48 protein-coding genes (2 of these 48 cut by a window edge) are annotated in these 57,671 nt (G+C 71.0%); 32 read left to right on the forward strand and 16 right to left on the reverse strand.

What is annotated here, in order from left to right; all coding sequences use genetic code 11:
- The 3 genes in view from EDF24_RS04935 to EDF24_RS04945 are tightly spaced (at most 39 nt apart) and all read left to right on the forward strand, a layout consistent with a single transcriptional unit that may run on beyond the window.
- Positions 1-631, forward strand: partial view of a YihY/virulence factor BrkB family protein gene (locus EDF24_RS04935; protein WP_123654600.1) — the 3' portion only. The gene continues 401 nt to the left of window position 1, outside the view; only the last 631 of its 1,032 coding nucleotides appear in the window; its start codon lies off the left edge, out of view; its stop codon occupies positions 629-631.
- A gap of 39 nt (positions 632-670) precedes the next feature.
- A complete protein-coding gene (locus tag EDF24_RS04940) occupies positions 671-1,162 on the forward strand; it encodes a DedA family protein (protein WP_123701293.1) in 492 nt (163 codons plus the stop codon).
- Between the two features lie 10 nt (positions 1,163-1,172).
- Positions 1,173-1,868: an SDR family oxidoreductase gene (locus EDF24_RS04945; protein ID WP_185017270.1), complete on the forward strand. Its 696-nt coding sequence runs from the start codon at positions 1,173-1,175 to the stop codon at positions 1,866-1,868.
- Here the strand turns inward: EDF24_RS04945 and EDF24_RS04950 are convergent.
- Positions 1,865-3,433: an ABC-F family ATP-binding cassette domain-containing protein gene (locus EDF24_RS04950; RefSeq protein WP_123701294.1), complete on the reverse strand. Its 1,569-nt coding sequence runs from the start codon at positions 3,431-3,433 to the stop codon at positions 1,865-1,867. The genes EDF24_RS04945 and EDF24_RS04950 overlap by 4 nt on opposite strands.
- A 375-nt stretch (positions 3,434-3,808) precedes the next feature.
- Between EDF24_RS04950 and EDF24_RS04955 the strand changes: the two genes are divergently transcribed.
- The 4 genes from EDF24_RS04955 to EDF24_RS04970 are packed head-to-tail and all read left to right on the forward strand — an operon-like array spanning position 3,809 to position 7,202.
- Positions 3,809-4,375 carry a TIGR00730 family Rossman fold protein gene (locus tag EDF24_RS04955; RefSeq protein ID WP_123701295.1) on the forward strand — a complete coding sequence of 189 codons (567 nt, stop codon included), beginning with the start codon at positions 3,809-3,811 and terminating at the stop codon, positions 4,373-4,375.
- Between the two features lies 1 nt (position 4,376).
- Positions 4,377-5,573, forward strand: a complete 1,197-nt coding sequence (locus EDF24_RS04960) for a glycosyltransferase (RefSeq protein ID WP_123701296.1) — start codon at positions 4,377-4,379, stop codon at positions 5,571-5,573.
- A gap of 47 nt (positions 5,574-5,620) precedes the next feature.
- The gene (locus tag EDF24_RS04965; protein WP_185021558.1) at positions 5,621-6,769 is read left to right on the forward strand and encodes an MFS transporter; all 1,149 of its coding nucleotides are present in this window, start codon (positions 5,621-5,623) and stop codon (positions 6,767-6,769) included.
- A 13-nt stretch (positions 6,770-6,782) separates the two neighbouring features.
- Entirely contained in the window at positions 6,783-7,202 is a 420-nt protein-coding gene (locus tag EDF24_RS04970; RefSeq protein ID WP_123654593.1) for a DUF3151 domain-containing protein, read from the forward strand.
- A 175-nt stretch (positions 7,203-7,377) separates the two neighbouring features.
- Here the strand turns inward: EDF24_RS04970 and EDF24_RS04975 are convergent, their stop codons facing one another.
- From EDF24_RS04975 to EDF24_RS04990, 4 genes are read right to left on the reverse strand one after another with little or no spacing between them, the layout of a single operon-like run.
- Positions 7,378-10,413: a glycoside hydrolase family 2 TIM barrel-domain containing protein gene (locus tag EDF24_RS04975; protein ID WP_260233353.1), complete on the reverse strand. Its 3,036-nt coding sequence runs from the start codon at positions 10,411-10,413 to the stop codon at positions 7,378-7,380.
- Positions 10,410-11,345: a carbohydrate ABC transporter permease gene (locus EDF24_RS04980; protein WP_123654592.1), complete on the reverse strand. Its 936-nt coding sequence runs from the start codon at positions 11,343-11,345 to the stop codon at positions 10,410-10,412. The genes EDF24_RS04975 and EDF24_RS04980 overlap by 4 nt, the downstream gene beginning before the upstream one ends.
- Positions 11,342-12,418 carry a carbohydrate ABC transporter permease gene (locus EDF24_RS04985; RefSeq protein WP_123654591.1) on the reverse strand — a complete coding sequence of 359 codons (1,077 nt, stop codon included), beginning with the start codon at positions 12,416-12,418 and terminating at the stop codon, positions 11,342-11,344. The genes EDF24_RS04980 and EDF24_RS04985 overlap by 4 nt, the downstream gene beginning before the upstream one ends.
- Entirely contained in the window at positions 12,415-13,779 is a 1,365-nt protein-coding gene (locus EDF24_RS04990; protein WP_123654590.1) for a sugar ABC transporter substrate-binding protein, read from the reverse strand. Before EDF24_RS04990 ends, EDF24_RS04985 begins: the two co-directional genes overlap by 4 nt.
- A 197-nt stretch (positions 13,780-13,976) precedes the next feature.
- Here EDF24_RS04990 and EDF24_RS04995 point away from each other — a divergent pair, with 197 nt between their 5' ends.
- The gene (locus EDF24_RS04995; RefSeq protein WP_123654589.1) at positions 13,977-15,125 is read left to right on the forward strand and encodes a Vms1/Ankzf1 family peptidyl-tRNA hydrolase; all 1,149 of its coding nucleotides are present in this window, start codon (positions 13,977-13,979) and stop codon (positions 15,123-15,125) included.
- 62 nt (positions 15,126-15,187) lie between these two features.
- Here the strand turns inward: EDF24_RS04995 and EDF24_RS05000 are convergent, their stop codons facing one another.
- Positions 15,188-16,234 (reverse strand): acyltransferase family protein, encoded by a 1,047-nt coding sequence (locus EDF24_RS05000; protein WP_123654588.1) that lies wholly within the window; start codon positions 16,232-16,234, stop codon positions 15,188-15,190.
- Between the two features lie 559 nt (positions 16,235-16,793).
- Here EDF24_RS05000 and EDF24_RS05005 point away from each other — a divergent pair.
- On the forward strand, positions 16,794-17,975 hold the full coding sequence (locus tag EDF24_RS05005) for a hypothetical protein (protein ID WP_148070797.1): 1,182 nt from the start codon (positions 16,794-16,796) through the stop codon (positions 17,973-17,975).
- 75 nt (positions 17,976-18,050) lie between these two features.
- Here the strand turns inward: EDF24_RS05005 and EDF24_RS05010 are convergent, their stop codons facing one another.
- Positions 18,051-19,196, reverse strand: a complete 1,146-nt coding sequence (locus tag EDF24_RS05010) for an MFS transporter (protein ID WP_123701464.1) — start codon at positions 19,194-19,196, stop codon at positions 18,051-18,053.
- Between the two features lie 135 nt (positions 19,197-19,331).
- Here EDF24_RS05010 and EDF24_RS05015 point away from each other — a divergent pair, with 135 nt between their 5' ends.
- Positions 19,332-20,036, forward strand: a complete 705-nt coding sequence (locus EDF24_RS05015; RefSeq protein WP_243698162.1) for a GntR family transcriptional regulator — start codon at positions 19,332-19,334, stop codon at positions 20,034-20,036.
- 142 nt (positions 20,037-20,178) lie between these two features.
- Here the strand turns inward: EDF24_RS05015 and EDF24_RS19065 are convergent, their stop codons facing one another.
- Positions 20,179-20,316 (reverse strand): hypothetical protein, encoded by a 138-nt coding sequence (locus EDF24_RS19065; protein ID WP_165931293.1) that lies wholly within the window; start codon positions 20,314-20,316, stop codon positions 20,179-20,181.
- Positions 20,317-20,551: 235 nt separating this feature from the next.
- On the opposite strand from EDF24_RS19065, the gene EDF24_RS05020 reads away from it, so the two are divergent.
- The 7 genes from EDF24_RS05020 to EDF24_RS05050 all read left to right on the forward strand — a co-directional run bounded on the left by EDF24_RS05020 (position 20,552) and on the right by EDF24_RS05050 (position 29,569).
- A complete protein-coding gene (locus EDF24_RS05020) occupies positions 20,552-21,652 on the forward strand; it encodes a LacI family DNA-binding transcriptional regulator (RefSeq protein ID WP_185017267.1) in 1,101 nt (366 codons plus the stop codon).
- Between the two features lie 462 nt (positions 21,653-22,114).
- The gene (locus EDF24_RS05025) at positions 22,115-23,839 is read left to right on the forward strand and encodes an ABC transporter substrate-binding protein (RefSeq protein WP_260233354.1); all 1,725 of its coding nucleotides are present in this window, start codon (positions 22,115-22,117) and stop codon (positions 23,837-23,839) included.
- A complete protein-coding gene (locus EDF24_RS05030) occupies positions 23,836-24,816 on the forward strand; it encodes an ABC transporter permease (protein ID WP_123654584.1) in 981 nt (326 codons plus the stop codon). The genes EDF24_RS05025 and EDF24_RS05030 overlap by 4 nt, the downstream gene beginning before the upstream one ends.
- Complete coding sequence (locus tag EDF24_RS05035; RefSeq protein ID WP_123654583.1) at positions 24,813-25,748, forward strand: ABC transporter permease; 936 nt, start codon at positions 24,813-24,815, stop codon at positions 25,746-25,748. Before EDF24_RS05030 ends, EDF24_RS05035 begins: the two co-directional genes overlap by 4 nt.
- Positions 25,741-27,495: an ABC transporter ATP-binding protein gene (locus EDF24_RS05040; RefSeq protein ID WP_123654582.1), complete on the forward strand. Its 1,755-nt coding sequence runs from the start codon at positions 25,741-25,743 to the stop codon at positions 27,493-27,495. Before EDF24_RS05035 ends, EDF24_RS05040 begins: the two co-directional genes overlap by 8 nt.
- On the forward strand, positions 27,492-28,364 hold the full coding sequence (locus EDF24_RS05045) for an alpha/beta fold hydrolase (RefSeq protein WP_123654581.1): 873 nt from the start codon (positions 27,492-27,494) through the stop codon (positions 28,362-28,364). The genes EDF24_RS05040 and EDF24_RS05045 overlap by 4 nt, the downstream gene beginning before the upstream one ends.
- A gap of 8 nt (positions 28,365-28,372) precedes the next feature.
- Entirely contained in the window at positions 28,373-29,569 is a 1,197-nt protein-coding gene (locus EDF24_RS05050) for a glycoside hydrolase family 1 protein (RefSeq protein ID WP_221180741.1), read from the forward strand.
- Here the strand turns inward: EDF24_RS05050 and EDF24_RS05055 are convergent.
- On the reverse strand, positions 29,566-30,738 hold the full coding sequence (locus EDF24_RS05055; RefSeq protein ID WP_123701299.1) for an ankyrin repeat domain-containing protein: 1,173 nt from the start codon (positions 30,736-30,738) through the stop codon (positions 29,566-29,568). The two genes, EDF24_RS05050 and EDF24_RS05055, sit on opposite strands and share 4 nt — an antisense overlap.
- Before the next feature lie 20 nt (positions 30,739-30,758).
- Positions 30,759-31,184 carry a DUF3060 domain-containing protein gene (locus EDF24_RS05060; RefSeq protein ID WP_123654579.1) on the reverse strand — a complete coding sequence of 142 codons (426 nt, stop codon included), beginning with the start codon at positions 31,182-31,184 and terminating at the stop codon, positions 30,759-30,761.
- Positions 31,185-31,356: 172 nt separating this feature from the next.
- Here EDF24_RS05060 and EDF24_RS05065 point away from each other — a divergent pair, with 172 nt between their 5' ends.
- From EDF24_RS05065 to EDF24_RS05080, 4 genes are read left to right on the forward strand one after another with little or no spacing between them, the layout of a single operon-like run.
- Positions 31,357-32,625: a nucleotide sugar dehydrogenase gene (locus EDF24_RS05065; protein WP_123701300.1), complete on the forward strand. Its 1,269-nt coding sequence runs from the start codon at positions 31,357-31,359 to the stop codon at positions 32,623-32,625.
- Positions 32,626-32,642: 17 nt separating this feature from the next.
- Positions 32,643-33,728, forward strand: a complete 1,086-nt coding sequence (locus tag EDF24_RS05070) for a glycosyltransferase (RefSeq protein WP_123701301.1) — start codon at positions 32,643-32,645, stop codon at positions 33,726-33,728.
- Entirely contained in the window at positions 33,725-35,002 is a 1,278-nt protein-coding gene (locus EDF24_RS05075) for a hypothetical protein (protein ID WP_123701302.1), read from the forward strand. The genes EDF24_RS05070 and EDF24_RS05075 overlap by 4 nt, the downstream gene beginning before the upstream one ends.
- Positions 34,999-36,270: an O-antigen ligase gene (locus EDF24_RS05080; RefSeq protein WP_123701303.1), complete on the forward strand. Its 1,272-nt coding sequence runs from the start codon at positions 34,999-35,001 to the stop codon at positions 36,268-36,270. Before EDF24_RS05075 ends, EDF24_RS05080 begins: the two co-directional genes overlap by 4 nt.
- Positions 36,271-36,389: 119 nt before the next feature.
- Here the strand turns inward: EDF24_RS05080 and EDF24_RS05085 are convergent, their stop codons facing one another.
- From EDF24_RS05085 to EDF24_RS05105, 5 genes are all read right to left on the reverse strand, one after another.
- Complete coding sequence (locus EDF24_RS05085) at positions 36,390-37,865, reverse strand: polysaccharide biosynthesis tyrosine autokinase (RefSeq protein WP_123701304.1); 1,476 nt, start codon at positions 37,863-37,865, stop codon at positions 36,390-36,392.
- Between the two features lie 66 nt (positions 37,866-37,931).
- Entirely contained in the window at positions 37,932-38,966 is a 1,035-nt protein-coding gene (locus EDF24_RS05090; RefSeq protein ID WP_123701305.1) for a glycosyltransferase family 4 protein, read from the reverse strand.
- A complete protein-coding gene (locus EDF24_RS05095) occupies positions 38,963-40,111 on the reverse strand; it encodes a glycosyltransferase (RefSeq protein ID WP_221181338.1) in 1,149 nt (382 codons plus the stop codon). The genes EDF24_RS05090 and EDF24_RS05095 overlap by 4 nt, the downstream gene beginning before the upstream one ends.
- Positions 40,112-40,212: 101 nt before the next feature.
- Entirely contained in the window at positions 40,213-42,771 is a 2,559-nt protein-coding gene (locus EDF24_RS05100) for an Ig-like domain-containing protein (RefSeq protein ID WP_123701306.1), read from the reverse strand.
- 240 nt (positions 42,772-43,011) lie between these two features.
- Entirely contained in the window at positions 43,012-44,883 is a 1,872-nt protein-coding gene (locus EDF24_RS05105) for a hypothetical protein (RefSeq protein ID WP_123701307.1), read from the reverse strand.
- Between the two features lie 244 nt (positions 44,884-45,127).
- Between EDF24_RS05105 and dnaK the strand changes: the two genes are divergently transcribed.
- The 11 genes from dnaK to EDF24_RS05160 all read left to right on the forward strand — a co-directional run bounded on the left by dnaK (position 45,128) and on the right by EDF24_RS05160 (position 57,385).
- Complete coding sequence (gene dnaK, locus EDF24_RS05110) at positions 45,128-46,996, forward strand: molecular chaperone DnaK (protein WP_123654571.1); 1,869 nt, start codon at positions 45,128-45,130, stop codon at positions 46,994-46,996.
- 3 nt (positions 46,997-46,999) lie between these two features.
- Positions 47,000-47,635 carry a nucleotide exchange factor GrpE gene (locus tag EDF24_RS05115; protein ID WP_123654570.1) on the forward strand — a complete coding sequence of 212 codons (636 nt, stop codon included), beginning with the start codon at positions 47,000-47,002 and terminating at the stop codon, positions 47,633-47,635.
- Between the two features lie 23 nt (positions 47,636-47,658).
- Positions 47,659-48,663 carry a DnaJ C-terminal domain-containing protein gene (locus EDF24_RS05120; RefSeq protein WP_123654569.1) on the forward strand — a complete coding sequence of 335 codons (1,005 nt, stop codon included), beginning with the start codon at positions 47,659-47,661 and terminating at the stop codon, positions 48,661-48,663.
- 200 nt (positions 48,664-48,863) lie between these two features.
- Positions 48,864-49,274: a heat shock protein transcriptional repressor HspR gene (locus EDF24_RS05125; protein ID WP_123654739.1), complete on the forward strand. Its 411-nt coding sequence runs from the start codon at positions 48,864-48,866 to the stop codon at positions 49,272-49,274.
- Positions 49,275-49,370: 96 nt separating this feature from the next.
- The gene (locus tag EDF24_RS05130) at positions 49,371-49,991 is read left to right on the forward strand and encodes an acyltransferase (RefSeq protein ID WP_123701308.1); all 621 of its coding nucleotides are present in this window, start codon (positions 49,371-49,373) and stop codon (positions 49,989-49,991) included.
- 8 nt (positions 49,992-49,999) lie between these two features.
- A complete protein-coding gene (locus tag EDF24_RS05135; RefSeq protein ID WP_123701309.1) occupies positions 50,000-51,103 on the forward strand; it encodes a DegT/DnrJ/EryC1/StrS aminotransferase family protein in 1,104 nt (367 codons plus the stop codon).
- Positions 51,100-52,098, forward strand: a complete 999-nt coding sequence (locus EDF24_RS05140) for a Gfo/Idh/MocA family protein (protein WP_123701310.1) — start codon at positions 51,100-51,102, stop codon at positions 52,096-52,098. Before EDF24_RS05135 ends, EDF24_RS05140 begins: the two co-directional genes overlap by 4 nt.
- A complete protein-coding gene (locus tag EDF24_RS05145) occupies positions 52,095-53,405 on the forward strand; it encodes a nucleotide sugar dehydrogenase (protein WP_123701311.1) in 1,311 nt (436 codons plus the stop codon). Before EDF24_RS05140 ends, EDF24_RS05145 begins: the two co-directional genes overlap by 4 nt.
- A 37-nt stretch (positions 53,406-53,442) precedes the next feature.
- Entirely contained in the window at positions 53,443-54,621 is a 1,179-nt protein-coding gene (locus tag EDF24_RS05150) for a glycosyltransferase (RefSeq protein WP_123701312.1), read from the forward strand.
- A 55-nt stretch (positions 54,622-54,676) separates the two neighbouring features.
- Positions 54,677-55,912 (forward strand): lipopolysaccharide biosynthesis protein, encoded by a 1,236-nt coding sequence (locus tag EDF24_RS05155; RefSeq protein WP_123701313.1) that lies wholly within the window; start codon positions 54,677-54,679, stop codon positions 55,910-55,912.
- 42 nt (positions 55,913-55,954) lie between these two features.
- Positions 55,955-57,385 (forward strand): right-handed parallel beta-helix repeat-containing protein, encoded by a 1,431-nt coding sequence (locus tag EDF24_RS05160; protein ID WP_123701314.1) that lies wholly within the window; start codon positions 55,955-55,957, stop codon positions 57,383-57,385.
- Here the strand turns inward: EDF24_RS05160 and EDF24_RS05165 are convergent.
- A protein-coding gene (locus EDF24_RS05165) for a hypothetical protein (RefSeq protein WP_123701315.1) crosses the window boundary here: on the reverse strand, positions 57,370-57,671 show its 3' portion. It continues 1,135 nt past the right edge of the window; 302 of the gene's 1,437 nt are visible here — the last part of the coding sequence; its start codon lies beyond the right edge, outside the window; it ends in the stop codon at positions 57,370-57,372. The genes EDF24_RS05160 and EDF24_RS05165 overlap by 16 nt on opposite strands.

A 57,671-nucleotide genomic window follows, 5' to 3' on the forward strand; every position in this document is an offset into this window, starting at 1 on the left:
TCGGGCGATGAACCGCGTCTACAACGTGCGTGAGGGCCGTCCGATCTGGAAGCTCCGTCCGACCATGCTCGGCGTCACGCTCTTCACCGTGATCCTGCTGGTGCTCGGTCTCCTGGTCCTCGTGAGCGGCCCGCTGGCCCGCAGCTTCGGCGACGTCATCGGCCTCGGTGACGTCGCGGTGACCGTGCTGTCGATCGTCCAGTGGCCGATCCTGCTGGTCATCGCGATCGTCGTCGTCGCGGTGCTCTACTACTGGTCGCCGAACATCAAGCAGCCGAAGTTCACCTGGGTGAGCGGTGGCTCGATCCTCGCGCTCCTCATCTGGATCATCGCGAGCGTCGGCTTCGGGTTCTACGTCGGGAACTTCTCGAACTACAACGCGACGTACGGGTCCCTCGGTGGTGTGATCGTCTTCCTGCTGTGGATCTGGATCACGAACAACGCGCTGCTGTTCGGTGCGGAGTTCGACGCCGAGCTCGAGCGGAGCCGGCAGCTGCAGGCGGGCATCCGTGCCGAGGAGGACATCCAGCTGCCCGAACGCGACACCCGGCAGATCGCGAAGCAGGACGAGAAGCACGCGCAGGACGTCCTCGAGGGGATCAAGATCCGCGACAGCGCCGGCCGCGAGTAGCCGCCGACGGCTCCCGGGCACGTCCGCTACGGTTCGGACGTGCCCGACTTCCTCGAGGGGCTCCCGTTCTGGTGGCTCGTCCTCGCGCTCTTCGTGATCGTGTTCTGCCGCGCGCAGGCCACGTACTGGATCGCGCGCGGTGCCGTCGCCGGAGCATCGCGTTCGCGGTGGGGGCGCTGGCTCGACTCGGCTGCGGTCCGTCGGGGTTCGGCTCTGCTCGACCGGTTCGGCCTGCCGGTGCTCACGGTGAGCTTCGTGACGGTGGGGCTCCAGACGGTGATGAACGCCGCCGCCGGCCTCGCCCGGGTGCCGTGGTGGCGGTACCTCGTCGCGATGGTCCCGGGTTGCGTCGCGTGGGCGTTCCTCTACGCCACCGTCGGCCTCGCCGTGTTCTGGGCCGTCGTCGCCGCACTCGCCGGCTCGCCGTGGGGGATGGCCGCGGTCGTGGCCCTGGTGGTCCTGCTGGTGGGGACGGTGGCAGTTCTCCACAACCGCCGCAACCGGCCTGGAGGCTCGGCTCGGCTTCCGTAGGCTGGCTCGCGTGACGACTTCCCTCCCTGCAGATCGTCCGGTCGCCCTGGTGACCGGAGCCACCCGCGGCATCGGCCGCGCGATCGCGGCCGACCTCGGCCGCACCCACCACGTGCTCGTCGGCGGCCGCTCGGCCGACGCGGTCGCGGCCGTCGTGGCCGACCTGCCGAGTGCCGGACCCTTCGTGGGCGACCTCGGCGCGGGGGACGTCCCCGACCTGCCGGATCGCCTCGACGTGCTCGTGCACTCCGCGGGCGTGGAGCAGGGCAACCGGATCGCGGACACCCCGCGTGCCACGTGGGAAGCCGTGTTCGCGACGAACGTGTTCGCGGTCGCCGAGCTCACCCGGCTGGCGCTGCCGGAGCTCCGGGCGTCGCACGGTCTGGTCGTGACGATCAACTCCGGTTCGGGCTTCCTCTCCGGCCCCGGCGGCGGCGTGTACGGCGCGTCCAAGTTCGCGCTCCGTGCGTTCACCGATGCCCTGCGGGAAGAAGAACGGGGCAACGGCGTCCGGGTGTCGAGCGTGCACCCGGGCCGCACGGACTCCGACATGCAGCGGGCCCTGACCGAGAAGCTCGGGGAGTCCTACGACACGGCGTACTTCCTCGCCCCGCAGGACGTCGCCGACGCCGTCCGCACCGTCGTCGACCTGCCGGAGCGCGGAACGATCGAGACGCTCTCGATCCGTCCCACCCGGAAGCGCTAACCCGCGGTCAGGTCCAAGCGCACGTCCAGCCCCAGACGATCCAGGAACGTCTCGTCGTGACTGACCACGACGACCGCGCCGCGGTAGGCCTGCAGGGCATCGACGAGCTGGTCGACGCTCGTGATGTCGAGGTCGTTCGTCGGCTCGTCCAGCACCAGGAGCTGCGGCGCCGGATCCGCCAGCACCAAGCTCGCGAGCGCGACCCGGAACCGCTCCCCGCCGGAGAGCGATCCCGCGGGCCGGTCCACCGTGCTCCCGCGGACCAGGAACCGGGCGAGCCGGTTGCGGAGTTCCGCCTCCGGCACGTGTGTTGCCCCGCGGCGGACGTTCTCGAGCACCGTGGCGTCGTCGTCGAGTCCGTCCTTCCGCTGCGGCAGGTACGCGATGTGCTCCACGTGCGGGACGGCACCCGTGTCCGGCAGGGGGTGCTCGCGCGCGCCGGGGACCCGGACCAGGTGCTCGAGCAGGGTCGTCTTGCCGACGCCGTTGTCCCCGCCGACGGCGACGCGCTCCGGCCCCTGCACGACCGTCTCGCGCCCCCTGACGGTGATCGTGGCGATGCGCCGGGATGCGGGCACGCGCGGGTCAGGGAGCTCGACGTGGATGGACTCGTCGTCCCGGAGTCGCAACTCGGCCTCGCGCGCGGTCGCGAGCGCGGCCTCCTCCGCGGACCCGTGCGCGACGCGGAGCCGCCCGGCGGTCTCCTGCGCCTTCTTGCGCTGCTCGTTCGCCAGTATCTTCGGCATCGACCGGCCGGCCTTCTCGCCCGCCTTCGCCCGCCGCGCGATCTTCGTCTCCGCCTCGATGCGCTGCCGCTTCTCGGTGCGGTGCCGTTGTTCCGCGACGCGGACCTCACGCTCCACCGCGGCCTGCTGCACGCCGAGGTACTCCTCGTACGCCGAGAACGTGCCACCGAAGACGGTCATCGCACCGGCACGGAGTTCGGCCACCTCGTCCACGTGTTCGAGGAGTTCCCGGTCGTGGCTGACGACCACCAGGGTCCCGCGCCAGGTGTCCACCATGTCGAGGAGCATCGCGCGAGCACGGCGGTCCAGGTTGTTCGTCGGCTCGTCCAGGAACGCGATCGGCAGTCCGCGCAAGCGGATCCCGGCGACCGCGGCGAGGACGGCCTGGCCACCCGACAGTGTGCCGACGGGACGGTCGAGCTCGAGTCCGAGGGGGTCGACGGCAGCGGTGGCGCGCTCCTCGACGTCCCAGTCGTCTCCGAGGACGTCGAAGTGCGCCGGGGACGGGTCACCACCGAGGATCGCGCGCAGGGCCGTCAGCGCGTTGCCGACACCGAGCAGGTCGGCGACGGTGTCGTCGGCGCCGGTCTGCAGCCGTTGCGGCAGGTGGTCGACGGGCCCCGACGTCGTGATCGTGCCCGACGTGGGGGAGAGCCGGCCGGTGACCAGCCGGACCAGCGTGGACTTGCCGGCCCCGTTCCTCCCGACCAGGCCGGTCCGGCCGGACCCGAAGGCGGCGGTCAGGTGGTCGAGCGCGACGGTGCCGTCGGGCCAGGTGAAGGTGAGGTCGTGCAGGACGACCGAGGGGTTCGCGGGCATGGTGGTGCCTTCCGGTGTGATCGTGCGGGCGCACGACACCGGACCGCCGCGGGAGCGGCAGGTGCCCACTCGACGGCGGGCGTGATCACGGTGTCAGCGCAGGGGCAGCTGCTGCGAGGACGCAGTACCGGTGATCACGCGCAAGGCGGCTTCTTCCGTCGGTTCACCCCCGTGTCCGAGACCCGAGCCGGCGGTCGGTCTCCCGCCCCGCTGCTCCGCGGTCACGACGGAGTGCCCCAACGCTAAGCCCGGGAACGTGGTGTGCGCAAGCGATGCTGCACGGACGGCGGAACCACTGGACGCCGGAGCCGTCCGTCGATACATTGCATTTCACGACGGGCCGGAGGCGCCGACCGCGGGGACGATGGAGGCACGATGGACTCGACACGGACCGAGCCAGCGATCGCGGTGTTCTGCGGCTCGAGCGACGGAACCGGCGCGGGGCCGGCGCTCGTGGCGGACGAACTCGTCCGGGTCTGCGCGGCCCGCGGCATCCGCATCGTGCACGGCGGCTCGGACGTCGGCCTGATGGGGCGGATCGTCCGGACCGCGCACGCCGAGGGCTGCGCCGTGACCGGTGTGACGCCGCACCACCTGGCGGCGATCGAACCACCGGCGTCCGGCATCGACCTCGTCCACGTCGACACGATGGCCGAGCGCAAGCAGCGGTTCCTGGACTGCACGGACGCGGTCCTCGTGCTGCCCGGTGGCATCGGCACCCTCGACGAAGCGTTCGACGCCCTCACCGGCGCCCAGCTGGGGCTGCACGACCTGCCGGTGGTCTTCGTCGACGTGGACGGGTTCTGGCAGACGCTCCGCGTGCTGCTGGAGCACCTCCGCCGCTCGGGCTTCATCGCGCTGGATCGCGAGATCTGCTTCGCCCGGACGGTCGACGACGCGCTGGCGCTCGCGTTCGCCGGCACCCCGACGGCGGTGGCCTGAGATGCCGACGCTCCTCTCGTACCTCAACGTCAGCAACGCCTCGAACCTGCAGGCGGACAGCGGCTTCGTGTTCCAGGAGTCCCTGCTCGCGGAGCTCCGGGAACTCGGCTGGGACACGGTGCTCGTCGGTCCACCCGGGATCGGTGCCGTCTCGGCCTCGCGCACGATCGAGATCCCGGTCCCGCAGTCCAAGTACGGCGTGCGGTACGGCATGCCGTGGGACACGCTCGACGCCGAGCTCGCGGCGCTCCCGTCGGCCCCGGACGCCCTGCTCGTCAACCAGCCGGAGCTCGCGGTGCCGCTGCTCGCCCTCGTGTCGCGCGCCGCCGGCCACCGCGTCCCGATGGGGGTGTACTTCCACTACGTCCCCGTCCAGGCCGCGTCCGACGGTGTGGTCACGTTCGACCCCAGCCTCGACGACGACGGGCTCGCGGCGAGCATCTGGACACGCCAGGTCGAGGCGGCCTGCTTCGCCGACGTCGCGATGATCGGCAGCACGTACGGCCGTGACCTGTTCCTCGCCGCGACGACCGAGCCGTGGCGCCTCGCGGACCGCTTCGCGATCGTGCCACCACCGCGGACGGCCGGCGACGAGCACCACACCGAGCCCGCGGTGCCGGCGGACCCCGACGAACCCGTGACGCTGCTCTACAACCACCGGCTCTACGCGCACTACGGCACGGCGGAGCTCACCGACCGGCTGGAGGCGCTCGCCGCGCGACGACCCGGGGCGTTCCGGGTCGTCGTGACGAACCCCACCGGCGAGCGTTCGGCGGAGCGCCGCCGCCTCGACCCGAGCATCGACCGCGCGCTCGACCGCCTGCGGACGCTGCCCTTCGTCGAGGTCGTCACCGCCGCCGACCGAGCCACCTACGAGCGGGTCCTCGCCCGGACCGACATCGCCCTCGGACCGCTCCGCGAGAACGCGCTGTGGAACATGGCGATCGTCGATGCGATGGCCCACGGTGCCCCGGTCGTCGCGTACGACCGCGGAGCGTTCCCGGAGATCGTCGGTGACCCGTCGATGCTGCACGGCGGTCGCGACGAGTTCCTCGACCTGCTCGCTGCCCTGATCGACGACCCGGACCTCCGCCGGGCAGCCGGAGCGCGGGCTCGCGCACGGACCAGGGAGTGGGAACCCGCGCGCATCGCTCGCCAGGTCGCCGAACTGCTGAGCGGCAGCCGTCACCGTGCCTGAGACCGATCGTGCCTGAGACCGATCGTGCACGCGTCGAAGGAGCCCGGGTGGCCACGGGGCTGGTGTTCGCGGCGTTCGGGATCGTCGTCGGCACGTGGTCGGCACGGCTGCCCGCCGTGGCTCACGGGGTCGGAGCCGACCACGGGGAGCTCGGCATCGCACTCGTGTGCCTCGCCGCCGGCTGCGTGCTCGGGATGGTCGTGCTCGGCCGGTGCGTCGACCGCGCCCGGTCCGGCGTGCTCATGCCGGTCGCGGTGCTCCTGCTCGGCGTGGTCCTGCCCCTGACCGCCGTGGTGTCGTCGCTGCCCGCACTGTGCGCGGTCCTCGTGCTGGTCGGCCTCGTCCAGGGCACCTGCAACGTCACGATGAACGCTCACGGCGCCGCGCTGCAACGCACACTCGGGCGTCCGGTGCTCGGCGGGCTGCACGCCCGGTTCAGCATCGGCGGGTTCGTCGGCGCCGGCATCGGTGGCGCCGTCGCCGGATTCGGTGGCGGAGCCGGGGTGACCTTCCTCGTCGCGGCGCTCGCGTGTGCGCTGGCAGCGTGCGCCGGGTGGGCACGGCGGTGGTCCCCGACCCCGGCCGACCGCCGCGGGTCCGGTGCCGTCGTCCGGGACGGCCACGTGCCTCCCGTCCGGATCGTCGTGCTGCTCGGCGCCCTCGCGCTGGCGGCGATGGTCGCGGAGGGCGCCGTCGGTGACTGGGGTGCCGTGTACCTGCGGGACGCGCTCGGTGCGCCGGCGAGTGTCGCGGCGCTCGCGTACTCGGCGTTCGCGGTCGCGATGACGGGCACCCGTCTCGTCGTCGACCGTGTCGGCGCTCGTGCCGGACCGGTCCGCACCGTCCGCTGGAGCGCCGTCGTCGCGATCGGCGCGCTCGTGCTCGCGGTCTCGGGCGGCTCTCCTGTCCTGGCACTCGTCGGGTTCGCGGGACTCGGCGTCGGCCTGGCCGCGATCGTGCCCACCGTCTACGGCGCCGTCGGGGCGAGCGCGCGACTGATGTCCGTGGTCGTCGGGACCGGGTACGTGGGGTTCCTCTGCGGGCCGGCGGTCATCGGGTTCGTGAGCACGCTCACCGGACTCCGCATCGCGCTCCTCGTGCCGGCGGCGCTCCTCGTCGCGGTGGTTGCCGGCGCCCGAGTGCTGCGCCAGGACCACACCACCACCCCGATGCGGTCCGACCCAGTGTCGCCATGACAGGCTTGGAGACATGCCCGAGAACCTGCTGCCGACCCCGTCCGCGAACCCCGAGACCCTGCTCCCCGCCGACCCGGAGGTGGACGCGGCGCTCGCCGCTGACGCTCCCGTCGCGAGTGTCGTCGTCGCCCATCCGGCCTCGAGCCTGGCGTGGGCTCTCCTCGCTGACGAGGCCTGGGACCGCGGCGCGACGCTGGAGTCCTACGCGTACGCCCGTGTCGGGTACCACCGCGGGCTCGACTCGCTCCGGAAGGCCGGCTGGCGGGGTGCCGGGCCGGTGCCGTGGTCGCACGAGCCGAACCGCGGGGTGCTGCGGTCCCTGTTCGCGCTCCGTCGCGCTGCCCAGGCGATCGACGAGCCGGGCGAGCCCGAGCGCCTCACCGAGTTCCTGAACGGCGCAGACCCCGCCGCGATCCCCGCGCTCGAGGCGTAGCGCGGCGCGCTCCGTCGCCGCGGCGCCCGCCGCCGCGGCGTCCGCCGACCCGGGCCCCGGCACCGCACAACCGAAACCGGCTCGCACCACGGATTTCCGTGGTGCGAGCCGGTTTCCGTTGTGCGACGCCGATCGGCACCGCCGCCCGGCGACGCCGCCCGGCGCCCGCAACCCGCTACGAGAGCAGCACCGACCACGCGGTCGTCGCCGGCCACAGCTGGTGCTCCGGCAGCACGTCGAGCCCGCAGGCGCGCGAACCGAGGCCGTGCTGCGCCGCGTCGAGGTACAGGTACGTCGCCTCCGGCGTCGGGAGCTCGTACGGGTGCCCGGCACGCCCGACCTGCTGCGCGGTCCACGGCGTCAGGGTGAACCCGGTCCGCCTGGCACCGACGGACGACACCGTGAACGGCCCCACCGTCAGCGTCCGGAGCTCGGGACGGTGCCCGGTCTCCTGTGGCCGCGAGTAGTTCACGTTCAGCAGGGACACCGGGGAGCCGAAGCGTCCGACGTGCGCCGCGTGCGACGAGTCCGCGTAGGACTCCAGCGGCCCGGTCCCGAACCACTCCACGGACTCGGACAGGAGCGAGGCGGGCAGGTCGATCCGCACCCCGATCCGCGGCCAGGTCACGTCCCAGGCGCCGAAGGGGATCGCCGTGGTGTCGAGCTGCAGCCCGGCTTCGGTCAGTGTCCAGCGGTGCGTGACCTCCACGCCGGCGCCGCTGTTGGCCGCCGCGACCCGGACCCGCTGCACGAGTCCGTGCGACGTCCGCTCGAGGTCGATCAGCCGGTGCGTCAGCCGGTCGAGGCCCGCTCGCTCCCACTTCGATGCCGACGCCGGGGCGTCCGGGTCACCGACACCGTGGGTGAGCACCGGGTCGGCCGTCTCGTAGCCGCCCTGCGATGCGAGCCGGTCGTTGTCGGTCGGTGCGCGCCACAGCTCCAGCCGCGGCCCGGCGACGGGCAGTCCCTTCCAGCTGGACAGGTCTCCGCGCTCGGTGAAGGTCGCCTCCCCGAGCCGGTCGCCTTCCCACCCCTGACGGGAGGCTCGGATCGCCTCCGCCGGTCGCGCCGCGACGAGCGTCTGGGTGCGTCCGACGACGTGGCCGGTGTCCGCCCACGCGGTCGGCCCGGCGAGTTCCGCCACGATGTCGAGCCAGAGTTCCTCGCCGGGGGCGATCGGACCGGCCGCGGCTTCGAGGACCTCCTTCGGCACCGGCACGGTCGCGGACTCCCGCGCGGCGATGACCCCGGGGGCGAGTCGCCCGGTGGCCGCGGGGACGCCGTTCCGCGTCAGGGTCCAGGTGAACCGGAGCCCCGCGGTCGAGGCCGAGTGGAACCGGTTCTCGACGAGCACGGTGCCGCCGCCGGAGCCGACGGACGCGGACAGGCGGACCGGCGCGACCACGGCCGCGAACTCCGCGAGCCCGGGGGTGGGGATGTCGTCGGGCAGCACCAGGCCGTCCATCACGAAGTTGCCGTCGTGCACGACCTCGTGGAAGTCCCCGCCGTAGGCGTAGTACGGGGTGCCGTCGGGGGTGTGCGCGAGCAACCCGTGGTCGCGCCACTCCCACACGAACCCACCGTGCAGGCGTGGGAAGCGGTCGACGAGCGCCTCGTACTCGGCGATCTGGCCGGGGCCGTTGCCCATCGCGTGCACGTACTCGCAGTGGATGAACGGCTTCGAACGCTGCCGGGCCGCCTCGGCGGGGCCGCAGCCGAGCAGGGGCGTGGGGGTGCCGCCGCCGATCGACTCGGTCTCCTGCAGGGTCGGGTACATCCGCGAGTACACGTCGGTGTACTCGCCCGTGTAGTCGCCCTCGTAGTGCACCGGGCGCTCCGGGTCGCGAGCGTGGACCCAGGTGGACATCGCGGCGAGGTTCCGACCGGTGCCCGACTCGTTGCCGAGCGACCACATCACGATCGACGGGTGGTTCTTGTCGCGCTCGACGGTCCGCGCGATGCGGTCGAGGTACGCGTCCTCCCACGCCGGGTCGTCGGACGGGTTGCCCTGCCAGTCGAGGAAGAAGAACCCGTGCGTCTCGAGGTCGCTCTCCAGGATCACCCAGAAGCCGAGCTCGTCGGCCAGGTCCAGCACGCGGGGGTGCGGCGGGTAGTGCGAGGTCCTGATCGCGTTGACGTTGTGGCGTTTCATGAGCGCCATGTCCGCGCGGGCATGGGCTTCGTCGAAGACCCGTCCCCGGGTGGGGTGCGTCTCGTGCCGGTTCACCCCGTGGAACACGACGCGCTCGCCGTTGACGAGGAACCGGTCACCGTCGATCGCGACCGTTCGGAACCCGAGGCGGAGCGACACCGTCTCGCCGCCGGTCGTGCCGCCGGCGTCGGTCCCGGTGGACACCGTCGCGTCGTACAGGCGGGGGAGTTCGGCGCTCCACGGTTCGACGCCCTCGACGTCGATCGGCGCGACGTCGGCCGCCGAGGCCCACACCACGTCGACGCCCAGGTCCGGCACGGCGAACCGCAGCGGGAACGCCGCCTCGAGCGTGGGGAACGAGATCGTCCCCGTGCCGGTGGACGGGCGGCCGGACGCCGCCGTCCCGGCGGTCGCCGCGCTCCCGAGCGAGGGCGCCCACGAGGCGCGGACGAACACGTCGTCGACCGGTGCTGTGGGCCGTGCGAGCAGCGTCACGTCGCGGAAGATGCCGGGCAGCCACCACTGGTCCTGGTCCTCCAGGTACGAGGCGGCGGACCACTGGTGCACCCGCACCCGGATCTCGTTCGGTCCCGGACGGAGCACGCTCGTGACGTCGAACTCCGTCGCGAGCCGGGACCCGGTCGACCACCCGATGAGCGAGTCGTTCACCCACACCCGGAAGTGCGACTCGACGCCGTCGAAGCGCAGCAGCACCCGGGCCGCAGCGTCGAACGACGACGGCACCGAGAAGCTGCGCCGGTAGTCGCCCGTCGGGTTCTCCTCCGGCGGGTGCGGCGGGTCGATCGGGAACGGGTACTGCAGGTTCGTGTAGCTCGGCGCTCCGTGCCCGTGCAGGACCCAGTGCGCCGGGACCGGCAGCGTGCCCCACCCGTCCTGGTCCTCGAAGGACGCAGCCGCCGCCACCGGCGACCAGCGGAAGTCCCACTCCCCGTTGAGCGACACCGCGGGTGCATCGGTGTGCAGCCACGCGCGGGGCGCCAGGCGGGACGCCGAACCCGGCGTTTCGGAGTGCAGGTCGTCGATGGCGGTGGTGGTCAACCCTTGACCGATCCTTCCGTGAGGCCCCCGCGCCAGAAGCGCTGCAGGACGATGATGGCGATGACGAGCGGGATGACCGAGACGAGCACCCCGCCGGTGGTGAGCTGGTAGAACTCCGGCAGCCGGTCGACCTGCGCGCGCCAGTTGTTCAGCCCGAGCGTGATCGGGTAGAGCTTCTGGTCGGCCAGCATGATCAGCGGCAGGAAGAAGTTGTTCCAGATGCCGACGACCTGGAACAGGAACACCGTGACGAGCGCCGGCGTCATCTGCCGGAGCGCGATGGTGTGGAAGATCCGCAGTTCGCTGGCGCCGTCGAGTCGTGCGGACTCCATCAGCGCCGTGTCGATCGACGCCGCCGCGTAGACCCGGCAGAGGAACAGACCGAACGGGGAGACGAGGCTCGGGATGAGCACGCTCCAGTACGTGTCGGTCAACCCGAGCGTCGAGAACAGCAGGAACAGCGGCAGGGCCGTCGCGGTGCCAGGCACCAGCACGCCGCCGAGGATCGTCCCGAACACCAGCTGGCGTCCGCGGAACTCGTACTTCGCGAGCGCGTACCCGCCGGCAGCGGCGAAGTACGTCGCGAGCACCGCGCCGACGCCGGAGTACAGCACGCTGTTCGCGATCCAGCGGACGAAGATCCCGCCGTCGTAGGTGAAGACGTCCCCGATGTTGGAGAACAGCGAGAAGTCCCCGCCGAACCAGAACCCGTTCGTGGAGAACAGCGCACCGGTGGTCTTCGTCGCGGCGATCACGACCCAGTACAGCGGGACGAGGAAGTAGACCGCGACGATGACCAGGATCCCGGTCACCACGATCTGCGACTTCGGGGAGCGGTCGAGCTTGCGGCGCTGGTGCGCCGAGATCGACGTGGTGTCCACCGGGACGGCGGACTTCGCCGTGGTCGACGCTTCGATGGCTTCGCTGGTCATCGGTCGGTCCCTTCGGTGGTCGCGACGCGACCGGACGCCAGGCCCGGGTCGGCTTGGGTGGTGACCGCGCGGACGGCGGATGCGCGCGTCTGGAGCGTGCGTCGTGCCTCCAGGCCGTCCTTCTTGGCCCGCTTGCGCTGGTCGCGCTCGTTCTTCGGCGGCCGGTTCGTCAGCGCGAGGAACGCGAACGACAGGATGAACGCGGCCAACGCGATGATGACCGCCTGCGCACTCGCGACGCCGTACTCGTTGAACGCGAACGCGTTCGTGTAGGCGGCGTAGTTCGGCGTGTACTCGGTGTCGATGGCGGGGGCGACCGTCGACAGGATCTGCGGCTCCGCGAACAGCTGCAGCGTGCCGATGATCGAGAAGACCGTCGTGAGCACCAGGGCGGGCGCGATGAGCGGGATCTGGATCCGCCACGCCACCTGGAAGGGTCCGGCGCCGTCCATCTTCGCCGCCTCGTAGATCTCACCGGGGATCGACTTCAGCTGCGCCACGATGATGAGCATGTTGTAGCCCGTGTAGGTCCACGTGACGATGTTCGCGATCGACCAGAGCACGCTGTTCGCGCCGAGGAAGTCCGGCTGCAGCCCCATCGACTGCAGCAGCGACACGATCGGCGAGAGCCCCGGGACGTACAGGAACGACCAGAGGATCGTCGCGATGACGCCGGGGACGCCGTAGGGCATGAAGTAGATCGCCCGGAAGAAGCCCGGCCAGCGGGCGCTCGCCGACTCCAGCAGGAGCGCGAGGATCGTGCAGGCGATGATCATCACCGGCACCTGGACGATGCCGAAGAGCAGCATCCGGCCGATCGACGCCACGAAGCCGTTGTCGCTCAGGGCCGTGACGTAGTTGTCGAAGCCGGCGAACCGGCCGGTGACGCCGTCCTCGCCGAAGAGCCCGGCACGGTCGACCGTGGTGAAGCTCTGGAACAGCGCGCTGATGATCGGGATGATGAACGTCAGCACGAAGAGCGCCAGGAACGGCGCGAGCAGGATCCACGGGGCGCGCTTCTGCGCCCGGGTGGCCTTCGTGCTCGTGCGGAAGGTCGGTGTCTGCTGGGTCATCGTGCCGTCCTGACGCTGAGGCCCTTGTCCTTGAAGGACTGGACGATCTCCCGCTGCGCGAGCTCGACGGCGTCGCTCAGCTTGAGGTTGCCGGTGATCTTGCGGCGGAACTGGTTCTGCAGCGACGTGAACGCCGACTGCGTGACGGGGGACCAGGACCAGTCGACGTTCTGCTCCTGCGACGCGGGGACGAAGACGTCCTCGTTGTAGTTCTGGCCGGAGAACCACTTCGACGGCTGCTGACGCTGCTTGCCGATGTAGTCCTTCGCCGGCGACCAGCCGATGCCGCAGTACTTGATCATCGCGTCGATGCCCTCCTTCGAGGTGGTCATCCACGTGATGAAGTCGAGCGCCTCCTTCGGGTGCTTCGCGTTCGCGAGGACCGCGGCCGTCGAGCCGCCGATCGCGCTCGAACCGAAGCCGGTGTCGCCCCAGGTCTGCATCTGGGCGACCTTCCACTTGCCCTCGCCGCCCTGCACGGACTCGATGAGGGCGTCACCCCAGCTCGCACTCGTGACGGCGGCGATCTTGCCGCTCGCCGCCGATGCGTACCAGCCGGGCGTGTAGGCGCCGGCGCTGGTGTCGACGAGCTTGTCGTCGATGCAGCCGTCGAAGAAGTCGGCGACCATCATCGTCTTGTCGTCGGTCATGTCCACGACCCACTCGTCACCGTCGACCTTGAACCAGCGGGCGCCGGCCTGCTGCGCGTACGCGGCGAACGGGGAGGCATCGGCGACGGGGAACACCTCGAGGTAGTTCTGCTTGCCGGTCTTCCGGACCTTCTCGGCGAGCTCCTTCCACTCGTCCCAGGTCTTCGGCGGTTCGCCGCCCGCCTGCTCGAGGAGCGCGGTCTGGTAGTAGAAGCCCATCGGGCCGGTGTCCTGCGGGATCCCGTAGATGCCGTCGACGAACGACACCTGCGCCCACGCGGCCTCGTCGTACTTCGCCTCGAAGTCCTTCGCGCCGTACCGGGCGAGGTCGACCAGGCCGTTCGCGAGCATGAACTCGGGGATCTGCCGGAGCTCGACCTGCCCGATGTCCGGGCCGCCGCCGGCCGCGAGCGCGGAGTACATCTTCTGGTACCCGCCGCTGTTGCCGCCGGGGATCCAGTTCGCCTGCACCTGGACCTTCGGGTTCTTCGCGTTCCAGATGTCGCAGACCTTCTGGAGGTCCTTCAGCCAGGCCCAGTAGGTCAGCGTGATGGTCTCACCGCTCGCAGCGGCGGGGATGACGGCGGCGCGGTTCACGTTCGTGGAACCGGGGACCGCGCAGCCGGCGAGGAGGCCGGTGGCTGCCGCGCCGATCCCGAAGCCGAACAGCTGGCGTCGTGTGATGGGGCGTCGTGGTGATGGGGGCGTCATTGCCTGCACTCCGGTTCGTCGTTGGATCGGGGTTGCGGTTCAGCCAACCACAAAACCGAGCGTCGGTGCACTTTCGCGTTCTGGGCGTTCGCTCCGATCTGCGAACGCGATCCGCGGTGGCGGTGAATGGTGGGGACCACGTGAGAGCGCAGGGGCTCGACCGAGCTCCGGTGATTCGCCTTCCGAGAGGAGCTGCCATGACGTCGACCAACGTCACGAACGAACTGCACCGGGTACTGGGACAGCGGCTGGAAGGTGGTGGGACGTGGGCGTGGGCCTACGTCGACGCCTCCGCCAACGTCGAGGATCCGCGCCGCCAGGCCGCGCTGAAGCTCCGTGCCGTCGAGGAGGCGCTCCGCGCGCAGGGCTCCGATCTCGACGCGGTCGACGTCATCGCCGGTGAGCTCGAGGACACCCCGGGGATCCCGGCCCCGGTGGCTCGGTACGTGCTCGTGCACGACGGCGAACTCGTGCTGAGCGAGGTGCTCCCCGGTCCGATGCACGCGGCGGAGTCGATCGGCGCCGGAGCCGTCCCCGACCTCGTGCCGCTCGTCGCCCACCGCCCGATCGACCTGCCGTTCCTGGTGGTCCAGATCGGGAAGGACGGCGGCGGGTACCGCGCCTACAAGCTCGGGCACCCCGGGAACTCCGACGACGAGCAACGCATCCAGGGGGAGACCTTCGACCAGCACAAGGTGAAGGGCGGCTTCGGCGACTGGAAGCAGCCCCGATGGCAGGGCCGCACCGAGGAGATCTGGCGGCAGAACACCGCCGAGGTGGCGACCGCGATCGACAAGGCGGTGGAACGGCTGAGCCCCGCGCTCATCGTGGTGTCCGGTGACCTGCAGGCACGTCCGATGCTCATCGAGCGGCTCTCGTCCGATGCGCGCCGTCTCGTCAGCGAGGTGCCAGGCGGCGGCTTCGACGAGACCGTCGTCGGCGACCACGTGCGCGTCGCACTGGCCCGGGTCATCGCCGGGCACCGACACGACCTCGAGGACTCGCTCCGCACCCACGTCGGGCGCGGCGACAACCAGGCGGTGACCGGGCTCGGCCCCGTCGTCGAGGCGCTGCAGCAGGCGCAGGGCTCGACGATCGCGCTCGATGCCGTCGCGATCGGTGACCGGACCCTGCTCGCGCTCGGCACGGCTCCGTGGGTGGCCACGGCACCCGAGCAGGCGGCCGGCGCGCCGGTGATCGGCCCTGTGCCGGCGGTGTGCGCGCTCGTGCGCGCCGCGGTGCTGACGGATGCGGAGCTCGTGCTCGTCAACGCTGCGTCGTTGCCCGGCGGTGCCGCGGCGGCGGCGCTCCTGCGCTGGCCCGTCGGCCCGACCGTCCCGGCCTGAGCCCGCGGGTACGCCCCGCCACGCTGCTCTCCTGCTGAGACGCCACCGAACTCGGTGGCGTCTCAGTCGGAAACGGGCGTTCTGCTCGCCAGGAGGCGCCGGGCGCGAGGGGGCATCTCGAACAGGAAGCGCGCCGGCGTGTGGCGGAACGACCAGAACACGGCAAGGCCGAGGAGCGAGGCGGTGGTCGTCAGCACGAGCACCGTGCAGGTGGGGTTTGCGCAGAGGAGCGGCAGCAAGCCCGCATCCGTGCTGATCGCGAGCAGCACGACGATGACTGGTGTGTGGGTGAGGTAGGGGACGACCGACCACTTCCCGAGCCAGGCGAGAGGAGCAGCCCATCGCGTCACTGCCCGAGCAGCGAGGACGGTCGCAGCGGTGCCGACGAACACCTGGACGACTCCGAGCGGCGACGCGACGCTCGGGTCCGCGGTCGCGTGCAGTTCACCGATCCCGAGCCACAGGAGGACGGCGATGATCACGACGACCGGTGACGCCAGCTGTACGCGAGCGATGATCCATGGTGCGAGGCGAGCTCCTGCCAGGGTGAAGAACGCGTACCCCGGGAGTCCTTGCAAGCCGGGCCCGAGAACGTGCCAAGTCGCCTCTCCGGTCATCTCACGACCCCAACCGATCACGGCGGCGGCAAGCACGAAGGTCGACGCGAGGACCGCGGCGGTGGGGAGCCGGCGTGTGGCCCATGCCAGCGTGAGGTGGATGGCGAGCGCCCACAGGTACCAGATCTCGCCGTTCGGCCGGACGACAGCGACGGCGACCCTGGCGAGTTCGCCGACGAGGTCGACGGCACCGTCGGTGGTCAGGCTGCCGAGGATCCGGTAACCGAGGACGACCGGTTGCCAGAGCAGGTAGAGCCAGAGCAACGGGAGTACCCGATCGGCAAGACGCCGTCGACCGGCCGCAGCGTCGAGCAATGCCGGCCCGGAGACGATCCCGGAGACGAGGAAGAAGACCGGCAGGGAGACCACGAGGCGGTCGAGGACCCAGGTCGCCGGAGCCGATGCGGCCGGGCTCCACGAGACCGCGTGGATGAGCACGATGCCGATGATGGCGATGCCCTTGGCAGAGTCGAGCCATCCGATTCGTCGCATCCTACAAGAGTATGTGACATACGACATGTTTTCAAGGATCCAATGCAGTCGTGCGAACGGTCCACGCGGGACCAGCGGCAGCGCCAGCGCGACGATCCCGAACGACGCTGCGAAGCCGAGTGCCGCCGACCAGGGCGCCGACGCCCGGGCCGGCGGCGATCGCGGCGGCGTCCGCCGCTCGCGAGGATCACCAGCCAGAGGGGCACCGGATTGCTGGCTGCGGCGCACGCGGCGAGGTCCAGCAATGTGGTGAGCACGAGCCCGCCGGCGATCACGCTGCGCTCGATGCCGTCGCGATCGGTGACCGGACCCTGCTCGCACTCGGCACGGCGCCGTGGGTGGCGACGGCACCCGAGCAACCGGCCGGAGGGCGGCTCCTCTGTTCATGAATATCAGATGCTGATATTGTGATTGCATGCGAAATTCAATCACCCATGCGCGCCGGGTCGCCCGCTTGGCCGGTGTCGTCGCTGATCGCGTCCGCGCGCGTCGCGACGACCGGAGGGCTGCCGACGCCGAACGTTCCCGGGCCCCGCGGGCGGCACTCGTCTACGACGGGGTGACCGATCGGAGCCTCGTCCTCGCCGGGATCGAGGTCGGCGAACGCCACCCGGAAGTCGTCCTCGTCATCGACGAGGTCCGACGAGGAGCGGCGTTCGCGGGCGTCCAGACCGCACTTGCAGCAGCGATCGGGTACGCCGACCGGACCGGACGAGACCTGCGTGTCGTCATGACGCGCTCGACGTCTCGTGGGAACAGCGCCGAACGGGCGGCGGCACTCATCGCCGAGCGCTTCCCCGGGCGCTTCGCCGGGCGCGGACCGGTCGAGGTCGTGACGAGGGAGTCGATCCCGGCAGCGGTCTTCGCAGCCGACACCGTGTGGATCGCGACCTACTGGAAGACCGCTCACGCCCTCGACGTCGCCGCTCGTGCCGGGGTCGTCGACCCGCGCCGGGTGGTCTACCTCGTGCAGGACCACGAGCCGGGGTTCCAGCCGTGGTCGACCGCGTTCGCCGTCGCCTCGTCGACCTACCGCGCAGGCTTCACGCTCTGCGTCAACTCGGAGCCGGTCGCCGCCGCGCTCCGGCAGACCGAGGGCGTCGCCGTCGCGTCCGGCCTCGTCTTCGCACCCGAACTCGACCGTGCCGGCATCGACCGTGCGGCGGCCGTCCGCGCAGCATCGACGAGGACCGCCGCCCGGGTGCTGTTCTACGCGCGCCCGTCGAAGCCGAGGAACATGTACGTCCTCGGGGTCGCCGCACTCGCGGCCGCCGCTGCACAGCTCCGGGACGCCGGCGTCATCGCCGAGTTCGTCTCCGCGGGCGAGCAGCACGAGGCCGTGGAGCTCGGCACCGGCGACGTCCTCAGGTCGCTCGGGACGCTCGACTGGAACAGCTACTTCGAGGTCCTCGGTGAAACCGACGTCGTGCTGTCCCTCCAGCAGAGTCCGCACCCGAGCCATCCGCCGCTCGATGCGGCCGAGTCGGGCGCCCGGGTGGTCACCAACGACCTCGGCGGCGCGCGGGCGGGCCTCCACCCCGGCATCGACGCGGTGCCGGCGGATCCGGCGACGCTCGGGACCGCGGTCGCTCGCGCTGTGCTCGCGGGGCTCGGGATGACGAGCGAGGGTGCCCCCGCGGCTGCCGAGCGCGTCGCGAGCCGGAGCGACCTCGGGCGCCCGCTCACCGATGTGCTCGACGAACTCGCCATGAGTGTCGAGCCGGGCGTCCGCCTGCGTTGAGCCGCGTGGCCGCCTGCGTTGAGCCGCGCGGCCGCCTGCGCTGAGCCGCGCGCGCCCGGGGGCGTCCCGCCCGGGTCAGTCGTGCGAGCGGTCCGCGCGCGGGACCAGCGGCAGCGCCAGCAGGGGCAGGACCGCGACGATCCCGAACGACGCCGCGAAGCCGAGTGCCCCGACCAGGGCGCCGATGCCCGGGCCCACGGCGCTCGCCGCGATGAACTGCCCCGTGTTCTGCGCACCGAGTGCCCGGCCGGACCAGAACGGCCCGGCCGCCTCGGCGACCGACGTGTACGCCAGGCCGTTGTCCGCCACCGTGACGCTCGTCGCGATGACCAGGAACACCGCGGCGCCGGCCAGGTGCGACACGTCGACCAGCGCCAGCACGGCCATCACCACGGCGGCACTCACGGCGACGATCCGCAGCGGGCCGACCCGCGAGCCCGCGCGGTCGCTCCAGACGCCGACGAGGATCCGCCCGATCGCCCCGACGAACTGCGACGCCCCGACGAGGAGCCCGGCCGCCGGCGTCGACAACCCCAGGCCGACGAGCCACACCAAGCCGTAGGTGGAGAGCGTGAACTGCGGCACCACGAGCAGGATCGACACCGCGTGGATCCGCCACAGGAAGCCGTTCGCCCGGTACGGGTTCGCCGTGACGGTCTCCGGCGCGGCCGACCGTGCCGGACGCGGCGGGTTCGCGATCCCGATCGCACACAGCACCGCGAGCACCGCGCACAGCACGATCGGCAGCACGAGTGCTGCCCGGATGCCCGACACCTCGGCGAGCTGCGGCACGGTCACCGCCGCGAGTGTCACCCCGAGCGGCTGCGACATCTGCCGGATCCCCATCGCGAGCCCACGACGCTCCTTCGGGAACCACCCCACGACCACGCGACCGCTGGCCGCGTTCGTCGAGGCGCTCGTCATGCCGCCTGCGAGGAACGCCAGCCCGAGGAGCACCGGGTTGCCGGCCGCGGCCCACGCGGCGAGGACCGCCAGCGTGGTGAGCACGAGCCCGCCGGCGATCACGATGCGCTCGCCGAAGCGGTCGGTGATCGCGCCCCAGGCGATGAGCGTCAGGACCATGCCGAAGGTGGGTGCTGCGGCGAGGACACCCGCGAGGGTGAGCGACGTCCCCTGTGCGTGCAGGTAGGGGATGAGCAGCGCCGGAGCGGAGACGACGAGGGTGCCCGCTGCCTGCGCCGCCACGCCGAGCGCGAGCATCGTCCAGGCGCGGGCGCTGATCGTGGGGACGGGGGCGGGAGCAGTCGTGGTCACGGGAATCGTTTCGTCTCGGAACTGATTGGTATACCAAAACGGTATACCATCCGAGGCTGCCCGCCGCTAGGGTGGTTGGCCGTGACCGAATCGATCGACGCAGCAGCACCGGTGTCGCAGACGGCGCAGCTCTACGACAACCTCCGAGCCGCGATCCTCACGCTCGACATCGCGCCGGGTGAGCGCATCTCGGAGCGCGGGCTCGAGGCCCGGTTCCACGCGTCACGCACCCCCGTCCGCGCCGCGCTGTCCCGGCTGGAGCGCGAGGGACTCATCCTGCACGAGGGTCGCTCGTGGACGGTCACCCCGATCGACCTCGACGAGATCGCCTCACTCGCGGAACTGCGTGGCGTCCTGGAGCCCGCCGCCGCCCGGCTGGCGGTCTCGCGTGCTTCCGCGGAGCAGCTCGCCGAGGTCCGGGCGCACCTCCACACCCTCCGTCCGACACCGGACCAGCAGTCCGGCATCCGGATGGGCTCGACGTTCCACCTGGACCTGGCCGCACTCGGCGGCAACCGGTTCATCACGGAGGCCATCGCCGACGCGCTCACCCGGCTCGAGCGCACCCGATGGATCGAGGTCCGCACGCCCGAGGCCCGCGACGCCGCCTGGGCGGAGCACAGCGAGATCATCGATGCGGTGCAGTCCGGCGACGCGGACCGCGCCGCCGAACTGCTCGCCGCGCACGTCGCCGGCACCAACGACCGCCTGCTCGCGTGGATCGCGCAGGAGCGTCGCCGTCTGCGCGGAGCGGGCATGGCGATCGTCGGCGCGACCGACCGCTGAGCAGCACGGCGGCGGCGATCACCGGCCCTGCTGCGCTCGCCGACGTGACCCACCGCTGAGCCGAGCGCGCGTGACGGAGTCGACCCGGGCCTCCTGCCCGAGACCGCGTCAGCGGCTACTCGGGCCGAGACCGCGTCAGCGGCTACTCGAGCCGCGCTCCGTCGTCGGTGTCGTCGAGCGCGATCGCGCCCGTGTGTTCGAGGAGCGCCTCGCGCACCTCTGCTTCATCGCGGCTCACGCGGATCGCGTCGCGGCGTCCTGAATGGGTCGACTGTGACATCTGGATCGTCCTTCCCGAAGGCGGGCCGAGGCCCGCGATGACGCGGACACCGTCCGCTGGTTGCGCTTCCCCACGGGACGTACTGAGGTCGCCCCAGTGTGGTCCGCTGCGTCCGCGGAACGCAAGGGTCCACACCGCGCTGTGGAGAAGTGTGTCGGGGACCGGTGCCTAGGATGGTCCGCTGTCGGGGCGGCTCACTCCCGGCGTCGACGAACGGACGGACGGGAGGCACGGGTTGAGCGAGCAGCGCACCGCACCTCCCACGGTCTACGACGTCGCCTCCGCGGCGGGTGTGTCCATCGCCACCGTCTCGCGTGTGCTCCGCACCCCGGACGCCGTCCGGGAGGGCACCCGTGACCGCGTGCAGGCAGCGATCCGGACGCTCGGGTACGTGCCGTCGGGCAACGCCAGGGCGCTCGCGGGCAAGCGCACCGGGGTGATCGGGCTGCTGCTGCCCGGGTTCGACGTGGTCCCGGACGAGCGACCGGGGCTCGTGACCGACGGCGGGGTCCGCGTGGTCGACGACCGCCGTCACGTGACGCAGCCCTTCGCGTCCAACCTGTACTTCGACGAGGTCCTCCGCGGCGCCGAGACCGAGGCCTGGCAGCGTGGCCTCGCCCTCATGGTGGCGGCGGGACGTGGACCCTCGCGCGACGTGATCGTCAACGACGTCGCCGGCCGCGTCGACGGACTCGCGGTCCTGGCGCAGACCGTGCCGGACGAGCTGCTCGAGCACGTCGCCCGCCGGATCCCCGTCGTGGTGCTCGCCGACGACCGCCGCTCGCACGGGTTCGACTCGGTGAGCGTCGACAACGCCGCCGGCATGCGCACCGTGGCCTCGCACGTGATCGGCCGGCTCGGGATCGACTCGATCGCGTACGTCGCCGGTCCCATCGACTCCCCGGACGACATGGAGCGGTGGACCGGGTTCCGGGCGGCGCTCGCCGACCACGGCCTCCCCGTCGAGTCGGTGCGGACCGTCCACGGCGACTTCGGCCGGGCCCGCGCGCGGGAGCTCGCGGCGGCCCTGCTCGCCGATGCAGCCCCGCGGGCGATCGTCTGCTCGAACGACCAGTCGGCGCTCGGCGTGCTCGACGCCGTCGCGGCGCGGGGGCTGCGCGTGCCGGAGGACGTCGTCGTGACCGGGTTCGACGGCATCGACGCCGGACGGTTCTCGTCCCCGCGCCTGACGACGGTGCACCAGCCCATGGGCGAGCTCGGGCGGGCTGCCGTGGCGGCGATCGTCGACCGGCTCGAGCGTACCGAGGGGCCGCCGCGGTCGGTGCGCCTCCCCGTCGAGGTGCTCCTCCGCGAGAGCTGCCCCCCGGCGCTCTAGCGCCGCGCGCCGCGCCGCCGCGGCGCTGCCGTGGCGCTGCCGCGCCCCTGGGTCGTTCCGTGCGTGGTGAGTCGTTTCGTGCGTGGGGGGTCGGAACTTCCCACCACCAACGCGCGTTTCCTCTTCCCAGAGTGGCCGAGATGGGACGGATCGCGCGTGTTCCGTGGCGGGGCCAAGCCGAGCCTCCCGGCAGTCCCGCTGAGCGGCAGCACCACCCGCCCGCTGCCCGCCGAGATCGCACGAACTGTCGCATCGGTGCGCCTGACGCGACACAAGGTGCGATCTCAGCGCCCCTCGGCGGCCGTCGGCGGCACGCCGTGGCCGCTCGAGGGCCGCGTGCGCGGAGCCGGCGCACGCCGAGCACGCGGCGTTCCGGGGTGCACCACAAACCCCCGGTTGCAAAGCGCGATGTAAGCGCATACATTGTCCCGGTACCCACTCGACACGGAGGTCGACCGAGCAATGACGCTTCCCCCACAGCGCACGCGCTCCCCGCGCGTCCCCGGCGCACGCCGTGGCCGGCGCGGACGCCTGATGGCGGCCCTCGCCGGGCTCGCAATCGTGGCCCTCACGGCTACCGGCTGCAGCATCCAGGTCCGGTCCCAGCCGGACCCGAGCATCGGCAAGGACACGATGCTCATCAACGCGGACCACGGCAACCCGCTGTTCGACCGCAACTTCAACCCGTACATCGCGAACGCCCGCACCGCGTCGAAGTGGATGTACGAGCCCCTCATCGAGGTGAACCCCCTCGACGGCAAGCGCAACCCGTGGCTCGCGAGCTCCTGGACGCAGCCGGACGCCAAGACGATCGACATGACGATCCGCAGCGGCGTCAAGTGGTCCAACGGTGACGCCTTCAGCGCGAAGGACGTGGTCTTCACGTTCGACCTGCTGAAGAAGTTCCCGGCGATGGACCTCAAGGGTGCCTGGCAGCACATCGCGAGCATCGAGCAGCAGGGCCAGCACGTCATCTTCCACCTGAAGTCGGAGGACGTCCCGAGCCTGACGATCATCGGGCAGACGTACATCCTCGGTGAACAGCACTGGAAGGACGTCAAGGACCCGACGACGTTCCGCGACCCGAACCCGGTCGGCACCGGCCCGTTCGTGCTCGGCAACTACACCGACCAGCAGTACTCGATGGACAAGAACAAGTCCTACTGGCAGGCCGACAAGATCGCCATCAAGCACCTGATCCTGCCGGCGACGAACACGCAGCTCGACACCGTCACGCGTGGCTACGACTGGGCGTACGCGTTCATCTCCGACGTCCAGGGCACGTGGGGTGCAGCGTCCAAGACGAACACGTACTGGTTCCCGCCGGGGGGTGTGATCGGCCTGATCCCGAACCTGACGAAGGCGCCGTACAACGACGTCAACGTCCGCCGGGGCATCTCGCTCGCACTGAACCGTGACGACATCGCCGAGACCGCGACCGAGGGCAACCTCAAGGCGGCGGCGCAGACCGGCCTGATCCTGCCGAACCAGGAGCAGTACGTGAACGACAGCATCCCGGACAAGGGTGTCGTCACGCAGGACACGAAGGCCGCGATCGCGAGCTTCGAGAAGTCCGGCTACACGGTCCAGGACGGCAAGATCGTCAAGGACGGCAAGCAGCTCGAGATCAACATCATGACCGCGAACGGCTACTCCGACTGGCTCCGCGCCGCACAGGAGGTCCGCCGCAACCTGACCGCCATCGGCATCAAGGTCACGATCAGCGCGCCGCAGCCCGCCGGGTACCAGTCGAACATCAACAACGGCACCTTCGACATGGCGATGGGCGGCATGGGCAACGGCGACGTCTACCAGGCGTTCAACTCCCTGCTGAGCTCCGACTTCTACCAGCCCGTCGGCAAGTCGACGGTGAACAACTACGAGCGCTACAAGAACGCCGACACGCAGAAGCTCCTCGACGAGTACAAGGCGACGACCGACACCGCGAAGCAGCAGGAGATCCTCGATCAGCTGCAGGAGGTCGTGTACAACGACCTGCCCGTGATCGGGATGTACTACGGCGGCCTCTGGGGCCTGTTCAACACGTCGAAGTTCGTCGGGTGGCCGAGTGCGGACGACCCGTACATGGCGCCGCAGAACTACGACTCGGCTCCGCTGCTCATCTTCTCCAAGCTCCGACTGCGCGACAGCGCCGCGGGACGCAAGATCCTCCAGGAGCAGAAGTGAAGTACATCCTCCAGAAACTCGTCCTCTTCGTCCTGACCCTCTGGGCCGCGGTCACGCTGAACTTCGTGCTCCCGCGACTCATGCCGGGCAGCCCGACCGACGCGGCCCTGGCGAAGCTCAGCCAGAACGGCCCGGTCACCGATGCCACCAAGAAGGCCATCGAGGCCCAGCTCGGCGTCCCGACCGGCAACCTGTGGGACCAGTACGTCAGCTACCTGCACCAGGTCGTGACGCTCGACTTCGGTGTGAGCTACACGTTCTACCCGCAGGACGTGGGGTCGCTGGTGGCCCGCGCGCTGCCGTACACGCTGATCCTCGTCGGCCTGGTCACGATCATCGCGTTCGTGCTCGGCACCCTGATCGGTGTCGGCGCAGCGTGGAAGCGCGGCACCTGGCTCGACTCCCTCCCGACCCTGTCGGGGAGCTTCATGTCGACGTTCCCGTACTTCTGGACCGCGCTCCTGCTGCTGTTCTTCCTCGGCTACGTCCTGCACTGGTTCCCGACCACGGGCGCGTACTCGGCGACGACGACACCGGGCCTCAGCGGCGCATTCGTCGGTGACGCCCTGCAGCACGCGATCCTGCCGGCCGTGACGATCCTCGTGACGAGCCTCGGCGGCTGGATCATCGGCATGCGCAACGCGATGATCAACACCCTCGGCGACGACTACGTCACCTTCGCCGAGGCGAACGGTCTCCGTGGCCGCACGGTCGCGATCCGCTACGCCGCCCGCAACGCGATCCTGCCGAACCTGACCGGCTTCGGTCTGGCACTCGGTGGTGTCGTCGGCGGTTCGGTGCTGGTCGAGCAGGTGTTCGGCTACCCGGGCATCGGCTACCTGCTCTTCAACGCCGTCATCGGGCAGGACTACCCGCTCATGCAGGCACTGTTCCTGATGATCACCGTGTCGGTGCTCATCGCCAACTTCATCGTGGACGTCCTGTACGGCGTCCTGGACCCGAGGACTCGACGATGAGCACTGTCGCAGTACGCACGCAAGACGCACCGGAGCAGCAGGCTCCGTCCCGATGGAAGAGTGCAGCCCGCCAGTTCGGCGTCGTCTGGGGCAACACGAAGGCCCGGATCGGGATCATCATCCTCGCCGTGTTCGTCGTCGTGGCGCTCGCAGCACCCCTCCTCGCCCCGTACGGCGCGTCCCAGAACGGCTTCGCCCGTTCCGCCGACGCGACGTGGGCGCACTGGATGGGCACGACCGCAGCCGGTGAGGACGTCCTCTCCCAGATCATCTACGGCGCACGCATCTCCGTGATGGTCGGTGCGGTCGCGGGCATCCTGTCCACGCTCGTCGCCGTCGCGATCGGTCTCAGCTGGGGCTACGTCCGCGGCTGGATCGCCGAGGTCATCGGGTTCATCGTGAACCTGTTCCTCGTCATCCCGGGGCTGCCCCTGATGATCGTCATCGCGGCCTACCTGCAGAACGGCGGGATCGCGGTCATCATCGCGGTCATCGTGGTGACCGGCTGGGCGTGGGGTGCTCGCGTGCTCCGCTCCCAGACGCAGTCGCTCCGCGGTCGCGACTTCGTGACGGCGGCGCAGTTCTCCGGTGAGGGTGCGACCCGCATCGTCTTCCGCGAGATCCTGCCGAACATGACCTCGCTCATCGTCGGCTCGTTCTTCGGTGCTGCGACGAGCGCGATCCTCGCGGAGGCCGGCCTGGAGTTCCTCGGCCTCGGCGACTCCTCGATCGTCAGCTGGGGCACGATCCTCTACTGGGCGCAGAACTCCAACGCGCTGCTCACCGGTCAGTGGATCCTGCTGTTCGCCCCGGGTCTCTGCATCGCGCTCCTCGCGATGAGCCTGACCCTGATCAACTTCGGCGTCGACGCCGTGTCCAACCCGCGACTGCGCGAGGGTGCGCGGCCCCGTAAGGAGCGAAAGAATGCCTGAATCCACCCTGGAGGCTCGGCCCGACTCCGCCCCGCGGGCTGCGGACGTCCTGCTCGACGTCCGTGACCTGTCGGTGGTCTACGAATCGGCCGGACAGACCGCGGTCCAAGCGGTCGACCACGTGTCGTTCTCGCTGCGGAAGGGCGAGTTCGTCGGCCTGGTCGGTGAGTCCGGTTCCGGCAAGTCGACGCTCGGCTACGCGCTGACCCGTCTGCAGAAGCCGCCGGCGCGCACGAACGGCGGCAGCATCGTCTTCGCGGGCAAGGACATCCGCGACCTCGACGAGGAGGCGCTCCGGCAGCAGCGCCAGGGCGGGTTCGCCATGGTGCTGCAGTCCGGCATGAACGCGCTGAACCCGGTGCGCACCATCCGGAACCACTTCATCGACATCTTCAAGGCCCACGGCCACGTCCCGCGCGAGCGCTGGGACAGCCGGATGCGGGAGCTCGTCGGCAAGGTGAAGCTGCCGGACTCGATGCTCGCCCGGTTCCCGGGCGAACTCTCCGGCGGCATGCGACAGCGCGTCTCGATCGCGCTGGCGCTGTCCCTCGAGCCGCAGCTGATGGTGTTCGACGAGCCGACCACGGCGCTCGACGTCCTGGTGCAGCACGCGGTGATGGACACGATCATCGAGCTGCAGCGGTCCGAGGGCTTCACCGCCGTGCTGATCTCCCACGACCTCGGCATCGTGCTCGAGGCCACGGAGCGCGTCCTCGTGATGCACGAGGGCCGGATCGTCGAGGACGGCGGCTCCCGCGAGATCCTCCGCGACCCGCAGGACGAGTACACGCAGATGCTGCTCTCGCACTACGCGGACCCGCGCGCCGAGGTCGTCTCGCTGCCCGGTTTCCCGGACCGCTCCCTCCGGGGGGAGTCCGGTGCCAGCCGCCAGGAGACGACGACCTCGCACGCGACCGTCGGTTCCCGCGAGCGCAGTGCCGCGAAGAACCCGATCGTCGTCGAGGGCCTGGTGAAGACCTACGCCCCGCCGCGTCGCGGTGAGGACCCGGTCCGCGCCGTCCGCGACGTCTCGTTCACGCTCGAGCCGGGGCAGTCCCTCGCGCTCGTCGGCCAGTCGGGTTCCGGCAAGTCGACGATCGCGAAGATGCTCACCGGCGTCGAGAAGCCCACCTCGGGCACCGTCCGCTTCGGTGACCTCGACGTCGCGAAGCTCGGACGCCGAGGCCTGCGCGACCTGCGCTCCGAGGTGCAGATGGTGTTCCAGGACCCGTACGCGGCCCTGAACCCGCTGCACACCGTGGAGTACACGCTCACCCGTCCGGTCGTGAACTACACCGGGCTCCGCGGCAAGGACGCCCGTCGTCGGGTGCTCGAGCTCCTCGAGACCGTGGGGCTGTCCCCGGTGGAGCAGTTCGCGCAGAAGCTCCCGCACCAGCTCTCCGGTGGGCAGCGGCAGCGCGTGGTGATCGCCCGGGCGCTCGCGAGCGACCCGCAGGTGATCATCGCGGACGAGCCGGTGTCGATGCTCGACGTCACGCTCCGCGCCGGTGTGCTCGCACTCCTCGAGGACCTGCGCGAGCAGTGGGGCGTCTCGCTCCTCTACATCACGCACGACCTGCTGAGTGCCCGGCTCATCACCGACGACATCATGGTGCTGCACGACGGCGCCGTGGTGGAGCGCGGCCGGACCGCCGACGTGCTGCAGCACCCGCAGGACAGCTACACGATCGACCTGCTCGACGCGGTCCCGAACCCGCGCCGACGGCTCGCGGAGGGACTGATTTGACCACGCTGCACGACTTCGAGGCGGTCCCGTCGTTCGGGCACCTGCCCACCCCGGACGGCGTCGACGTCGTCGGCATCGACCTGCCGATCGGTCGGCTGACCGCGTACCGCGTCGTCCCGGACGGCGCGAGCAAGGGCACCGTGCTGATCGTCCCCGGGTACACCGGCTCGAAGGAGGACTGGCGCACGTTCATGCCGCTCCTCCGCGATGCCGGCTGGACCGCGGTGGCGATCAGCCGTCGCGGGCAGGCCGATTCGGCAGCGCCGGCGGAGCCGCGGGACTACGCGCTCGAGGCGGAGGCCGCCGACGTCGTGCGCGTCGCACGGCTGCTCGACGACGGGGCGCCCGTGCACCTCATCGGGCACTCCCTCGGCGGCGTCATCGTCCGTGCGGCGGCGATCCAGGACCCGAGCGCCTTCCGCGACGTCGTGCAGTTCTGCTCCGGCCCGTACGGCTGGCCGTACCGCAAGGTCACCGAGCTGACGATCATGCACGACACCGGCGGGAACAACCGCACCCTGTTCGACGCGACGAACCCGCTCTGGGCCGGACGCCCGGACGAGGAGCTCCCGGACGACGTCCGCATGGTCCGTGAGCGGTTCGACGCCACGAGCCCGCTCAGCGTCACCGCCGGCGGCCACATCCTCGAGGACCACACCGACGCGTCCGCCGAACTCCGCGCCACCGGCCTCCCGGTGCTCGTCACGCACGGCGAGTGGGACGGCGCCTGGCCGATCCCGTGGCAACGCGCGATGGCCGAGGACACCGGCGCCGAGTACGTCGTGATCCCGGAGAGCTACCACGGCCCCCAGGTCGAGAACCCGCTCGGGACGGTCGCCGTCTTCGATGCGTTCTTGGCGAAGCACTGAAAGGACCCATCATCACCACGCTCAGCTTCCCCGACGGTTTCCTCTGGGGCGCGGCCACCGCTGCCCACCAGATCGAGGGCAACAACGTCAACAGCAACTGGTGGGTGCACGAGCACGAGCCGGACACCACGATCGTCGAGCCGTCCGGCGACGCCGCGGACAGCTACCACCGTTACCGCGAGGACATCCGCATCGCGGCCGAGCTCGGGCTGAACTCCTACCGGTTCAGCATCGAGTGGGCGCGCATCGAGCCCGAGCGCGGGTTCGTCAGCCGCGCCGAGGTCGACCACTACCGGCGCATGGTGGAGACGTGCCACGAGTTCGGCATCGAGCCGATCGTCACGCTCATGCACTTCACCGTGCCGCGCTGGTTCGAGCGCGACGGCTTCTGGCGCGCCCCCGACGCGGCGGACCTGTTCGCCCGGTACACCGAAGCCGCGCTCCCCGTCGTCCAGGACGGCGTCCGCTACGTCTGCACGATCAACGAGCCGAACATCGCGGCGATGCTCGCGGGTGGCGAGGACGCCGCGAACCTGGTCGCCTTCGGCCTGCCGAACCCGGACCTCGGCGTCGCGGACGCGCTCCTCGCGTCGCACAAGCGCTCCCGCGAGGTCCTGTCGCAGGTGGACGGCATCAAGTCGGGCTGGACCATCGCGACCCAGGCGTTCAAGGCGTCGGGGGAGCCCGGCTCCGAGGAGATGCTCCGCGAGTACGGCTACCCGCGTGACGACTGGTACCTGGAGAACGCCGCGGGTGACGACTTCCTCGGTGTCCAGGCGTACACCCGGACGTTCATCGGCCCCAACGGTCCGCTCCCCGTCCGGGACGACGTCGAGACCACCCTCACGGGCTGGGAGTTCTACCCGGAAGCCTCGGCCGACGGTCTCCGCAGCGCGTGGGAACTCTCCGGCCACGTGCCGCTGATGATCACCGAGAACGGCATCGCCACCGCCGACGACACCCGCCGCCAGGCCTACACGCAGGGTGCCCTCGAGGGGATCCACCGCTGCATCGAGGACGGCATCGACGTGCTCGGCTACCAGCACTGGTCCCTCCTCGACAACTACGAGTGGGCGTCCGGCTTCCGGCCGACCTTCGGCCTGGTGTCCTGGGACCCGGTGACGTTCGAGCGCACCCCGAAGCCGTCCGCGCACTGGTACGGCGGCGTCGCGACGGCGAACGCCCTCGAGTCCCAGGCCGACTAGGAACCCGACGCCAGCAGCTCGGCCGTCGCCGGTTCGCGCAGGAGATCTGCGCGGTCCGCGGCGGTCGAGCCCTCGTCGTCCCGGGCATCCCGGTCCACGTCGAGCTCGAGCGCGGCGCGCACCGTGTCGACGTCCCCGGAGTCCACCGCGGCGATCAGCACCGTCGCGCCACGTGACCCCCGTGTCGTGGTGTCCGCGCCCGCCTCGGCGAGGCCGCGCACGATCGCCGCGTGCCCACCCCAAGCAGCGCGGACGATCGGCGTGTTGCCGTCGCTGTCCCGGGCCTCCAGGCCGGCGCCCGACGCGACCAGGACGTCGACCGCAGCCCGTGCGTCCCGGTCGATCGCCAACGTGAGCGGCGTCCGCCCCTCGGAGTCCGGCAGGTCGATCGATGCGCCGCGGCCGAGCAGCTCGGAGAGCATCTCGGGGCGGTCGAACCACGCGGCGGCGTGCAGCGGGGCGAAGCCCCAGCGCGGGTCGAGGTCGTCGACGTCGCTCGCGTCGTCGGCCAGGTGCAGGCCGCCGAGGTCGCCGTACGCCGCGGCACGGACCACCTCGTCCGCCCACTCCACCCAGCCGTCCGGCACCGGGCCGTGCCACCCGCGTGCCGGTCGTGCTTCGAGGTCGGTGAAGTCCTCCTCGTTGACGCTCCGGACCTCGACGGTGACGTCGGTGAAGCGGATCGCGACCTCGCCGACGGGGGAGACGAGGAGCCGGAGCTCCCAGCCGTCCCGACCGACGTGCTCGATCTCTCCACGGGCGATGTGTGCGTCCCCGGCGAGCAGCGCCTCCGGCTCGAGCACTGTCGGATCGATCACGGCGTCCTCGAACCGCAGTGCGACGCGCGCGTGGTTCCAGCGCCGCCAGAGGCCCTCTGCGGTGTCGAGCACCTCGTCGTTCCGGACCATGACCTGCGCGTGCAGGACCACCGGGTCGGGCTCGCCGTGGTCCGGGAGTGCAGCGGTGTCGTCGGTCTCGGCCGCTGCGTGCCGGTGCGCCGGCTCGACGGTCCACTTCGCGATCCGGGAGTCGCTCCACCGGACCGTCGCGAGAGCGGCGATCGGGGGTGGGGCGTCCTCCAGAAGGCGGGCGAGGTGTTCGGCGTGGCCGTCGAAGTCCTCGAGCGACACGTAGCCCACCGCGGGCCAGTTCACTCGGGACCAACGCATGGGGTCGAGACTACCGGGGCCTACCGCTCGGTCGCGGAGTTGCCCGTGCCGTGGTCCTCGACCTCGGCGTGGCCGCCGTGCTGGACGACGTTGTCGTTGCCGGCGAACACGATCTTCGCAGCGGAGTCCGCAGTGACCTTCGTGGCGTTGCCCTCGATGACGAGGAGGTCGAGCGCCGGGAGGGTGATCGTCGTGCCCTTCTTGGCCGCACCGACGATGCTCACGGTCTTGCAGTCGCCCTCGAGCGAGAAGTCGCCCGTGAGCTTCGAGGCGAGGACGGTGGCCTGCCCGTCGACGCACTCGTCGTAGACGGTCTTCGCGACGCTCGGCGCGGTCGAGGTGCTCGAGGTCGGCTTCGCGGTGTCGGGCTGGCTCGCGGCGCAGCCGGTCAGGCCGGCGAGGGCGACGGTGGCGGCGAGGGCGGCGATGACGGTACGGGCACGCATGAGGGCTCCTTGGTTCGGGTGTGATCGGCGCGGCTCGATGGGGCACGCGCCTCATCAGTGTCCAACATGTCAATATTCAGTGTCAAGCATTGCAATATCTCGCATGTGAAATTAGATTGGGGATGTGGCCGTGCTTGCGGTGCACCACCCGATGCGCTCAGAAGGAGCCCCCATGTCAGCTCGCAACCAGACCGTCGTGATCGTCGGACAGGGGTACGTCGGACTGCCCGTCGCCATGCGTGCGGTCGAGGTCGGCTACGACGTGATCGGCATCGACGTCGACGTCCGCCGGTCCTCAGCGCTGCAGGAGGGCCGGTCCTACGTCGAGGACGTCCCCGATGCCCAGGTCCGGAGGGCGCTCGCATCCGGGCAGTACGTCGCCACGGACTGCTACGACTCGCTCGTCGAGGGCTTCGACATCGCCGTGATCACGGTCCCCACCCCGCTCCGGGACGCCGCACCCGACCTCAGCTACGTCGAGCAGTCCGCGGCGTCGCTGGCCGAGCACCTCCGGCCGGGCGGCACGATCATCCTCGAGTCCACCACCTACCCCGGCACCACGGACGAGCTCGTGCTGCCGATCCTCGAGCGCGTCTCCGGGCTCACCGCCGGTCGGGACTTCCACCTCGGGTACAGCCCGGAGCGGATCGACCCGGGCAACGCGACGTGGGGGTTCGTCGAGACGCCGAAGGTCGTCTCCGGGATCGACGCCGCCTCGCTCGAGCGAGTGCAGGACTTCTACGGCGCGCTCGTAGACACGACCGTCCCGGTGTCCGGCACGCGTGAGGCGGAGCTCACGAAGCTCCTCGAGAACACCTTCCGCCACGTCAACATCGCCCTCGTGAACGAGCTGGCCGTGTTCGCCGACCTGCTCGGTGTCGACGTCTGGGAGTCCATCGACGCGGCCGCGACGAAGCCGTTCGGGTTCATGAAGTTCACGCCAGGACCCGGCGTCGGCGGTCACTGCCTCCCGGTGGACCCGAGCTACCTGTCGTGGCAGGTCAAGCGCTCGCTCGGACGCACCTTCCGGTTCGTCGAGCTGGCGAACGACGTCAACGACCACATGCCCGACCACGTGGTCGAGCGGATCGCGGGCATGCTCAACGACGCCGGCCGCCCCGTCCGAGGATCGCGGATCCTGCTCGCGGGACTCGCGTACAAGAAGAACTCCGGGGACACGCGCGAAGCACCGTCCGCCCGGGTGATCGAGTTGCTCACGTGCATGGGGGCAGAGCTCATCGGTGTCGATGCGCACGTCGAGGACCACCGCTGGCCGACGTCGGTCATCCGCGCCGACCTCACACCGACGCTGATCCCGACGATCCACGCTGCGATCGTGCTCACCGAACACGAGGGCGTCGACCTCGAGCTGCTCCGCGGCATCCCGACGCTCGACACCCGGAACACGCTCGGCGCCGGCGGCTCCGTCGTCGTCCTCTGACGCGGGACCCGATCACCATGCTGAAGATCGTGCAGTACGGCGTCCACGACGTCACCTACCCGCGGAACGCCCGCGTGCGCGCCGCGTTCCAGGACCGGTTCGACGCCGAGGTCGTGGTCGTCACGCAGTCCCGGGCGTCATCGCGGCTGCGGCGGATCCGGCAGGACCTCCACGGGCTGTGGCGTGCCTCGGCCGGAGCGGACGTGGTCATGCTCGCCGAGATGCGGTTGACGCACGCGCCGCTCGTCTGGCTGGTCGGACGACTCCGCCGCGCGGTGGTCGTGATCGACCGGTTCATCGGTCTGCACGAGACCGCGGTCGAGGACTGGGGGTCGGTCGCCGCCGGAAGCACCCGTGCCCGTCGGCTCGCGTTGCAGGACGCGATCGCCACCGGACTCGGGGACCTCGTCGTCACCGACACGGCGGTCCGAGCGCGCGCGCTCTCCGCGGTCACCGGCCGGGAAGTGCTCGACCTCCCCGTCGGCGCGCCTGCCTGGGCGGGCTCGACGGCTCCGATCCGACCGGGCTCCCGGCTCCGCGTGCTCTACTACGGGAACTACATCCCGCTGCACGGCACCGAGCTCGTCGTCGACGCCCTCGCCGAGCTCACCGCCACCCGTCGCTTCACCGCGACGTTCGTCGGCAACGGTGTGCGGCGCGCCGCGATCGAACAGCGCGCCGCAGAGCTCGGCCTGCGCGGACGCATCACGTTCCTCGACGCCGTGTCCGAGTCCGAGCTCGCCGAACTCGTCGAGCGCCACCACGTCGTCCTCGGGGTGTTCGGGTCGTCCACGAAGGCGACGAGCGTCGTCGCGAACAAGGTCTGGCAGGGACTCGCCGCCGGACGGGTCGTCGTCACGCAGCGTTCGGCCGCGGTGGAGGAACTCGCGCGCATCGCCGGCCCGCTGCTGGTGCAGACGGATCCGGGTTCGGCACACGCGATCACGAGCGCGCTCGCAGACATCGAGCTCGACGCGCTCACCACCGACAGCGCCCGGGCGCACACCGCGCAGCTCGCGGCACGGCTCGAGGACTTCGTCGCCGTGCGGTTCGACCGGTTCTCCCGACGACTCGCCGCACTCGTCGCGGGCGGCCCCCGGTGAACGCCCGTCGCGTCACCCGGATCGGTGCCCAGCTCGCGCTGTACGTCGGAGCCCCACTCCTCGGTTCGCTCGCCCCGCTCGTCGTCATCCCCGCGGTCACGTCGCAGTACGGCGCCGCCGGGTGGGCGAGCGTCGCCGTCGCGCTGTCCGTCGGGCTCGCCGGTGCGGTCATCGGCGAGCTCGGCTGGGTCGTCGTCGGCCCCCAGAAGGTGTCGAGGGACCGCGCGGCAGCGAGCGGCCTCTACGAGCGCGCCCTCGCCTCCCGGCTCGTCGCCGTCGGGGTCCTCGCCCTGCCGGTCGCCGTCGCGAGCGGCACGCTTGCGCACGAGCACCGGACGGCCGCGGTCCTGCTCGGGCTCGGCATCCTCGGCGGTGCGCTCAGTCCGTCCTGGTACTGGACCGGACTCGGCCGACCGGCGACCATCCTCCTGGTGGAGGCGCTCCCGCGCATGACCCTCGCGCTCTCGGCCGCCGGTGCGATCGCGCTCGGCGCTCCGCTCGAGTCCTACGGAGCCGCACTCTGTGCGGCGGCGGCGCTCACCGTGCTGCTGTCCGCTCGGACTGCCGGCGTCCGTGCCTGGCCGTCTCGTGCGGCGTTCCGCGCGGCACCGTCGACCGCCCGCTCCCAGTCGGTCGTGATGCTCGGACGGACGATCAGCACCCTCTACCGCGCGCTCCCGGCAGCGCTCCTCGCCGGAGTCACCCCCGGGGCCGTCGCGACCTTCAGTGCCGTGGACCGGCCGCTCCGGATGGGGCTCCAGTTCCTCGCCGTCGTCCCGCAGCGCCTCCAGACGTGGGTCGGTGTCGAAGACCAGGTGATCGCACGGCGACGGGCCGTCCAAGTCGTGCTGATGAACATCGGTCTCGGGGCAGCAGCCGGTGTCCTCGTGCTCGCCGCGATGCCGACCTTCGTCGCCGTGCTCTTCACCGGCGTGGTCGCCGTCGACGGCGCCCTGGCAGCGATCGCCGGGCTGCTCGTCGCGGTAGTCTGCGCAGCACGCGGCTTCGGCCTCGCGCTGGTCGCACTCGGCCGCGCGGACGCCTCGACCTGGGCTGCCGCGTCCTCGGCGGTCGTCGGGATCCCGGGTGCGGTCTTCGGTGGCGTGCTCGCCGGTGCGGAGGGAACGATGGCAGCGCTCGTGATCGCGGAGTTCGTCGGACTCGTCCTGCAGTGGGGCATCCTCGCACGGGCCGTCCGGGCGCCGAGCGGCGCCGGCAGCGGAACCGCGCAGAGCGCCAGGGGCTGCACCGACGCCGAACGGCTCCGGTCGTGATCCTCGCGGCGCTGGTCGGCCTCGCAGCGCTCGCCGCAGTCGCCACCGGCATCGTGCTCGTCCCCGTGGACGCACGTCGCGGGGCCGCGGTCGTCCTCGCGCTGGTCCTGCTCCTCGTCGGTGCCGGTTCCGCCGCACCGGCCATCGTCCGGGACGCCGTGGTCTTCGGGAGCGCGGCGGTGCTCCTGATCGGGCTGCTCGCCGGCGGACGCCGCCCCGCCCGCGGCGGTCCGGTGATCGCCATCGCGGTCGTGTTCCTCGTCGTCGTGCAGACCGTGACGATCCTGAACGCGTCCTTCGCGACCCTGCAGTTCACCCGACTCGCCGTCCTCGCCGTGCTGGCACTCGTCGCGGTCAGCGGCTTCACCGCCCGGGAACGCCGGATGCTCCTCACCGCATTCATCACCATCGGCGTCGTCGAGGCCGGCCTCGGACTCGTCGAGTTCGCGGTGACGCACCGCCCGATCCCGTGGGGGAACCGGGTCTACGCCGACGGGTCCGAACCGTCCCTGCGGAACCCCGTGCTCCCCGGATCACTGCTGCGCGTCTCCGGCACGCTCGGCCACCCCATCCCGTACTCGATCGTCCTCGGGCTGGCCTTCGTGGCACTGATCGCGACGGCACGACAGCGGCCGCGACTGCTGTCCGTGACGATCGGTGCGGCGCTGTCCGCCGGGGTCCTCCTCTCCGGCAGCCGTACCACCCTGATCGCACTCGCCCTGGCGCTCGGGTTCCTCCTCTGGACCTCTGACGCGACAGGGCGGGCCGTCCGCATCCTCATCGTGACGGTCGGGGTGCTCCTCGGGTTGGTGGTCTTCTGGCCGGCACTCGGCGCGTCGGTGGACCGGCTCCTCGGCTCCGGGTCCTACACGAACCGCGCCGGTGCGTTCGAAGCGGTCCCGGCGCTCCTCGGACGCGATCCGCTCGAGATGTTGTTCGGGAGCGGCTACGGCACGGACATGCTGCTGTACCAGCGGGGGCTCTTCCCGCAGAACGGGTTCTGGATCATCGACAACCAGCTCGTCACGACCCTCGGGACGGAAGGACTCATCGGGCTGTTGCTCGTCGTCGGGTTCCTCGTGACGTCGTTCCTCCGGGGCGACCGCACCCGGCGGGCGTTCCTGCTGATCCTGTTCGTCACGCTGTTCTCGTTCGACTACTTCGGGTGGACGGTCGTCTTCTTCCTCCTGATGGTCGTGCTCGCGCTGCCCACCGCACGCGACGTGGAGCGGCCCGCCGAGGCGGAGCGCACCGTCCAGAACGCCTGACGCGCCTGCCCGGCGCACGACAGAGCCCCACCCGCGAGAAGCGGGTGGGGCTCTGTCGTGTCGTCAGACCGCGGACGCACCGGGCGCTGCGGGGCCGCGCCGGGCCTCCAGTCCGGTGGTCACCCGGCATCCTGCCTGGCGAGCCGGCGCTCGCTCCTCGGCATCGCCGGCGCTGCACGCCGCCCGCGTCGCGGGACGAGTTCGCTCGGGTCGAGTGCGTCGTCGCCGGCGCGCTTGCCGTAGTACGCGTAGTAGGTGCCGTACCCGTAGGACCCCGCGCCCTTCGCCGGCAGCATCGTCATGACGATGCCGAGGGTCCGGCTGCCGACGCTCGAGAGCGCGTCGATCGCGACACGGAGCTGGTTGCGGGTCGAGCGTCCGGCTGCGGAGATGACGAGCGCACCGCCGGTCAGGCGGCTGAGGATGGCCGCATCCGTGACCGGCAGGAGCGGTGGCGCGTCGATGATGACGTAGTCGAACTCGGTGGTCAGTTCTTCGAGCAGGACCCGCATGCGCGCGCTGCCGAGCAGTTCGCTGGGGTTCGGGGGGATCCGCCCGGCGGGGATCACGTGCAGGCCGCCGTGGCCCCAGGGCTGCAGGACCTCGGTGATCTCCGCCTGCCCGATGAGCACGTCGGTGAGCCCGACAGCGCCTTCGACACCGAGGATCTCCGCGAGGCGCGGACGGCGGAGGTCGGCGTCGATGATCGCCACGCGTGCGCCGTTCTCGGCCATCGCGATCGCGAGGTTCGCCCCGGTCGTCGACTTGCCCTCCGAGGGCACCGCCGAGGTCACGACGAAGCTCCGCGTGGACTCGTCGAGGTCGATGAACTGCACGTTCGTCCGGAGGGTGCGGAACGATTCTGCACGGGGGCTCCGCGGGTCGACCTGCACGATGAGCGGTCGCTTCGGTGCGCCCGGGTCGAACTGGATGCCGCCGAGGATCGGCGCATCGGTGACGGCCTCGACGTCGTCCTGGCGGCGGATCTTCGTGTCGAGCGTCGCGCGGAGCACCGCTGCGCCGGTGCCGAGCAGGATGCCGGCGAGGAGCCCGACAGCGAGGTTGATCGAGAGCTTGGGGGAGGACGGCTTCGACGGTTCGACGGGTGGCTGCACCGTCCCGATCTTGACCAGGCTGGGGCCGCCGGCAGTGGGGACCTCGAGGTCGTTGCCGACGACGTCCTTGAAGCTCTCGCCCACCGCGGTCGCGGTCTTCACCGCCTGAGCGGGGTCGGAATCGGTCACGGTGATCGTGATGAGCACGGTGTTGACGGGGGAGCTGGCGTTGATCCGGCTCGCCAGCGACGGCACCGAGGTCTTCAACCCGAGTTCGTCGATCACCGGCTGCAGCACGCTGGCGCTGGTGACGATGTCGACGTAGCTCTGGACCTTGCCCTGCGCGGCGCTGTTGCCCTGCACGAGGTCGCTGGCCGTCGCGCCCTGCGACTGCACGGAGACGAAGAGCTTCGTCGAGGTGCTGTACATCGGCGTGGTGAGGACCGCAAGGCCGCCGCTGAGCCCGATCGCCATCACGACGAACGCGGTCACGAGCAACCAGGATCGTCGGAGGATGCGGATGAAGTCCTGGATGGTCACTGTTGCCTCGCTCGGGTCGTCGGTCGGGTGTGAGTCACTGCGTTTGTTATTCTAACACCTGATATGTCAATTCTGCATGGCCGAGACGGCCGCATGGAACGACGCCTCGATGGTGAGGTGCTGCGCGTTCGCCCACCCGTGCTCGACCACTCGCGTCCGGAACAGGTCGTCCTGCCGTAGCCGTCGGATCGCGGCGTCCCACCGATCCGGTTCGCCGATCGGCAACACCAGCTGGTCCCGGAGCTCGGCATCCGTGTACAGCAGCGGTGCCACCCCGACCTGGTCGCTCATCACGACGGGCACCCCGGCGCTCGCCGCCTCCACCGGGGTGCGACCGAAGGCGTCGCGGTGCGACGGGACCACGCACACCCCGGCGTCGGCCCAGATGTCGCCAGCGGCTCGCCATCCGCCCCAGGCGAGGTTCGGTGGGGAGGCCCGGTGCAGTTCCGCCTCCAGCGCGCCGGTCCCGTGGATGCGTGCGTCCACCCCCGTGCGCGCGGCGATCTGCATGAACAGGTCGGCGCCCTTCTCGGTGGAGAGTCGCCCGGCGAAGACGATCGGCGCCTCCGCGCGGGAGCGACCGCGAGCGAGGAGCGGGACACCGGCCGGCACGATGCTGCCGCGGCCCGAGTGCCCGAGCTGGGCCTCGAGGAGCGGCGTGGTGGACCAGACGTCGTCGAACCGGGCGAGGGCGCGGCGCTCCATCGCGGACAGCAGGACCCGGCGCGCACCGTGCTGTTCCCCGACAGCGGGCCACGGGAGTCCACGGACCCACGCCACGCGGCGCTTCGCGAGGAGGTCCTGCCGCCGGGCGATCACCATGTCGGACTGCGGGATCAGCGAGACGATCACGTCGGCGGACCGGACGGCGTCGGAGTCGAGCAGTCGGTCGACCGCGGGCAGGAGGTGCCGCCCGTGCTCCGTGACGACGTGCTCGGTGAGCCGGTCGTCCTCGACGGGGATGCCGGCGGCCTCCGGGCGGACGCCGAGCACCGCATGCCAGTCGTGGCCGGCCGCGCGCGCCGTCGTGACGAGGTCGACCGCGGAGCGGTACACGCCGCTCCGGGCCATCAGCGGGGCGGCGACGAGCGTGACCCTCATCGGGAGACGCCGACGGAGCTGCCGACGAGGAGGTCGGTGATGAGATCGGTCTTGTCCCGCCACGTCGCACCCACCGGGATGGTGGTCGGGGTGCGGGGGACGCGTGTGGCGCTCCGGGTCCAGTCGCCGATGACCTCGGCGTGCTCGTGGATGCGCGTGGTGGTGACGCCGCCGATGCCACGGGTGCCGGCTCCGGCCACCGGGGTGGTCAGCGTGGGGAGCCCGGCGGCGCGGTACTCGTACGTCTTGATGATGTCGCCGCCGACCTCTCCCGCTCCGACCCGGTGCGGGACCCAGCCGACGTCGAAGCCCTCGAGGAGCTCGGGGACGTCGGCGTAGTGCACGTCGCCGAGGAGTTCGACGTTCCCGAGTGCGGCGAGCGGTGCCCGGTACTCGGCGTCGAGGATCGGTCCTGCGAAGACGAAGCGCACGTGCGGCAGCGCCGTGATGGTGGCGACGATGCCGGGGAGGTCCAGGCGACGGCCGATCTTGCCGACGTAGCCGACCGTCGTGGGGCCCGTCGCGGTGTGGTTCGGGGAGAAGCGCTCGGGATCGCAGCCGTTCGGGACCAGGATGACGTCGTCCCGGCCGAAGCGCCGTGCGAGCTCCGCGGTGCCCTCGGCGTTGGCCGTGACGTGGGTCGCGCGCTCGAACGCCGCGGCGTAGGCGCGTTCGACGTGCGCCGCGATCGGCGCGAAGGCGTAGTGCTTCGACCAGTCGTCGAGCAGGTCGAGGACCGTCACGCGGGAGTCGGCGAACGGTGTCGCTCCTGCCGGCGCGAGCGCGGTGAACGGGTTCCAGACGATCGCCGGCGTCGCATCCGCGATGTGTGCGATCCGTGGGTACGCGGCAGTGGCGGTGACCCACCAGTGGCGGCGGGAGAAGGGATTGGGAAAGCGGAGTGTACGGGTCTCGTGCGGGTGGGTTCCCGGAGCGAGGCTGCGGTCCGACCGGGGGCGTCGGGCGATCGCGGGCTCGGGTCGGGAGACGACGTCGACGCCACCGTGGGACCCGAACGAGCGGCCGAGCCATTCGATGACGTGGCCGTCGCGGGTCCGGTAGCCCTCGTCGGACAGCTTCCGCTGGCCGTGCATCGGGTAGGCCAGGACGGCGCCGGACCAGGGGGTGTGCTGCTGCTGGGACATCGGGTTCCTTGCGTTCGGGAGGTGTGGTCGTGCCGATGGGCGGCAGGGCTGGTGTGCTCTGCCGCCCATCGGGTGGTGCTGGGTGGTGCTGGTGGTGGGTGTTACTTCGTGGCGGGTGCGTCGGGGGCGAAGATGAAGTTCTTCAGGACGCGGGTGGTGGTGCCGTTGGTGGTGGTCTCGTCGAAGTTGAGCGTGTAGGTGTTCGTCGGGCCGTAGGCGCGGGTGTACGACCAATCGCCCTTCTGGTCGGCTTCGGTCTCGAAGACCTTGGTGCCGAGGGTGGTCGTGACGGTGATCTTCGAGAACGCGGATGCCTTGCCGGTGAAGGTGGTGGCCTTCATGGGCGTGTAGGTCTCACCGGCGGCAGGGCTGGTGAGGGCGAAGTCCTGGACGACGGGGGCGGCGAGGTTCAGCGGGACCGTGTTGATGGTCTTGCCGTCCTTGGTCTGGGTGAAGGTGAGCGTGTAGGGCGCTGAGGGGCCCATGGTGCGCTCGAATGCCCAGTCGCCGTTCTCCTTCACGGTCGCGGAGCCCATCACGGTGTTCCACTGGTTCCGGGCGGTGACGGTGGCGCCTGGCGTGCCGACGCCGGTGAAGGTGTTCGAGCCCGGGCGGTAGGAGTCGCCGTCCTTGTGGCTGGTGATCGTCATCGGGGTCTCGGTGACGAGCGGCTTGAGGACGAAGCCCTCACGCTTGTCGGTCTTGCCGTCGAGCGCCTTCTGGACGAACGTCAAGGTGTACTCGGCGGTCGGACCGTACTGGCGGGCCGAGGTCCACGTGCCGTTGGACTGGTTCGCGCGGGTCTCGAAGACCTTCGTGCCCCACTGGTTCGTGGCCGTGATGGTGGCGCCCGGGGTCGCGGTACCGGTGAAGGTGTAGTCCTTGCCGGCGGTGTAGGTCGCGGGTGCTTCGTTGTCGATCGTGAGGTTCTTGAAGGAACCCAGCGGTGCGAGCGCGAACGCGGCGGACTTGCTCCCGCTGCCGTCCAGACGGGTCTGCGTGGCGGTGAGCTGGTACTCCGCAGCCGGACCGTAGACACGGTCGAAGGACCACGTGCCGTCCTTGCCCGCGGTGACCGTCGCGATCGACACGTTCCACTGGTTCGTGATGACGACCGTCGCGTACGGGGTCGCAGTGCCGGTGACGGTGGTGGTCTTCATCGGCTCGTAGACGCCGTCCGCGGGGCCGGTGATGGCCGTGCCGGTGGCCTCCTGCTTGCCGTCCGCGGTGACCTTCACCGCTGCGGTCGTCGTCAGGTTGCCCTTGGACTGCTGCGACACGGTGATGTTCGTGATCGAGCTGGACGGGGCGATCTCGACCGGAGCGGAGAAGGTGTTGTCCGTGCCGACGGTGGTGGTGACCGTCTTCGCGCCACCGGTGATGGTGACCTTCGACCCGGAGACACCGGTTCCGGTGACGGTGACATCACCCGGGGTCACACTGCCCGTGGCCGGACCCGTGATCGCCACGGCGTTGCCGTAGTCCAGGACGGCGTCCTTCTGCGGCGACTCGACGCCGTCCGTGGTCTGGGACACCTTGAACGTCTGGACACCGGAGCCCGGCGCAGTCACGGAGAAGGAGTACTTCCCGTCGGACACGGCCTGCGAGTCGATCTCGTCACCGTTCGGTGCGTAGAGCTTCATCGTCGAACCGTCCACGCCGGTGCCGCTGATCGTGGCCTTCTTCGTCACGTCGTCCGCGAAGGCGCCGACCGCGGTGAACTCGTTCTTGCTCGCCTTCACGGTCACGGTCGACGTGCCGTTCACGAGGAAGCGCCCGACGTTCGTCACGCCGACGAACGACTGCTGCACGGGACTGGTCGTGTCGGCCGGAATCGCGTCCGCGGTGACGTAGATCCGCCATGAGTAGTAGCGGTTGGCGCTGGCCTTGGCGCCCGCTGTGATCTGCCCGGTGAACTTCGTGCCGTCGGCCGACACCGATCCCTTCGCGTCCATCGTCGGGTGGTCCACCCAGACGTTGTTCTCGGCGATGCGGCCCTTCGCGACCGTCTGCCCAGCTGTGAACTTGGTACCAGTCGGTGCGGTCAGGAACACCATGCCGTCGGACAGTGTCGAATCGGCGGTTGCCTCGACCGGGACCGAAACGCCCACGGTCTTGCCGGCCTCAACCTCATAGGTGTACCCCGGCGCGGACTCGAATCCGCCATCGACGGCCGACTCAGGGCCGCCGATCAACGGCGTGGGCGTGTCCGAGTTCATGAACGGGCGCCCGCTGTGGCTCCCCTCAGTACCCAGGTACTTCAACGGGGTCGTGGCCGTCGCGAAACTGCCGTTCGTGAAGAGGAACTTCTGCAATGGAGACGTCGAGCAGGCTTCGGCGCGGAGGTAGTTCGCGCCGAAGTTGCCGACCCCCAGGCACTGCCCGCCCGTGTTCGTGACGCGCATGGTCTCCGCGTCGTACGTGAAGTCCGCGGCCCGGCGTTCGGCCTCGCTGAGTGACTCGCTGATCATCTCGGCGGCGTTCGAGTCAAGGGAGCTGAAACGGTCACCCTCCTGCCAGACGAACTTGAACGGCGCGGAAGGAGTACGGGCTTCGGGGGCCGCGGAGGCGGCGGTAGCGCCGAAACTGAGGCCGGAGGCGACGGTGGCTGCGGCGAGCGCCGTCGCGCCGAACGCCTTGAGGGTCTTGTGCTTTCGCATGGGTGTGTGCTTTCTGTGATGGCCCGGTGCCGTGGTGTCGGGTGGCCGGGTCGGGTAACAGGAGACACGCGGCCCATCCGGGAGGCTTGCCGCGTTCCAAGAAAATATCACACACATCATGCAGATATCAACATACCGAGTGCGATCGTCTCCACGAGGCGGCCGTGCGCGGCAGAGGGCCCGGGGCCGGCTCGCGCCGGCCCCAGGCCCTCGTGGATGCGGCATCGTCGCCGCGTGCTGCTACTTCGTGTCGGCCGGCACGGTGAAGAGCTCGCTCGGGACGGTCTGCCCGTACTTCGACTGCTCGATCACGAACCGGAAGCGCTTGGAGCCTGCAGCGACCATGTGGTCGAACGACCACGTTCCGTCGATGCCGACGACGTGTGCCCCAGGGGCGATCTCCTTGCCGTTGGCCTTGAGGACCCGGAAGGTCGCCCCCGGCTCACCCGTGCCGGTGATGGTGTTCTGCTCCCCGGGACTGACCGTCCGCGTGGTCACCGTGACGGGGGCGAGCTCGAGCTGCTTCACCTCGACGGGGATCGTGGTGTCGTCGACCTCCTCGCCGCGCAGGTACTGCGCGAAGCTGACGTCCTGCTTGCCGACGACCAGGTTCGTGACCGTGCCGGACCAGTTCCCGTCGGTGTCCGCCTTCGCGATGATCGTGTTGCCGACGCGGACCTCGGCTTCCTTCGTCGCGGTCCCGGAGACTGCTGCGGTGCGCGCGGCGTCGTCGACCGAGTCCACCTTCGCGGTGATGGGGCGCACGGACTGCTCGACGGTGACGCGGGATGCGCCGGTGATCCGGAAGGGCTTCTCGCCGACGGTGGTCGTGACGGTGAAGCCGAGGTCACCGGTGCCGCTCGTGGCGTCGTCGGGAGCGGCGACGGGGACGCTCCAGCGGACGCTGTAGCCCGTGGGGAGCTCGAAGCCGTGGCCGGAGTCGGGCATGGTGCCGGTGAACGTCGTGCGGTCGGCGCTCAACGAACCGGTGACGCGTAGGGAATCGGTGCGCTTCCACCCTCCTCCCGACGCGTACTCGCCGGTGAGCGTCGTCGTGCCCTCGGGGAACGCGGTACCGCGCGGCGCCGTGAGGACAACCTTCGTGTCCTGCATGCCGGTGACCTTCTCGGTGACCGTGGCGCCGAAGTGCACGGGCTGGACAGTGCCAGCGGGGACGGTGGCCGGAGTGCCGACGCCGGCCGGGTCGAAGGACCCGTCGATCGGCGTCGGCGGCGTGACACCGGTGATCGCCACCCGGGAGCTCCCGGCGACGTTGAAGGAGCCGAGGTTCGAGGAGCCGACGAAGCGCTGGCCGAGCGTTCCGGTGCCGTCGTCGGTCGCGGGTGCGGCGTCGACGCTGACCTGCCAGGCGATGTAGGCGTTCTCGGCGATGGTCGTGTCCTTCGCCCCCTTCGTCACTCCGATGAAGGTCCTGCCGTCGGCCGAGACCTCGCCGACCGCGTTCAGCCACGGTGCGGACTCGAAGTTCGAACCGGTGGTGTAGCGGCCCTGCAGGGTGGTCTGGCCCGGCGTGAACGTCGTGCCGGACGGCGCGGTCAGCGCGAGCGTGCCGTCCGAGATCTTCAGGTCGGCCCGCGCTTGCACGGGCACGAGCAGGTTCTTCTTCGTGGTGCCCGCGTCCATCGTGTAGTCGTACCCGGGGGTGGTGACGAGCCCACCGCCGGGTGCCGGCGGCGGGGTCACGCTGCCCGGGCGGGTGACGGTGATGGGAACGGCGGGAGAGAGGTGTCCCTGGGACTGCCAGAAGTTGCGGCTCATCACGTACAGCGTCGCCGTCGCGCCCGGGGCGATCGAGGCCGGCCAGCGAACGGTGCCACCGTTCGACAAGTCGCCGAGCCCGACGGTGTGGGTCGTCGTCGTCGACAGGTAGAGACTGCAGGTGTCCCAGGTCCCACCGCACGACGGGGTGCCGTGGTAGGTGATGCCGCTCTCGCTCACCGACGAGGTGACACCGGATGGCGTGTAGGCGTACGAAGCGCGGAGCTGCGGGGCTGCGTTCGCGCCAGCCGGCCCTGCGCTGATGCCGGTGATGACGGTGGCGAATGCGAGGGCGGTCGCGCCGAGCGCCCTGAGCGTTCCGTGTTGTGACATGGTTCCGTGCTCCTGTGTTGTTCGGGCCGCGATCTACGGCACGCGACACCTGAACGCTACACATGAAACACACATATCAGTATGCCGCTAACGGAATCGGCTGCACGGTTTGGACTTGAGCCATTCGGACGCAACTTTCAGCTCCCAGAGTTGACGAGCCTCCAGTCCGGAGTAGAGTTGAGTCCATCGGACGCAAGTCCGGAAGACTTCAGCACCACAGCAACGACAGAAGGAGCAACACCACATGGGACGTGCAGTAGGCATCGACCTCGGAACCACCAACTCGGTCGTCAGCGTTCTCGAAGGTGGCGAGCCCACCGTCATCGCGAACGCCGAGGGTCTCCGGACCACCCCGTCGATCGTGGCGTTCACGAAGGACGGCGAAGTCCTGGTCGGCGAGACCGCCAAGCGCCAGGCGGTCACGAACGTCGACCGCACCATCGCCTCCGTCAAGCGCCACATCGGCACCGACTGGAAGGTCGAGATCGACGGCAAGCAGTACACGCCGCAGGAGATCTCGGCCCGCACCCTCGGCAAGCTCAAGCGCGACGCCGAGCAGTACCTCGGTGAAGACGTCACCGACGCGGTCATCACCGTGCCGGCGTACTTCAACGACGCGGAGCGCCAGGCCACCAAGGACGCCGGTGAGATCGCCGGGCTCAACGTCCTCCGCATCATCAACGAGCCGACCGCGGCTGCCCTGGCCTACGGCCTCGACAAGGGCAAGGAAGACGAGCTCATCCTGGTCTTCGACCTCGGTGGCGGCACGTTCGACGTCTCCCTGCTCGAAGTGGGCAAGGACGACGACTTCTCCACGATCCAGGTCCGTGCGACCTCGGGCGACAACCGCCTCGGTGGTGACGACTGGGACCAGCGCATCGTCGACTACCTGATCAAGAAGTTCAAGGACGAGCACGGCGTCGACCTGTCCACGGACAAGATCGCCAAGCAGCGCCTCAAGGAAGCCGCCGAGCAGGCCAAGAAGGAGCTGTCGAGCCAGCTGAGCGCCAGCATCCAGCTGCCGTACCTCACGCTGACCGCTGACGGCCCGCTGAACCTCGACGAGACCATCTCGCGCGCGCAGTTCGAGCAGATGACCTCCGACCTGCTCGACCGCACCAAGAAGCCCTTCAACGACGTCATCAAGGAAGCGGGCGTGTCGGTCAACGACATCGCGCACGTGGTCCTCGTCGGTGGCTCGACCCGCATGCCCGCGGTGGCCGAGGTCGTCAAGTCGCTGACCGGTGGCAAGTCGCCGAACCAGGGCGTGAACCCGGACGAGGTCGTCGCCGTCGGCGCCGCGCTGCAGGCCGGTGTCCTGAAGGGTGAGCGCAAGGACGTCCTGCTCATCGACGTCACGCCGCTCTCGCTCGGCATCGAGACCAAGGGCGGCCTGATGACGAAGCTCATCGACCGCAACACCGCGATCCCGACCAAGCGCAGCGAGACCTTCACGACCGCTGACGACAACCAGCCGTCGGTCGCGATCCAGGTCTTCCAGGGCGAGCGCGAGTTCACCCGCGACAACAAGCCGCTCGGCACGTTCGAGCTCACCGGCATCGCGCCGGCTCCCCGTGGCGTCCCGCAGGTCGAGGTCACCTTCGACATCGACGCCAACGGCATCGTGCACGTGTCCGCGAAGGACAAGGGCACCGGCAAGGAGCAGTCGATGGTCATCTCCGGCGGCTCCTCGCTGCCGAAGGAGGACATCGAGCGCATGGTCCGCGAAGCCGAGGAGCACGCGGCCGAGGACAAGGCCCGTCGTGAAGCGAACGAGCGTCGCAACCAGGCCGAGCAGCTCGTCTACTCGATCGAGAAGCTCATCAAGGAGAACGACGAGAAGCTCCCCGCGGACGTCAAGTCCGAGGTGCAGGCCGACGTCGACGCGCTGAAGTCCGCCCTCGCGGGTGAGGACGAGGACGCCGTCAAGACCGCCTTCGACAAGCTCAACGAGTCGCAGGGCAAGCTCGGTCAGGCGATCTACTCGCAGCAGGACGCCGCCGGCGCTCCCGGTGCGGACGGGGCGCAGGGCGAGCAGCCGACCGACGGCGCGGACGACGAGGACATCGTCGACGCCGAGGTCGTGGACGACGACGAGAACGACAAGAAGTAGCCGATGACGGACTCCACGAACGACGACAACGTCAACGACAACGAGGAGCCCCAGGTCGAGGGTGACGCCACCAACGCGGCGGAGCCCGAGGACCTGATCGAGGCCGAGGGGCCCGACGTCGAGGTGCCGACCGACGCAGCGAACGACCTCAGCCCTGAGGACGAGGCACTGCTGGCCGATGCGGCGCGCGGCATGGCCGAGGACAAGCTGTCCACGGCCGACCGCGACCTCGTCGCCGAGATGCGCGCGGACATGCTCCGTGCGCAGGCCGAGCTGGTGAACTTCCGGAAGCGCGTCGAGCGCGACCGTGAAGCCAACCGCGAGGTCGCCATCGCCGAGGTGGTGCGTGCACTCCTGCCGGCGCTCGACGACCTCACCCGGGCCGAGGCCCACGGCGACCTGACCGAGGGCCCCATGCAGGTCATCGGCCAGAAGATCCGTGGCGGCTTCGAGCGGTTCAAGCTCGTGCAGATCGGCGAGAAGGGCGAGTCCTTCGACCCGAACATCCACGAGGCGATCGTGCAGCTCCCGACCCCGGGCGCCACCGGCCAGACCGTGGCGGACGTCGTCGAGCCGGGCTACAAGCTCGGTGAGCGCGTCCTCCGTGCGGCCAAGGTCGCGGTGGCGGTCCCGGCCTGATCCGGACAGGAGGTAGGTGATCCATGGCCAGCCAAGACTGGTTCGACAAGGACTTCTACAAGGTCCTCGGGGTCTCCAAGGACGCCTCCGACGCCGAGCTGAAGAAGACGTACCGGAAGCTCGCGCGGCAGTTCCACCCGGACTCCAACCCGGGTGACACCGCGGCGGAGAACCGCTTCAAGGAGATCAGCGAGGCGTACTCGGTGCTCTCCGACAAGGAGCAGCGGGCCGAGTACGACCAGGTCCGCGCGATGGGCTCCGGTGCTCGCTTCACGGCGGGTGGCGCAGGCCAGGGTGGCGGGTTCGAGGACGTCTTCGGCGGGATGTTCGGTCAGCAGGGCGGTGGCGGGCAGCGTGTCCGCTTCGGCCAGGGTGGCGGCGGTGGCTTCGAGGACATCCTCGGGGGCATGTTCGGTGGCGGCGGGGGTGCTGGTTTCGGCCAGCCCTCCGGCGGCTACCGCGGCTTCGGTGGCCCGACGAAGGGGCGCGACGTCACCGCGACGACGACGCTCGACTTCACGACGGCCATCGCCGGCGACACCGTCAAGCTCTCGCAGGGCAACGGCCGACCGGTGAACGTCCGCATCCCCGCAGGCGTGGCCGACGGCCAGAAGATCCGGCTGCGCGGTCGTGGCGAGCAATCGCCCGACGGCGGCGACGCGGGTGACCTGGTGGTCACGGTGCACGTCCGCAAGCACCCGGTGTTCGAGCGCGACGGGCAGAACCTCCGTGTGGACGTCCCCGTGACGTTCGTCGAGGCGGCGCTCGGCGCGACGATCCAGGTGCCCACCCTCGGCGGCGAACCCGTCAAGCTCCGGGTCGCGCCCGGCACGCCCTCCGGTCGTGTCCTCCGCGTCAAGGGGCGCGGGGTCGCGACCAAGAACGGGACGGGCGATCTGCTCGCCACCGTGCAGGTCGCGGTGCCGTCGCACCTGTCGGACAAGGCGCGGGAGGCCGTCGAGGCACTCGCGGCGGCCCTGCCCGACGAAGACCCGCGCGAGGACCTCCTCGCCAAGGCGCGCAGCTAGAACGCGCGCCGGTGCGCTCGCGCGCCATCAGCAACAGACCCAGCCTGGGCCCACGCAGCCGGTACCGGCCCGTCGCGAAGCGGCGGGCCGGCCGTGCCGGTGGGGAGCGGCTCGGCGCGGCTTCCTGACGGACGCCCGCCGAGCCTCCAGGCTGGCTTTCGATCCACGCGAACGACGGAAAGGAACACGCCATGACCGACATGGACGAGAACTCGCCCGTCTTCGCGATCGCGGTCGCCGCGGAGCTGGCGGAGATGCACCCGCAGACGCTGCGGCAGTACGACCGGCTTGGCCTGGTCGTCCCGGGGCGGACCCGTGGCGGGTCCCGCCGGTACTCGATGCGCGATGTCGCGCAGCTGCGGGAGATCGCGCGACTCGGCTCCGAGGGGGTGTCGCTGGAAGGGATCCGGCGGGTGCTCGAACTCGAGAACGAGACCCGCGCGCTCCGTGAGCGCGTCCGTGAGCTCGAGACGGCTCTGGCCGACCAGCTCATCAGTCGACCCGGGGCGCGGGTGTTCGCGGCGACGACGACCGGGGCTGCGGTGTCCCTGCGGGCTGGCGCTCGACCGCAGCGGAACACGCAGATCGTGCTCTGGCGGCCGCCGCACTGAGCCTGCTGCTGGGCGATCACCCCGCGGAATAGTGCGATATCCGCGAAATGTGTATACTTCGCACCGGTATTCCAGATTCGTGTAGCGTGCGGCTCGATGACCACACGCACAGCTCCTGGCGACCCCTTCGTGTCGCCCTCCGCCGTCGTCGCCGACTCGGCACGACTCCACCCGGGCGTGCGCGTCTGGGACCACAGCCACGTCGAAGCCGACGCGGTCATCGGCGCCGAGACCCTGGTCGGACGGAACGTCACCATCGGTGGCGGTGTCCGGATCGGGGCCCGCTGCAAGATCCAGAACGCGGCACTCGTGTACGGGCCCGCGGTCCTCGGCGACGGCGTCTTCGTCGGCCCCGGGGTGGTGTTGACGAACGACACGGTGCCGCGCGCGATCGCGCCGGACGGGTCCGTGGTGCGGGCGGGGGACTGGCGGGCTTCGGCCGTCGTCGTCGAGCAGGGGGCGTCGATCGGAGCCGGTGCGGTCTGCGTCGCACCCGTGCACATCGGCAGCTGGGCGATGGTCGCCGCAGGAGCCGTCGTGAACCGCGACGTCCCGGACCACGCGCTCGTCGCCGGCGTGCCGGCCCGGCGGATCGGCTGGGTCGGCCGGACCGGTGCGCGCCTTGGCCGTGTCGACCACCACCACCTGGTGTGTCCCGACACCGGGGACCGGTTCCGGTTCACGGATGACGGTGCGTTCCTCGAGGAACTCCGGTGAGAGCCGTCATGGCCGATGCGATCCCGGTGGCGAAGCCGCTCATCGGCGTCGAGGAACGCCGGGCGGTCGATGCCGTGCTGGCGAGCGGCGCACTCGCGCAGGGCCCGGAGGTCGCGGCGTTCGAGCGCGAGTTCGGCAGTCTGCTCGTCGAGGCGTCACCGGTCGTCGCCGTGAACAGCGGGACCGCGGCGCTGCACCTGGCGCTCCTCGCGCTCGGCATCGGCCAGGGCGACGAGGTCATCGTCCCGTCGTTCACCTTCGCCGCCACCGCGAACGCCGTGCGGCTCGTCGGGGCCGTCCCGGTCTTCGTCGACATCGACGCCGCGTCGTTCTGCGTCGACCCGTGCGCGGTCGCCGCCGCGGTGACGTCCCGCACCCGGGCGGTCGTCCCGGTGCACCTGTACGGGCACCCCGCGGACATGGACGAGCTCGTCGACGTGGCCCGGTCGCACGACCTGCTCGTGCTCGAGGACGCGGCGCAGGCGCACGGTGCGCGGTGGTCCGGCGCGCGTGTCGGGACGCTCGGGGACGCCGCGGCGTTCAGTCTCTACCCGACGAAGAACATGACCTCGGGGGAGGGCGGGATGGTCGCGACGCCGTCGCCCGGCGTCGAGCGGACGGTCCGCCTGCTCCGCAACCAGGGGATGGCGACCCGCTACGAGAACGAGATCGTGGGCTTCAACGCCCGGATGTCGGACGTGCACGCGGCCATCGGACGAGCGCAGCTCCGGAAGGTCCTCGGCTGGACGGCGCAGCGGGTCGCGAACGCCGCGTACCTGACCGGGGAGCTCCGCGGTGTGACCCTGCCGACCGTGCACCCGCTCGCCGAGCACGTGTTCCACCAGTACGTCGTCCGGGTCCCCGACGACCGGGACGGCTTCGTCGCGGCGCTCGATGCGGAGTACGGCATCGGCGCCGGTGTCTACTACCCGACGCCGGTGCACCGTCTGCCCTCCTTCGTCGGGTCGAGCGGTCCGGTGTGCGGCGACCTGCCGGAGACGGAGCGGGCCGCCGCCGAGGTGCTGGCGCTCCCCGTGTACCCGACGCTCACGCTGCAGCAGCTCGACCGGATCGTCGCGGCCGTGAACGCGTTGGCCGGAGCAGGACGGTGAGCGGCGTGCGGATCGGCGTCGTCGGGCTCGGGGTCATGGGGGCGCACCACGTCCGCGTGCTGCGGTCGCTCGACGGGGTCGACCTGGTCGGGGCGGCCGACGCGCTCGGCGACCCCCGCGGTGCCGCGGACGGGCTCTCGGTCGTGCGGACGGCCTCCGACCTGATCGGGATCGGGATCGACGCCGCGGTGGTCGCCGTCCCGACCGGGCTCCACGAACCCGTCGGCCTGCTCCTCGCCGCCGCCGGCGTGCACGCCCTCATCGAGAAGCCCGTGGCGGCCGATGCCGGCGCCGCCGCTCGGCTCGTCGCGGCGTTCGACGGCGCCGGGCTGGTCGGAGCGGTCGGGCACATCGAGCGGTACAACCCCGCGCTGCAGGCACTCCGACATCGGCTCGACGCCGGCGAGCTCGGTGCCGTCCACCAGATCGCCACCCGGCGACAGGGTCCGTTCCCGTCGCGGATCGCGGACGTCGGGGTCGTCAAGGACCTCGCGACCCACGACATCGACGCCACGGCGTGGATCGCGCGGTCGGAGTACGTGCACATCGGGGCGCTCGCGTGCACGAAGAGCGGGCGTGCCCACGAGGACCTGGTGACCGTCACGGGCGAGCTCGCCGACGGCACGCTGACCTCGCACCTGGTGAACTGGCTCACCCCCTTCAAGGAGCGGCTCTTCGTCGTGACCGGAGAGCACGGCACGTTCGTCGCGGACACGCTCAGCGCGGACCTGACGTTCCACGAGAACGGCACGGTCCCGACGGGCTGGGAGCGCGTCGCCGCGTTCCGCGGGGTCGCCGAGGGAGCGAGCACGCGGTTCGCGATCCCGAAACGCGAGCCCCTGGTCGTGGAGCACGAGGCGTTCCGGGATGCCGTGCTCGGGTTGCCGGCCGACATCGTCACCCTGCGGGACGGGCTGCGGACCGTCGAGGTCGCCGAGGCCGTGCTCGAGTCGGCGCACACGCGGCAGACCGTCCGCATCGGGGTCGCAGCGTGAGGGTCGCGGTGGTCGGGCTCGGCAAGATCGGGCTGCCGCTCGCCGTGCAGTACGCGCGGTCGGGCGCCACGGTGGTCGGGCTCGACGTCGCGGACGCGGTCGTGGAGTCCGTGAACGCCGGGGTCCCGCCGTTCCCGGGGGAGCACGGGCTCGACGACGAGCTGTCGGCCGTGGTGGCCTCCGGTGGGCTGACAGCGACGACCGATCCCGAGCGGGCGCTCGCCGTCGCGGACGTGGTCGTCGTCGTGGTGCCGCTGTTCGTGTCGTCGGACGGCGTGCCGGACTTCGGCTGGATGGACGCGGCGACCGACGTGATCGGCGCGCACCTGCGGCCGGGGATCCTCGTCGCGTACGAGACCACGCTCCCGGTCGGGACGACGCGGACGCGGTGGGCGCCCCGGCTCGAAGCCCGCTCGGGGCTCGTCGAGGGGCGGGACTTCGACGTGGTGTTCTCGCCGGAGCGGGTGCTGACCGGGCGGGTGTTCGCGGACCTGCGACGGTACCCGAAGCTGGTCGGTGGGCTGTCCCCGCGCGGTGCGGAGCGCGCCGCGGGGTTCTACGATTCGGTGCTGCAGTTCGACGACCGACCGGACCTCGACCGGCCGAACGGGGTCTGGGACCTCGGGTCCGCCGAGGCCGCCGAACTCGCGAAGCTCGCCGAGACCACCTACCGCGACGTCAACATCGCCCTGGCGAACGAGTTCGCGGTGTTCGCCGACCGGTCCGGCATCGACGTCGAGCGAGTCATCGAAGCGTGCAACTCCCAGCCGTACAGCCACCTGCACCGTCCGGGCATCGCCGTCGGTGGGCACTGCATCCCGGTGTACCCGCAGCTCTACCTCTGGAACGACCCGGATGCATCGGTGGTGCGGGCCGCTCGTGCCCGGAACGCCGCGATGCCCGCGCATGCGGTGGACGTGCTCGCCCGGGTGCACGGCGACCTCCGGGGTGAGCGGATCGTGGTGCTCGGCGCCGCGTACCGCGGTGGGGTCAAGGAGACCGCGTTCTCCGGGGTGTTCCACACCGTCGCGGCGCTCACCGCGCGGGGTGCCGTGGTCACCGTCACAGACCCGCTCTACGGGCCGGATGAGCTCCGGGCCCTCGGGTTCGCGCCGTCCGTCGCCGGAGCAGCGGTCGACGCTGCCGTGGTGCAGGCCGACCACGCGGAGTACGCCTCGTGGGGACCGCAACGCCTTCCCGGCGTGCGGACGATCCTCGACGGGCGGCGGGTCCTGGACCCGGCGCGGTGGCCGTCGGTGACGGTGATCGCCCTCGGCGGCGGGCTGCGAAACACAAGATGTGAATAACTCGCGCGCTCGGCTCGGCGGCACATAGCTTCGCAGCATGCGCCACCGATCCCGTCCGTTCGACATCGTGCACGTGTCCAGTGCGCACCCGTGGACCGACAACCGAGTGCACCTCCGGTCGGCTGCGAGCGCCGCAGCCGCCGGGTACCGCACGGCGCTGGTCGCGGTGGCGGTCGACGGCGACGACGTCGCTGCGACGGGCGACACCGACTGGGGGCGCCCGGACCTCGCCACCGGGGTGTTCGTCCGCCGCGTCCCCGCACGCCGTCGCCGGGCACGGGTGGTCCGCTCGTCCGCACAGGTGATCACTGCCGCGCTGTCGTCCCGAGCCACGGTGGTGCACCTGCACGACCCGGAACTCGTCTGGGCGGTGCCGCTCCTCCGTGCGGTCGGACGCGTCGTGGTCTACGACGCGCACGAGGACCTGCCGGACCAGGTCCGGGGGAAGGAGTACCTCGGTCGATGGGCGCGGCGGGCGGCCGTCGTGCTCGCGCACCTCGTCGTCCTGGTCGCCGGGCGCGCCGACGCGGTGGTCGCTGCGACGCCGACGATCGCCGCTCGGTTCCCCACGGCGCGGACGACCGTCGTGCGCAACCTGCCGGTGCTCCGTCCCGCCGACCTCGACGCACCACCGGTGACCGATCGGCCCCTCGTCGCGGTGTACCTCGGTGCGCTGAGCCGGGACCGAGGGATCGACGTGATCAGCGGTGCGGCGTCGTCGCCCGACTTCCCCGATGCCTGGCGGGTCGTGACGGCTGGGCGTATCGACTCCGCCGTCGACCGGTCCCGCTTCGACGGGCTGGTCGCGGCCGGTCGGATCGACCACCGCGGGACCCTCGCGCCGCACGCCGCGCGCGACCTGCTGCTCGGGGCCCGGGTCGGGCTCCTCCCGCTCCGGCCGACCCCGGCGTACGCGGCCTCGATCCCGACGAAGCTGTTCGAGTACCTCGCCGCCGGCACCGCCGTCGTCGCCACGGACGTCCCGCTCTGGCGCGAACTGCTGGCCGGCGCGGACTGTGCGACGTGGGTGCCGGCGGATGACCCGGACGCCGTCGCCCGCGCCGTCCGCCGGTACGCCGAGCACCCGGACCTCCTGCGCGCACACGCCGCCGCCGGTCGCGCGCTCGTTGCGGACCGCTACCGCTGGGACCACGAGGCGACGGCGCTCCTCGCCGTCTACCGCTCTGTGTGGGGCGTCGCCCCGTTCGACGCGTGAGAGAAATGTGATGTACTGATGTTCACCCTGCACCCCACGACGATCGGCGGTCCGCATGCGCAGACCCCCGCGCGCTCCGTCAGCTGTCCTGACGATCCTGGTCGGGACCGTCCTGGGCCAGGGAGCCGTCGTCGCGGTCTCGCCGGTGCTCACCCGGACGTACTCCGCGTCGGACTTCGGGACGCTGACCGTGGTCACGGCGATCGCATCGGTGCTCGGTGCCGGTGCCGCCCTCGGGACCGACCGAGCGCTCGCGGTCGCCGAGCCGAACCACGTCCGGTCGCTGATCACCGTGGGGTTCGGAGCGACGCTGCTGGCCGGGCTGCTCACCGCAGGCGTCGCCTGGGCGCTCCGCGAGTCGCTCGCTGCATGGTTCCGGGCGCCGGCGCTGGCCGACCTCTGGTGGGTCCTGCCGGTCACGACGATCGCGATCGCCGTGCAGCGCATCTGCTCCGCCGTGCTCGCCCGACGTCGAGCGCACCGCGCGCTCGCGGTCCGGAACGCGTGTCAGGGACTCGGTCAGACGGCCTGGAACCTCGCGATGGCGTTCGCCGGACCCATCGGTCTGGTCGGCGGGCTCGCAGCCGGGCGCTTCGCCGCGGTGCTCGGGATGCTCCGGCCCGCAGCCGGGCTGCCGTCACGGAGGCAGGTCGCGCAGGCGGCGTCGGAGCACCGTCGCTTCCTCACGCTGACCCCGTGGTCCGCGATGCTGAACGTCGTCGGGCAGCAGGCTCCGGGCATCGTGATCGCGGCGGTCCACGGCAGTGCTGCCGCCGGGTTCGTCGCCCTGACGATGCGCGTGCTCGGGTCGCCGGTGGGCATGGTCGCGGACGCGGTGTCGCAGTACGCAGCGGGCGCGTTCGGACAGCGGGCCCGCTCGGGTTCGCCGATCCGGCCGCTCCTCGTCCGGCTGACCGGGCGGCTGCTCGTCGCCGGGGGAGCGGGAGCGCTCGTCGTGCTGCTCGCGGGCCCGGTCCTCTTCGGTGCGGTGTTCGGTGCGGAGTGGCAGACAGCGGGGTCCTACGCACGGATCCTCGCCCCGGCGTTCGCGATCCAGGTGGCGGTGTCACCGGTGAGTCAGGTGCTCTCGATGCTCGGGCGGCAGACCACGCAGCTCGTGTGGGACGTCGCACGGCTGGTCAGCACGACCGGAGCCGTCCTCGTGCCCTCGGTCCTCGGCGCTCCGATGCCCGTCGTGCTGGCGGTGCTCGCCGCCGCGATGACGGCGTCGTACGGGGCGATGCTCGTCCTGGTGCTGCTCGTCACGAAGGGCACCCCAGCGAGTCCCTGACGTCGACCGAGCGCTCGCTCGGACTCCGAGGGGAGCCTGTCCGTGGCGCGCGGTGAGCTCCTGGCCGTGTCCCGACGTGCCGCGCTCCTGGGCGCGGCGAGCACCGTCCCGGGGCTCGTACTCGCGGTCGCCTCGGCGCGTGCCGGCGCGTCGACGGTCGACGCCGCGCCTGCGTCCGTGCCCGTGGCGCCGGCATCCGAGGGCGTCGCGCACAGCGACGACGTCGGCGCGGCACGGCTGCAGGACGTCCTCGACGCCGCGCGTCCGGACGCCGTCGTCGACATCACCCGCGCGTGGTCGCTGTCCGCACCGCTCGTCGTGGCACGGCCGATGACGCTCCGGTTCGTCGGCGGCGCGCTGTCGACCGACCGCGACATCGACCTCGTGCTCGTCAGGGCGCCGCGGGTCCGGGTCGTCGACGCACGGCTGGTCGGCTCCGGGGCGATGCACTCGGGACTCGGCCGCGGCGTGCACGCGGTCGGCACCGTCGGGGAACCGCTCACCGACGTGCACGTCACCGGTGCCGAGATCCGCGGCTTCTCGCACGACGGCGTCCTGTTCGACCACTGCACCCGGTTCTCCGTGACCGACTGTGTGATCACAGACATCGGGTACGCGGGCGTCCTGCTGTTCTCCTGCGTCGGCGGCAGCGTGCTGCGGAACCGGGTCGCGCGGGTGCTGCAGCCGTCGCCGTACCCGAACTCCTACGGCATCGAAGCGGTCCGGGCCACCTCCGACGGTCTGGCCGGCGCTCCACGGAGCAGCCGGATCACGATCGCGGACAACCACGTCTCCGACGTGCAGCAGTGGGAGGGCATCGACACGCACGGCGGTGAGGCGATCTCGATCCTGCGCAACCGTGTGGACAACTGCCGGGTGGGCATCGCGGTCGTCCCGTCGAAGGACGAGGCCGATGCCACCGCGACGAAGTACGCGCCGATCGACTGCGCGGTCGTCGACAACCTGGTGACCCGATCCGAGGACGGCCCGGGATCCGGCATCGTCGTGCGCGGAGCCGGAGAGGTCGTCGGGTCCGAAGCCGAACGCGCCACGGGCGTGGTGCTCCGGAACACCGTGACCGGGTACGGGGACGGCGACCGGGACGCCGGCATCCTGGTGTACCTGACGAGGAACCTCACCATCGCGCACAACCGGTGCGACGGCGGAGTCCGGCGGGGTCTGTCGCTGTACCACTCGAACGAACGCCTCGCGGTGATCGGCAACACCGTCGACGGGCTCCGGCAGCAGGGCACGGCGACGTCGGTGGCGATCGACGTCCGCGCCGGGGCGAACGACGCGGTGCTCCTGGACAACCGGTACTCGGCGGACGCCGGCGGTCGCGGCGGCGCGGTCTACGGCGTGATGTGTCGTCAGGCGGGCAACGACCTGGTGCTCGTCGCCAACGACTGGGCGGCGACGACCTCGGCGGTCGTGGCGACGACGGGCGTGGTCGTCCGCTACCGCGAGGACTGACGGTCGCGCCGCGACGGAGACGCGGACCGGCGCCGCTCGGACGACGGGGGCACCGGCTGTCCGTCCCACCCCGACCTCGGCGCGATCGCCAGGATCACGGTCCCCACGAGCAGCCCGTGCGAGAGCATCGCGGTGAAGACCGACGTGTTGCTCAGCATGATGCTCGGCATCACCACGGTCATCGCCGCCACCCGCAGCGGCAGCCCGGCGGCGGCGCGGTCCAGGAACCGGAGCCACACGAACAGCGCCGCAGCGGCGACCGGGATGCCGACCCACCCCAGGTTCG

It is taken from the genome of Curtobacterium sp. PhB130 (genome assembly GCF_003755165.1).
Taxonomy (GTDB): Bacteria; Actinomycetota; Actinomycetes; order Actinomycetales; family Microbacteriaceae; genus Curtobacterium.

Excerpts from the sequence above, each read along its gene's own strand:
- EDF24_RS05070 (WP_123701301.1), top strand. The coding sequence starts at position 32,643 with ATGCTGAAGATCGTGCAGTACGGCGTCCACGACGTCACCTACCCGCGG.
- EDF24_RS05090 (WP_123701305.1), bottom strand. The coding sequence starts at position 38,966 with ATGAGGGTCACGCTCGTCGCCGCCCCGCTGATGGCCCGGAGCGGCGTG.
- EDF24_RS19065 (WP_165931293.1), bottom strand. The coding sequence starts at position 20,316 with ATGTCACAGTCGACCCATTCAGGACGCCGCGACGCGATCCGCGTGAGC.
- EDF24_RS04950 (WP_123701294.1), bottom strand. The coding sequence starts at position 3,433 with ATGCCCGCGAACCCCTCGGTCGTCCTGCACGACCTCACCTTCACCTGG.
- EDF24_RS05130 (WP_123701308.1), top strand. The coding sequence starts at position 49,371 with ATGACCACACGCACAGCTCCTGGCGACCCCTTCGTGTCGCCCTCCGCC.
- EDF24_RS05135 (WP_123701309.1), top strand. The coding sequence starts at position 50,000 with ATGGCCGATGCGATCCCGGTGGCGAAGCCGCTCATCGGCGTCGAGGAA.
- EDF24_RS05120 (WP_123654569.1), top strand. The coding sequence starts at position 47,659 with ATGGCCAGCCAAGACTGGTTCGACAAGGACTTCTACAAGGTCCTCGGG.
- EDF24_RS05105 (WP_123701307.1), bottom strand. The coding sequence starts at position 44,883 with ATGTCACAACACGGAACGCTCAGGGCGCTCGGCGCGACCGCCCTCGCA.
- EDF24_RS05115 (WP_123654570.1), top strand. The coding sequence starts at position 47,000 with ATGACGGACTCCACGAACGACGACAACGTCAACGACAACGAGGAGCCC.
- EDF24_RS04955 (WP_123701295.1), top strand. The coding sequence starts at position 3,809 with ATGGACTCGACACGGACCGAGCCAGCGATCGCGGTGTTCTGCGGCTCG.
- EDF24_RS04995 (WP_123654589.1), top strand. The coding sequence starts at position 13,977 with ATGACGTCGACCAACGTCACGAACGAACTGCACCGGGTACTGGGACAG.
- EDF24_RS05125 (WP_123654739.1), top strand. The coding sequence starts at position 48,864 with ATGGACGAGAACTCGCCCGTCTTCGCGATCGCGGTCGCCGCGGAGCTG.
- EDF24_RS05060 (WP_123654579.1), bottom strand. The coding sequence starts at position 31,184 with ATGCGTGCCCGTACCGTCATCGCCGCCCTCGCCGCCACCGTCGCCCTC.
- EDF24_RS05065 (WP_123701300.1), top strand. The coding sequence starts at position 31,357 with ATGTCAGCTCGCAACCAGACCGTCGTGATCGTCGGACAGGGGTACGTC.
- EDF24_RS05000 (WP_123654588.1), bottom strand. The coding sequence starts at position 16,234 with ATGCGACGAATCGGATGGCTCGACTCTGCCAAGGGCATCGCCATCATC.
- EDF24_RS05025 (WP_260233354.1), top strand. The coding sequence starts at position 22,115 with ATGACGCTTCCCCCACAGCGCACGCGCTCCCCGCGCGTCCCCGGCGCA.
- EDF24_RS04980 (WP_123654592.1), bottom strand. The coding sequence starts at position 11,345 with ATGACCAGCGAAGCCATCGAAGCGTCGACCACGGCGAAGTCCGCCGTC.
- EDF24_RS04990 (WP_123654590.1), bottom strand. The coding sequence starts at position 13,779 with ATGACGCCCCCATCACCACGACGCCCCATCACACGACGCCAGCTGTTC.
- EDF24_RS05040 (WP_123654582.1), top strand. The coding sequence starts at position 25,741 with ATGCCTGAATCCACCCTGGAGGCTCGGCCCGACTCCGCCCCGCGGGCT.
- EDF24_RS05010 (WP_123701464.1), bottom strand. The coding sequence starts at position 19,196 with ATGCTCGCGCTCGGCGTGGCGGCGCAGGCAGCGGGCACCCTCGTCGTC.
- dnaK (WP_123654571.1), top strand. The coding sequence starts at position 45,128 with ATGGGACGTGCAGTAGGCATCGACCTCGGAACCACCAACTCGGTCGTC.
- EDF24_RS05100 (WP_123701306.1), bottom strand. The coding sequence starts at position 42,771 with ATGCGAAAGCACAAGACCCTCAAGGCGTTCGGCGCGACGGCGCTCGCC.
- EDF24_RS05055 (WP_123701299.1), bottom strand. The coding sequence starts at position 30,738 with ATGCGTTGGTCCCGAGTGAACTGGCCCGCGGTGGGCTACGTGTCGCTC.
- EDF24_RS04970 (WP_123654593.1), top strand. The coding sequence starts at position 6,783 with ATGCCCGAGAACCTGCTGCCGACCCCGTCCGCGAACCCCGAGACCCTG.
- EDF24_RS04985 (WP_123654591.1), bottom strand. The coding sequence starts at position 12,418 with ATGACCCAGCAGACACCGACCTTCCGCACGAGCACGAAGGCCACCCGG.
- EDF24_RS05155 (WP_123701313.1), top strand. The coding sequence starts at position 54,677 with ATGCGCAGACCCCCGCGCGCTCCGTCAGCTGTCCTGACGATCCTGGTC.
- EDF24_RS05095 (WP_221181338.1), bottom strand. The coding sequence starts at position 40,111 with ATGTCCCAGCAGCAGCACACCCCCTGGTCCGGCGCCGTCCTGGCCTAC.
- EDF24_RS05035 (WP_123654583.1), top strand. The coding sequence starts at position 24,813 with ATGAGCACTGTCGCAGTACGCACGCAAGACGCACCGGAGCAGCAGGCT.
- EDF24_RS04960 (WP_123701296.1), top strand. The coding sequence starts at position 4,377 with ATGCCGACGCTCCTCTCGTACCTCAACGTCAGCAACGCCTCGAACCTG.
- EDF24_RS05150 (WP_123701312.1), top strand. The coding sequence starts at position 53,443 with ATGCGCCACCGATCCCGTCCGTTCGACATCGTGCACGTGTCCAGTGCG.